The organism is Bacillus niameyensis (genome assembly GCF_001375535.1).
GTDB lineage: Bacteria > Bacillota > Bacilli > Bacillales > Bacillaceae_C > Lederbergia > Lederbergia niameyensis.
The window spans coordinates 4,296,002-4,353,672 of record NZ_LN831197.1 but is presented as its reverse complement, the minus strand read 5'-3'; the positions used below and the strand labels follow the sequence as shown (position 1 = coordinate 4,353,672).

Sequence of the window (57,671 nt, the reverse complement as noted above, 5' to 3'; positions counted from 1 at the left end):
CTAAAAAAATATCCCTACCTTTATTCTGAATTAATTCTACCTCTGTAAATTTGTCATAATGAAAATTAAATTTCTCGAGGTAATTTAAAAGGATAATAGCAAATACTGCAGGAATTAACATAAACACTGCAATCGCAGCTCCATTATTGAAATCTGGAATGGAGCCAAGCATTACTTGATAGAGCTTGGTGGCAACCACATCATACGTTCCCCCAACAGAAGCCGGTATCCCAAAGTCGGTAAAGCTTAAGATAAAAGAAAGAACAAAAGCTCCGCCTAAAGTTCCCAACAATGGACGAATAATCGTATTCATAATACTTCTAAATGTTCCATCACCCATTAGCTTAGAAACAATAATAAATTTCTTATCAATAAACTTAAAAGAATTATTAATAAGTAGAAAGGCTGGTGGCAATGTATAAATGACATATCCTATTAGTAATCCGTTAAATCCGTAAATTTCTAATAATTTTCGTCCGAAAAGTTTTGTAATCAATCCTTGGTTTCCAAAGGAATATATAATCGCAAATCCATATGTAATAGTTGGAAATAACATTGGAATAAGAATTTCTAAATTAATGGCTGTCTTTAAAGTCTGATAGATTCTCGTACAATTGATCGTATAAGCTAGTAAAAATGCTAAAATAGTAGTGATTATAGCCGTAATACTAGAAATAACTAGACTGTTCCAAATGGAATCCATTAGTTCTTTATTCGACATGATCGAAAAATAATTAGAGAAGTCAAAACCCTTATCTGTTTCAAATGAGCGAACGAATAGAGCGGCTAAAGGCAATACTAGAAAAGCTGCAAATAAACATAAGATGATAAAAAAAATAATTCGCATTTCCGGTTTTACTTTAGGCATATTTCTCTCCAAATAAGTTAAATATATTTTGTCTTTTAATAAGTAACTGTTTAAGAATAAATTCTTTCACAAATCTGTTACTTGGTTGATTGATAATTTCTTGTGGTGTTCCGAACTGCGAAATATTGCCCTGATGAATGATTAACAGTTTATCTGACAAGGTTAAGGCTTCCTCTGGGTCATGCGTGACAATAATGGTTGTAAGATTAAACTCCTTTGCAATCGACTTGATTCGTTCCTTTATCGATTCTTTTATGACCCCATCCAGTGCACTTAATGGCTCATCTAATAATAATATTTTCGGTTTTGTTACCAATGTTCTTGCAAGTGCAACCCTTTGCTTCTGACCGCCTGATAATTCTCCTATTTTCTTTGTTAGATGGGGAGTTAGCTCTAAAAATTCGATATACTCCCGAATTTCTTTTTCTGATACTAACCCCTTCTTGTTCCTTACTCCATATACAATATTTTCATAAGCGTTTAAATGGGGAAAAAGTGCGTAATCTTGGAAAACAATATTAAAACCACGGTTCTTCATCGATACTTTACTCAAATCCACATCATTGAAAATAATTTTCCCCTGATCCGCTGTCGTTAATCCTAAAATAATATTTAATAAAGTGGTTTTTCCACTGCCACTTGGACCTAGCAGTGACACGATTTCTCCTGTGTTAATTTCAAGATTTATATTATCCAAAATGACCTTATGATCGTAGTGTTTGCCTATATTTTGCAATTTCAGCAAACTGTTCACCTCCTTCAGTACGACTTAAGTATAATAATTGTTTGTAAATTTCAAAATGGGATTGTGTAAAAGGTATGTAAATTATTCGTGAAAGTTTGTATTCAACATAATGGATTCATAAAAAATCTCCATTGTCATAGTAGAGAGGTGGTTACCTGCCCATAACTATAACAATGAAGATGTTTTTAAAAACCCTTTACACCTTTTTCCAAATGTTTTTTTCCGATTCCTTATTAATTCTTTACCAAACAACGAATATTTTCCCGTTTTCTCTGATGAAACGTCGCCACTTCGTGGACACCATTATCGGCTAACATAGCAAGTATTTCATCAGAATAGATGCCCAAATCATTCGGGTAGTGGGAATCTGAGGAAACTGTGAATTTCACTCCTTCTTCTACCAAAATCCCCAAAAAGGCAGGACTTGGACAAAACTCTCGTACTGGATAGCGGTAATATAGCCCAGCATTAATCTCCGTAGCTACATCGTGTTTGACTAGAGTTCTAGCGACTTCACGATAACACTCCTCTAATTCAGCTTCTGAAGGACGATAATTAAATACTTTAATATTATCGAGATGAGCAATGAAGTCAAAGAGTCCGCTACTTGCAGCTTTTTTAACTGTTTCAAAATGGTTTTTGTAGAGTTCAGTCAAATCATATTCCTGAAACTTATGCTGTAACTGAGGGTTATCAAACCCCCAACCATTATAAAAATGAACTGAGCCAATCACATAATCGAAGGAATATTCGTTTAAAAGTGATTGTAATTCATCTTCTCCACCTACAAAATAATCGGCCTCTATACCTAAGCGCAATGTAACTCCTTTGGCTGCCCATTTTTCTTTCTGTGATGTGATGAATGTCGTGAATTCATGTAAATCTCTGACCATCACCTTGTTTAACCAATCTGCTTGTTGTTGGCCGATATCTTCAGATTCCACATCGATATATTTCGTGAAATAATCTCTTGTTTCCTTGAATCTGTATAGATGATCAACAATTCCAACTTCCTTTATTCCCTTATTTAAAGCCTCTTGTAAATACAAATCCAACCACCATGTTGAATATTCACTATGTTGTAATCTCGTGCTCATTTGATTGATTGCTTCGCTTAACCATTCTTTTGTATGCTTTTCCTCGTGAAATACATTGAAATGCTCCATCGCTTTCAAGCTTTTTTCAATAAAAGAAATCGAATAAGGCCCTTCTTCAAGATGAATATGATAATCTACTTTCATGTGCTCCACCTTTCTTTTTCCATACTGCAATCCGTTCATAGTATTCTACTAAACATTCTACGTTTTTTTCCTCCGTATTATTAGCAAAAAATATGCAAAATGTATGCAGCTTTTCTTCCTCTACATTAATCTTAGTATTCAAAGCGCTCGGTCTCAATGATAAACCTTCAAATGCCTGTCGTCATAAAGTTCAATACATATACTACAAAACGAATATTAAGCAATTGTCTTTGGTGTGTAAAAATATTATGAATGGAATAACTGTATTTCGGGCTTCATAAATCCTGCCCTTTCTTGTTCGGAAGTTTTAAATATCTCTTCAAAAAAATAATGTAGCCAAGTACTGGATACCTTGCAAAACTACCAAGTTATAGCCCATACTAGGTGTACCAAAAAGTAGCACAATCCTTATCTTTGGTCTGTGCTACTGAAATTATAATTGAATTAGGATAATCAGCTCTCACTTTAAGTTGTGGGGAGCAGTGTTTATGGACGTTAATCTCTCTTGTAACCCTTTTAAAACTTCATCGGGCATTTCCCTAACTCTGATATCCATACCGAGAAACAGCAACCAATTGGTTATTTCGCTCAATTCCTCAGGATTATGAACATTAATATAAGTGTTTAGAATGGCCGTTGTTTGGTAAGGATTCATATAAGAAAGCGAAATTTTAAAAGGATGATATTTTTTAAATTGCGCAATCGCCTTTGGACCAAGTTCGATAACAAGGTTCATCTCTTTTTCCTGCTTATTTAGTTTTTCTAAAATCTTTTTCTTACTTAATTTTGTTTTTGTGCGGTATGGTTGAACATTAGTGAGATTATCGATCGGAACAATCTTTCTCTTTTCATCATTTAAGTCAAAACCTTCAATTAGCCAAACGCTTTTTTCACGGTAAAGCTGTAAGAGATAAATAGGACAAGACTTTGTCTCCTTCTCTTCTCTGATGGTTATCCATAAATGGTTATCCAAAAGAAGAATTTGGATGAGATTTTCTAACATAGGATGGGGCAGGTCTGACAGATCAAGCAGATCAGGATTATGAGGATTCGTTCCTTCAAATAGCAAGATTTGATTTAAAAGTACAAGATCTTCTTGCTGGTTTTCTGAAAGGAGTCCCAGTAATTTTTCAGCTAAAGACTGCCGACTCTTTAAATAGGGTAGTTGTTGATTTCTTGTAGCCATAAAGGCAATGAAAAGGGCTTTAATCTCATCATCAGTAAAGCGAACTGTTGGCAGGACAGAGTTATTCATAACAAAATAACCACCATCCCTCCCAACTTCAGCGACAAGCGGCATTCCCATCGCTTCAATTTCTCTAATATCTCTAATAGCCGTAGAACGAGAAATATTAAATTCTCGCATAATTTCCGAAATAGTAAAGTGAGAGCGATTATTAATATAGCGCATAATAATATTGATCCGTTCAACTTTTTTCATACGAGCCTCCTAAACAGTATCACTTTTTGACACTATTTAAAGTTATTATAGACCCATCAGGTGAAAAGACAAATCATTTGGTAAATATAAAAAAGGATGGTTTTGAATATGACAGATTATACTTTAGAAGTAAAAGACAGCTTCACAGTTCTAGGTATTGGAACTGAGCTTAAGAGCCATTACACAGACTTTGCTGGCATAAACAAAGAAAAAGCGGATTTTTGGCAGGCCATCAAACAAGATGGAAAACTTGATACTTTAAAGGCTGTAGCTACAAATGACTACATTTTTGCCGTGAATGAAGCAGTGAATAATAAAATGATGTATTATGCAGGTGTCATGACAGAGGCATCAGTACCAGAAGCATCTAGAGTGATCCAATTTCCTCAAGGGGAATACGTAGTTGTGAAAGGTGAAGCGCAAACAGCTGCTGAATTGAGTAATCACCTTACAGGTATTGCCTTTGGTCAAGTTTTACCGGGCGCAAAAGATTTTGCCTATGTTGGTGGACCAAATACAACGGTTGAAATGGGTGAGCGCAACGGATTAGTATATGGCGAAATCTGGATTCCTGTAGTTAAGAAATAATGGGAAACTACATTTAATGGGATCTTACAGCCAATTAATGTAAGATAAAGGTGGGGTGGAAATGTCTTATATCGTTGATTTTAAAAATGTGTCTACAGTCGGTTTAGAGTCTTCACCAGCGGCGGAAGCGCTTGCTGGTTTGCGCGCTAACGAAGCCCGTTACTTTATGAACAAATACAAACATGAATTTACAGTTTTACCAGCTAGTGAAAGCAGAGAGACACTTGATTATGTGAATAGAATTTTGCAAGAAGAACGTGATATTGAGTTTGCGGCCAAACCTTTAGAAACATCGCATTTTCAGGTGGAAAATATTAAATGGGCATACGTCTTTTATGAAGATGGTCTGGGAATCAACGTCATGTATACGGTTGATGACCCTAAGAAGCGGGCGGTTGGTTTTAAGCTCTCGGACGGGATGGAAGTACCGAAGGAGTTAGAAGGGAAATTTAAGTTTGCTCGGCAAAAGTCTAAACTAGCTGGAACAATCAGGGGTTCGTTTTTTGTCATTAAAGGAGAATATTAAAGTTTATTTCTTCTATTGTTGAATAAACAAAAAGATAAGCACTTATATACAAAAACAGCACCCATAAAATTAGAGGGTGCTGTTATTTTTATTGAAAAAAAAGCTTATTTACTTATCGGATAGTTCACCGAAGTACCTTAAGTGAGGTTTAATCACTAAGTTACTTTAGATCTTTATTTAAAATGTTTTCTTCCAGAACATCAAATTTGTTCCCATAAACTTTGGTAATATGTTTTTCGCCCCAAGTACAAAGAGAATCTAATATCCCCTGTAAACTCCAACCATATTCACTTAATTCATACTCCACTTTTGGCGGGACTTCATTGTAAACAATTCGCTTAATGACTCCGTCTTCTTCTAACTCACGTAATTGTTGGGTCAGCATCTTTTGAGTAATGTTTGGCATAAGACGTTTCAATTCACTTGTGCGTTTTTTTCCATGCGTTAAATGACATAAAATCACGCATTTCCATTTTCCTCCTATTACCTCTAATGTAGCTTCTACAGATATATTGTACTTCTTCTGTTGCATAGTAATTTCCTCCAAAACTATGGGCACCAAAAGGTACCTACATAACCTTTTGGTGCCTATGGAACTTTAAAGTGCGTACTTTTCTTTATAATCCTTTTATCCCATAATAACATTTGCGAATCGTATTAAACAATATTCATTTCTTCTATCGTTTACTATAAGAGCTCTTATTAATCCCATATCCCTATTTTTTTCAGGAGGTAAAAATAATGTCACGAAATAAAAAGCGAACCACATTTGCTTTGCTTGCCCTTGCAGTGAGTGCATTTGCTATTGGCACAACAGAATTTATTAGTGTCGGGCTCTTGCCATTAATTGCTAAGGATTTAAATATATCCGTTACAACAGCTGGCTTAACCGTTTCTTTATATGCTCTAGGAGTAACATTTGGAGCGCCTATACTAACTTCTCTTACTTCTAAAATGTCACGAAAATCATTACTTCTTTGGATTATGGTGATTTTTATTTTAGGGAATAGTATCGCAGCGGCCGCTACAAGCATCGGAATTTTACTTGTTGCACGAGTGATTTCTGCTTTTTCTCATGGTGTTTTTATGTCTATTGGCTCTACGATTGCAGCTGATCTAGTCCCAGAAAATCGCAGAGCTAGTGCAATATCAATTATGTTTACAGGGCTGACAGTAGCAACTGTCACAGGAGTACCATTCGGAACATTTATCGGTCAGCAGTTCGGCTGGAGAATTGCTTTTATCGTTATTGTAGCTGTTGGAATCCTTGCATTTATTGCCAATAGCTTCCTTGTCCCTTCGGACTTACGAAAAGGACATCGTACAACATTCAAAGATCAGATCAAATTAGTCAAAAATGGTCGCTTATTGCTTATTTTTATCATAACAGCCTTAGGTTACGGTGGAACTTTTGTTGTATTTACTTATTTATCACCGTTGTTACAAAATATCACTGGATTTAAAGAAGAGATAGTAGCAGTGATATTACTTGTTTATGGTATAGCTATTGCAATTGGAAACATGATAGGTGGAAAGCTATCGAATCATAACCCAATTAAGGCACTATTTTATATGTTTATTGTTCAAGCTATCATCCTAATCGTCTTATATTTTACAGCACCATATAAAATAATAGGATTAGTGACCATTTTCATTATGGGAATTATGGCTTTTATGAATGTGCCGGGACTGCAAGTCTATGTTGTTATGTTAGCGGAACGTTTTGTTCCTACTGCAGCAGATGTCGCATCGGCAATTAATATTGCTGCATTCAACGCCGGAATAGCGATCGGTTCCTTCCTAGGAGGCCTTGTTACTGACTCGATTGGTCTTATTCACACCACCTGGATTGGGGCATTAATGGTACTTGCAGCCGTTTTACTGACAGGTTGGAGTCAATCGCTTGAAAGCAAAGAACAGCAACAAGAAACAAAAGATCTTGCCATTTAAAAGCCTTACCTTTAAGGAGGTGATGTTGAAGATTAAATGAATCATGCACTCTTTTAAAATTAATATTTGGAGGTTATATAGATGAATACAAGTTTACAAAATACAACTACATTGCATAATGGTGTCAAAATGCCTTGGTTAGGTCTCGGTGTTTTTAAAGTAGAAGAAGGTCCTGAACTAGTGAATGCTGTCAAATTTGCCATTAAACATGGGTATCGTAGTATAGATACAGCCGCCATTTATGAAAATGAAGCTGGGGTTGGCCAAGCAATTCGGGAAGGTATTAAAGAGGCTGGTATCTCAAGAGAGGATTTATTTATTACTTCTAAAGTGTGGAATTCTGATTTAGGATATGAATCAACGATTGCAGCTTATGAAACAAGCTTAAATAAACTTGGTCTTGATTATTTAGATCTATACCTTATTCATTGGCCTGTAGAAAACAAATATAAAGAAGCTTGGAGAGCACTAGAAACACTTTATAAAGAGGGCAAAGTGAAAGCTATTGGGGTAAGTAACTTCCAAGTTCATCATCTTCAGGATTTAATGAATGATGCAAAAGTAAAACCAATGGTAAATCAAGTGGAATACCACCCGCGTTTAACACAAAAGGAAGTTCAAGCATTTTGTAAAAATAACGATATTCAATTAGAAGCCTGGTCACCATTAATGCAAGGTCAACTCATAAATCACCCTATTTTAATGGAAATCGCAAAAAAATACAACAAAACAGTTCCTCAAATTATAATACGTTGGGATATACAAAATGGTGTTATCACTATTCCAAAATCAACTAAGGAACATCGAATTATTGAAAATTCCAGTGTTTTTGACTTCAATTTATTAGAAGAAGATATGGAACGCATTAATGGCCTAAATCAAGATCATCGTGTGGGTCCAGACCCTGACAACTTTGATTTTTAATCTATCTATTATATTTTAAGATGCCCTCGTTTTATTGAGAGCATCTTCTTTATTTTAAAGAAATATCTAGTTTTAGATTCAGACACTTAATCTCACATGATACACTAACCCTCGTTACATCTTCTCAAACAAATCACCCCCATTACCTACTTCCCACATTGTGGGAGTCAATTTGAGTCGGAGAGGATGAATGCTTCACTTATTCAACAAAAGCTTAGAATGATGAACTTGTTTCAATTAGATATGGTTTTAGCGATTCTGAATAATATAGCTCACCACTCATCGTAACGACAATTCCTGCTACGTCTTCTACTTGATCAAGTGTATCCATTATTTCACAAGGTGATTTTCCGAATAAACGCCCCGTCCATATTTCGCCGTCAACAGATTTTTTAGAAACAACGGTTAAGCCTGCAATTTCTGATTGAATTGGATATCCAGTTTGAGGGTCTAAAATATGATGGTATGTTTCGTTATTCATCGTAAACTTTCTTTCGTATACTCCGGAAGTAACAACGGATTGATTGAATGCACGCAAAACGGCTATGTAATTACCACGCGGAAGAAAAGGATGTTGAATACCGACACGCCACTGACCATCCTCTTGTTTTGGAGACCTTCCATAAGTCATGACATTTCCACCTAAATTAATTAAACCTGCCTGAGCATCCATAGATTCTAAATCGTGAACAAGTAAATCCGCAATATATCCTTTTGCTAAAGCTCCTAAATCAATAAACATACCCGGATGCTTTAGAAAAACAGTTTGCTCTTGGTCGTTTAGTATAATATCACTTGCGTTTGTTTTAGTAAGCAAGGATTGAATTTGTTCTTCTGATGGAACATGGGCATCTTCAAAACCAATACGCCACGCCATAACAAGGGGACCAATCGTGATATTTAATGAGCTATTGGCTGCAGTACTATGTATCTTTCCAATTTTAATTAATTCGTATAAAGTGGGATGTACTTTTACCGGCTTAATCCCCGCATTTTTGTTCACTTGCATCAATTCCGAAGTTGGATCATGAGCACTAAACCGCTTTTCATATTCGTTCAAGCGAATAATTAGTTCATTTAAAATAAAGCTTGCATATTCATGTTGAACTGATAATTGGATAATCGTTCCCATCATATGTATTTCACGACTTTGCATGGTGACGATCCCTCTTTCCCATTCATTTCTTTTTCAATTCGAAAAAAAGAGGCCATAACGACCTCTCTTTTATTAATTATCTTTAACAGTTGCACCCGATACGGTATCTACTTTAGAAGTTGCACCGGATACAGCGTCTACTTTTCCACCTGTTAACTGTTGTCCCGTTTGTTCTAAGTACCAATCAATGAGCGGTTTAATATCTTGAACATATTCGTTAATACCAAGATAGTTACCTTCTTCGTCACGAACGGCTTGATAGTTATGAACAACAAATTTATCTGGACCGTGTGTAGGCACATGGGTCCGTACGATATCTTGCTTTCCAGTACGTAATTGTTGAATGACCCAAGCAACGCTGCTAAAAGCTTGTTTAGGGTGACATTCAGCTAATGGATAACCTACTTGTTTAGGTCTACGAGAGGCCAACATATCCTCTGCTTCGTATTTGTAGTTATAATATAAAAATTGATTATTGCTATCAGCATACGTTAATTCTGCAGGCATCGACTTTAAAAAATAGTTTATTTGATCAACTGTCAATATACCGCGGTCCAGTTTAACATAAGTATTCCCTTCAACCGCACCAGTAACTTCAGCAGCTTGCTCAACCCAGTCATCCGCCATCATATCAACATCTTTAATCGTTGTATCAATCGATCCAGTCGCATATAAATCTTCAGTACTCGAAAGATCTTTCATCCCTTCAGGTGCGTCAAGGATATTGACAACATTGATAAAGCGAATAAATTTCTTAATACAACCTTCTAAGAATTGGGCTGTTTGTGCATCTTTTAAATTTCCTTCTTCATCAAATGCTTTATGAACCTCTCCTAAGAGAAACTCATTACCCGGCATAACGACAGCATTCACACCAGGAGCATCTAATATTTGACGCAAATGTAATTGGGACCGTGAAGATCCTTGCACATCATACGAAGCCCCGACAATCATAACAGGTTTCCCATCAAGTGGATGAATTTTAAACGATAGCCATTCAATGACACTTTGCAAGGCAGACGGGATAGAATGGTTATATTCTGGCGTAGCAATAATGACTCCATCTGCTTCATCGATTTTTTTATTTAAATATTGAATCGGTTCACTGTCTGTTTGATCTTTTGATTGGTTAAACATGGGGACATCTTTAATGTCCAAAACTTCAACATCAATCAAACTTTTAAAATTTTTAGCGATAAACTCTAATAATTGATGATTATATGAAAAATCAGCATTTGATCCAACGATTCCAACGATTTTCATCTCTAGACCTCCTAATTAATTGTCCTCCCATGAAAACTTTTGCACATTTTTAGGGGAATGATTATTGCTAACTAATTGATTTGTGATCGTAACAAAATGGGTAAAGTCATTAAAAATTCTCTCAAGTTCTTCAATTTTACTTTGATCCTTTAGATTTCCATTTTCATCAAAGGCTTGTAATGAATAACCTAATAAAAACTCGGAACTTGGCATAATTCGTGCTTTCAATTCAGGTGCATCTAATATTTGTCGCAAATGTGCTTGTGAACGGGAGGAACCTAATTTTCCATATGACGCCCCAGTGATCATAACTGGTTTATCAATAAGCGGCTGAGATGTATAAGACAACCATTCTAAAGTACTTTTTAAGATCGCTGGCACGGAATGGTTATATTCTGGTGTACTAATAATGACACCATCCGCTTCAATTATTTTATCCGCAAGCTCTTGAACTTCACTAGGTGCTTTCCTATCTTTCGGCTTATTAAAGGCAGGCAAATCTTTTATTTCAAATATTTCAATGTTCGCTTTATCTGCAAAATGTTTTTGAATGAATTGTAACAACATACGATTTGTAGAATGGTCTGAATTTGTTCCTACAATACCAAGTAAATTCATCATTTTATTGCTCCTTTCTAATAATTATGTACATAGCAAGTTTTAGGAAAAATATATGTTCCAATCGGTATAAGATAAACACTATTTTAGAAGACTCGAACAGTAGCTTTATTTTTTCAATCAGCTATCTACTTCATTACAGCTTGTCCATGGTAATAACGCTTGCCGAATGCCCCGGATCTTTGAACCGATACAGATGTGACCACCTTCCATATATTACTCCCCTCCCTTTTTTTACCCTCTCTGCAGCTAAATTAACCTGTCATTCACAAACATATCCCTTTTTGCTGCTACATTCAATTAGTATGTGCGAATGTATTAGAACGATTCAGGTTTCTTTCATGGGAACTTGCCGTCTCTCCATATAACATTGTGATGTTTGTCACATACTCATTATAATACGTTAGATAATAAAATACAACGGAATATTAAATATTCTTTCAAAATAGGGGTTTTCCCTTATCGCTGCTTACAATTTTACATGCTCCATGCTCTTGATAATGAGGCTACTATCAGATTATAATTATAAACAAAATCTAATTACGTTTACTTTTACGTAAATTTATAATAATATGTTTATAAAGGAGGGATATCCCTTTGAATACACAACATACTTCAGTCGAGGAATTAGTTAAAGGCTATCAGTTTAACAATTCAGAATATCAATGCTTATTTTGTGGAGAAACATATCACACGGATGAAATTTATCCTAACGGCGGGAAATTTTTAACCGCTGAAGGAATGATGAAAGGGCATATTTCCAGCGCACATCAATCACCTTTTCATGCCATCCTCCAATTGGGTAAAAAAATTACAGGTTTATCTGATGTTCAATTAGAAATGATGCAGTATTTCTATGAACAAGTATCAGACCAAGAGATTGTTAAGAAGAGCAGTGTTAATAGTCTTTCTACAGTACGTCAGCATCGCTTTAAGTTACGCGAAAAAGAGCGACAAGCAAAAATTTTTTTGGCGCTAATGCAATTAATAAATGAGCCGAATACATACTTTGTTCATAAAGGAGCGAAACAAGTGGATGAGCGATATGGAATTGATCAAAATGAACGAGAAAAGGTAGTAAAAACATATTTTAAAAATGGTTTAGAAGGTAGTATTGACACAATACCGAGTAAGGAAAAGAAAAAAATCATTATTTTACAACATATTTTGAAACGTTTCGAACCCGGAACAACATACAGCGAAAAAGAAGTGAACACTATTTTAAAAACTGTCCACCCGGATTTTGTCTCCTTACGACGCCATTTGATTGAGTATGGATTTATGGACCGTAATGATGATGGGTCTGCCTATTGGGTTAAATAATAACAGGTGAAAATAAGATGAAGTGGCGAGGAATAAAATATAGATCCTCAAAAACGTTTTCGAAGATTTTTTTATATTACTTATCTCACCCCTTCTTCTATTAGAGATAAAGCTCTTTTCGTAACTTCTTCCCATACACGTTTTACTCATAGAAAAAAGGGTAGTCTAATAATGAAGGAGTTGATGGAAATGAGTAAAAAAATTGCTATTTTAGTAACAGATTACTTTGAGGATTCGGAATACATGGAGCCAGTAAAGTCTTTCAAGGAAAAGGGCTGCGAAGTAACTACTATTGAGATGGAAAAAGGAAAAACTGTGAAGGGGAAGCAAGGAAAAAGTGAAGTCGTTATTGATCAAAGTATTAATGACATTTCCCCAGAAGACTTTGATGCACTATTTATACCAGGCGGATTTTCTCCAGATATCCTTCGTGCGGACAAGCGTTTTGTTCAATTTACAAAATCATTTATGGATGATAAAAAACCTGTATTCGCTATTTGTCACGGACCACAGCTACTTATCTCAGCAGAAACACTTGAAGGTCGTGATGTGACCGGTTATACATCCATTCATGTTGATTTAAAGAATGCTGGCGGAAATCTCCATGACAAAGAGGTGGTCGTATGCCAAAATCAGCTCGTCACCAGTAGAAAGCCAGATGACATACCTGCATTTGTTAGGGAATCACTAAAATTATTGGAATAACTATTTAGGCAGAGGGGCTCCCTTCTGCCTTGTTTATTATGATGAGAAAAGCTCCGATTCGTCTTCCTACCTTCTTGAATGGAGAATCAAGTAAATAGACTAGCCCCCTAAAAAAAGTTACCATTATCATATAATGAGGCTAAAATTATTAATAGTCTCTTTTTTCCTTACGTCATTCGTTTTATCGTCAGTATGAACAATCGAGGATTCACAAAAAAATTAGTTAAATGGATCAAAGGAATTAAGGAGCAATAAATTTTAAAAAGCACCTAAGGCGCTTTTTATAAGGAGTAGATAGCTATGAATACATTTAAAGCAATCATTGTAAAAGAAGAGCAAGATCAAGTTATTTATGGCATAGAAGAAGTGAATCTCGATACTCTTTCAACTGGTGAGGTTTTAATTAAAGTTGCATATTCCTCCGTAAACTATAAGGATATGTTGGCTGTTCAAAAAAACGGCGGAGTTATTCGAAATTATCCAATGATTCCTGGAATTGATTTAAGCGGAACTATCGTCCATACAACGGATACGCGCTACAAAGAGGGACAGAAAGTGATTGTCACAGGATTTGCTATGGGTATGAGCCATACAGGAGGATTTGCAGAATATGCTAGAGTTCCTGCGGATTGGATTGTTCCTTTACCAATGAACCTATCCCTAAAAGATGCAATGGTTTTTGGAACAGCAGGGTTTACAGCGGCACTTTCTATTCAAGCTTTAGAGGCGAATGGCATGAAAGTGAATAACAATCCTAGAATATTAGTTACTGGTTCAACTGGTGGAGTAGGTAGTATTGCTGTCCAAATTCTATCCAAAATTGGCTACAAAAATATTTTTGCATTGGTTCGAAAAAAACATCAAGCAGAAGTAGCAAAATCTTTAGGAGCAACCAATGTCATTTATGCAAGTGAGCTAGGAGAACAAAATAAGCCACTCAATAAACAAAATTATGACTTTGTCCTAGATACAGTTGGTGGGGAAATTGCTTCTGTATTAATTCCGCAAATATCTTATGGTGGAAGTATGAGTATGTGTGGAAATGCTGGTGGGATAAAACTAGTATCAACCGTCTTACCATTTATACTCAGAGGGATTAATCTTTTAGGAATTGATTCTGTGAATGTACCAATTAATAACCGTGGTTCTATATGGGAGAAATTAGCAGATGAATGGAATATTTCTCAAACGACTTTAATAAACGAGATTTCACTTGACGAATTACCTCATACAATCGAATCCATTAAAAATGGTCAGCATTTAGGAAGAACAATTATTAAATATTAGAGTTCTGTTCTTTATAACTTTCTATATTGTTATTTACATACAAAACTAAATGAAAAGAGAGCCCTCCTTTATACTTTAGATAAGGGAGTCTCTCTACATCTGTTTTTCAGTAAGGCAGAATCTCATCTTCCAACTACAGTTTTTGAAGTGTTATTAGAAAAGAGCTGGCTTATCCCTAAACCTGATCATCCATCTGAATTAAAAAGAATAGTCGACAATTTGATTGTTTTTTACCCATAAAACTGCCGATGCAGCTGACGAACTTGCTCCGCTAGTTCAGGAACAGGCCCATCTATTGTCGTATCCCGAATAACATCTTGAATGGGCAGATTTCGAACCCGTGATGACGGTACTCCTATTTCACTCAACCATTGTACGAGTTGTTCGGACGAACTTGCATAGACGATCCGACCTAATCCAACCCAACCGTGGGCCGCGGCACACATCGGGCAATGTTCACCAGAAGTATACACCGTTGCCTTGCTTCTCTCTTCAAGTGTCATGTTATTCGCTGCCCAGCGTGCTATCGCAAATTCAGGGTGTTGCGTATGGTCACCGCCTGCCACATGGTTATGGTCTTCAAAGAGCACATCCCCATTGACTGAAACAAGGACTGAACCAAATGGCTCGTCCCCTTTTTCCAACGCCATTTTTGCTAAATCCACACAACGTCGCAGATGCTTCAAATCTGAATTACTAATCATCATGATCCTCCCCCATCCTACTTTTTATGAGTGACCCGTTTGTGAATAGTCAACCAATTTATATAACAAATATATGGAAGCGTCAATTCAGTGTGGACTATTACCAAATAAATCGTATGGCAGACATTCGACTTCCCTATTTTTTCTTCCTGTTGTCGTTTCCGCCATAGTAAGCGAATTCAAAATTGCCTCATTCGTCGTTTCTGCTGCTGCCTGAAACAATTCAGTCATAACAGGGTGATCCTCGCGCAACTGTTTTACTTCTTCAATAGATGATTGACTATGATGCGGAAATGTCTGAGCTGTTGAAAAGGCAATGACAATATCACCACTGCCATGTGCCATATGACTTCCAGTCCGGCCTAAACCGATACCGCATCGTTTCGCAATCCGGTTTAATTGCCGCTCATTAACAGGCGCATCTGTTGCTAGCACGATCATAATCGAACCGTCTGATTGTTCTTCTTCTTCTAATCCTACTGTTTCGATCGTATCTTCCCAGTTAATAGAATGATAATGGAACAGGTCCTCCTTCTTTCCGAAATTACTTAAGACTAGACAACCAACAGTATAGGCCGTACCTTCGACCGTAATGATTCTCGAAGATGTACCAATGCCTCCTTTGAACCCACAACAAACCATGCCTGCACCAGCGCCAACTGACCCTTCTTCGACTTTTTCAGTTGAGGCCTGTTCAATTGCACTTAAAGCATGACGGGCAGTGACCGGAAACGTCCGGATGGAATTGAGATAACTATCATTACATTCCCCAACAACAACATTAACCGTACCAGTTGTGTCACCGATTTCAGGATTATGTTCCAACAAATACTCTAACGCCCCCTGGGTTACTTGAGGAACAGCGAAAGTATTCGTAAGCATAATCGGTGATTCAAGCCTCCCTAGTTCATTCAACTGTACAAGTCCAGTCGTTTTACCAAAACCATTGAACACATAGCTTGTCCCAATTACCTTTTCTTGAAAAACATTTCCACCATGCGGCAAAATTGCGGTAACACCCGTACAAACATAATCATCTCCAGCCATTCCATTTTTCAAAGTTTCATGACCAACACGAACATCAGGCACATCGGTAATGCAATTCTTCTTACCTGTCGGAAGCATCCCAATGGTAAGTCCTAGTTCACGATATCTTTTTCTCATTTACCCCTCTCCCTCAACAACAAGTTGGTTACCCCATTTATACATTAATGATTGTTTGCCCTTCATCAAAAGCAACTGTCTTTTTATCTTTCAGAAAGTCTTTCATAACATCAACAGCAAAAATACCTTTGTAATTCTTCATGGAATGATTCTTTTTAAAAAGCTGTCCACCAGCACCGGCAATTTTGTAAATCTTATGACTGTTTAACCGCTCGCCATTTATAAATAATTCTTGAATCCGATTCCCTTTCGGATTATACGGTTTGAATGTCATGAACAATCCCGATGAGCGCAAAATATATCCTCCCTTTTGTCCAAACGGGTCCGGGGAAAAGACACTCTCTAAATTGTTTTCAAGTATTTTTTGCAACTGTTCCCCTTCCATCTCCAAAGTAAATAACTCAGGATTCGTCGGAATAATCGAATGTAAATCATACAGGGAAATGAGACCTTTGGGAATCGGTGTTCCATAACGCCAACCATGGGAAAAGGCAAGATCCACATCTAACGTATGCCTATAGGAATCTGTAATCAATTGATCCATTGGCGCTTTATTCAATGTCATTCTATGTAAGATTGTACGCGTCTCACCAACCTTTTCCTCTATATGAGAACGAAAAGGATCGATGATTTCGCTAACTAATTCTTTTACATATTCATCCTCTTCAAAAGATTCCTTCCATAAGGGAAACAATTCGTACGTATAATCAATGACTTTTCCAAGATGAACTTCTATTTCCAATTGCCCTAAAAAAGAACTGCTTGAACCTGATTGGACAATGAGTGTTTCACCTTGTTTGATCGGTTCCGCCACCCTGTCATGACTATGACCGCTTAAAATAACATGGATACCATCTACTAAGCTAGCCACTTTAACATCCAATGGCAATCCCATATGACTTAACAAAACAATAAGATCGACCTTTTCCTTCTGGAGCTTTTCAACCGATTCCCTCACTTCATCCACTCCAAGTGAAAAAGTAAGACCAGTGGAAAATTCCTCATTCATTGTCTGGTCGACATATGGATATGTGAGACCAATAATCCCCACTTTTAAACCGGTTAATTCCTTCATCATATATCGCGCAAAAACAGTTTCATGAGAATTTTCATCATAGAGATTGCATGCAATCGTTTCAAAAGGCAACTGTTTAGTCAAAGATATTAGCTTGTCCTTCCCATAGGCATAATCCCAATTGCCAGGAACAAAACCATCCAGTGGCATATTTTGTAATACTTTCAGAATCGCCTCACCTTTCGATTGAACTAAGGGACTTGTTCCATGAAATAAATCTCCGCCATCAAAAAAGAGAACATTTTCTTTTTGCCTTTTTATCTTTTTTACATAACTAGCAATCCGCGCAAAACCGCCTACTTGATGAATGACAGGCCCATCACTGCTCCAAAACATTTCATGATGAAGATCCATACTCCCATGTGTATCATTTTGTTGAATGAATGTAACTTTTTTACTCATGACCTCACCCTTTCTGCCCTTATTACTGTATATATCCAGATGTACCATTTTTATAACATTTGTTCAATAAAAGAACAACACCAAGGGAATATTGCCAGAGCACGGTATATTACTTGGCGAATCCAACGTTTTCTAATAAACTTAAATAAGGAACAGAAGTAATTTCTTAAAGAAGGCTTAAGAAGTACAGCATACCTAATCGACCGATTGAGAGGAGAGAAAAAATGAAATACATAAACACGTGGGATTTGGAAAGTATTTTTCCAGGCGGAACGAATTCTGCTGAATTGCAGACAAAAATTAAAGCCGTTGAAGAGGATATCCATGCCTATCAAGCATTGTTAAACGAATGGGAGATTCACACCGCTTCTACTGTGGATCATTTAAAAAAGCTTTTATCTAAAAGAGAAGGTATTGGGAAAGGCTTAGGCCAATCAGCTACTTTTGTTCAAATGTGGCATGATGCCTATATGAATGACGAGCATGCGAATGTTGTCATGGGTCAAATCATGAAACTGTACAGTGAAATGCAAAAATTGTCCAATTCTTTCACTAAGAAACTAGTTGAGATTACAGATGAAGAATGGAATCAGCTTCTAAACGATTCTGAATTACAAGTAACGGCTTTTAAATTAAACGAAATTCGTGATCAAGGAAAGCGACTTTTATCAGAAGAAGAAGAAAAACTGATTGCCGATTTAAATAATGACGGACTGGCCGCTTGGAGCCGTTTATATGATACGACGGTTTCGATCATGACGATTCCTTTTACAGACAAGGAAGGAAAAACAACGGAATTGTCTGTTGGCCAAGCGATGAATCGAATGTATGCTGATCCGGATCCCGACGTGCGGAAACAGATTTTTGAAAATTGGGAAGCAGCTTGGACGAAATATGCACCAATCTTTGCTGATACGATCAATCATTTGGATGGATACAGAATTACATTACAAAAAGCTCATCAACGTGAAAATCATTTAGAAGAGCCATTAGAATACAACCGGATGTCAAAAGAAACACTTGACGCGATGTGGGGTGCCGTCGCGAATAACAAGCAACCTTTTATTGACTTTTTAAATCAAAAGGCAAAAATGTTAGGGATGGAAAAGCTTGGTTGGCAAGATGTTGATGCGCCTGTAGCAGTCGGTGACGCGAAACCAACTCGTTTCACCTATGATGAAGCATGCGATTTTATTATTAAAAATTTCGCTACTTTCGGTTCAACATTAGCAGACTTTTCAGAGCATGCTTTAAAAAATCGCTGGGTAGAAGCGGAAGATCGCCCAAACAAGCGTCCTGGCGGCTATTGTACAAGCCTTCCTGAATTTGAAGAATCACGGATTTTCATGACCTTTACTGGTTCAACAAGTGATGCTAGCACATTAGCTCATGAATTAGGCCATGCCTTTCATAGCTATGTCATGAAAGATTTACCGAGTTTAAATCGCGGATATGCGATGAACGTTGCTGAAACAGCAAGTACTTTTGCTGAAACGATCATCGGGAATGCGACAATCAAAAATGCCAAAAATGATGCGGAAAAGATTTCTTTATTAAATGTGAAGCTGGAAAATGCGACAGCGATGTTCTTGAACATTCACTCAAGATTTTTGTTTGAAGACGCTTTTTATCAAGAACGCGAAAAGGGAATTGTTTCAGAAAAACGACTCAATGAATTAATGGAACAAGCACAGAAAGAAGCTTATTGTGACAGCCTGTCCAGCTATCATCCTCATTTCTGGTGCAGCAAGCTTCATTTCTTTATCGACAGTGTGCCATTTTACAACTTCCCATACACGTTTGGATATTTGTTCAGCTTGGGAATCTATGCAAAATATTTAGAGCAGCCAGAAGGATTTGAAGAGAAATATATTGCCCTCTTAAGAGATACAGGTTCTATGAAAGTGGAAGAATTAGCTGCAAAGCATTTAGGTGTTGACTTAACAAAATCAGATTTCTGGGAAGCAGGAATCAAATTAGCCGCAAAAGATGCAGAGGAATTTATTCAGTTGACGGAAAAAGCAGGTATAAATTAAAAAGCTTGAGGATTTTAGGGTCTGTCACTTCACAATACTGAAGGACAGACCCTAGCTTTTTTAACCATCTATTAGGATATTTTAAATACGATAAAGTCCTCTTTCATGTCTATCCTTTAATTAGCGGTATTAAATAACTTATAATAAACCACATGATTCCGAAAAAGATAATGAGATAAGTAGCATATTTGATGAAAGTGGAAGCTACTTTACTAGAATCAGACTTCCTCTCCGTCCTTTCGACTTGCTTATGCTCGTCCATTATGAACAACTCCTTAGTAGAGGGCTTGTTTATTCTTAAATACCCTTGGGGAGGAAAAACAAACTTTTTTAAAAGCACCCCATTTTGGCTTACGGTAAAACGAAGTTATCTGTTCCACGTGCAAATCATGATTCTATTTATTTAATTCGAATCTCAATTTCATTTTTATATTGCTCTGCTAAATCGTCCAATACCTCATTTGCATGATGATTATATTCTTCTATGCCGTATTCATCATCCTCTAATTCACCCAATATTTGTTGAATATAAGTATTAGCATATACAACCATTTCAGCGGATGCTTCCTTATACTTTTTATAATATTCTTTAGGATCCATTCCAAGTTTCCTCGCCTGAGGATCAGCAAATGCACGAATGGATTGCGCTTTCGCACTGTATAATTCATCCGGGGGATACTCACCATATGTCTCCTCTAACTCTTTTAATTGCTTGGAAATGTCTATATTCAACTTTTTTACTTCCTGTTCAGCCAATTTAGCTTTCACAATTCCATCAATCATCTTCGTTATTGCATCATCTGGATACAAAATACGCAAGTAACCAACTGTAATCTTCTCACCTCGAACAATCACTGCAACATCCTTATCCTTATTAGCTGTTGAATTCATACACCCACCCAGTATGAACAAACAAATAAGGAGCATACAACTAGCCCTTTTGTACATCGTACACCTCCATAATTCTCCTTCGCTTACTATATATAATGATTCAATTTTTGATAGCATGACTGACTTTTTAAAATTCCCTATAACAAAATGGAAATAGCATCGACTCAGGATTCGAGCGAAACTATCATTTAAAACAAGTGTTGCTTAAGATTGGATACCGCTGTAGGCCCATATTGAAGTTAGCTTTTTCCGTATCTGTAACCCATAATTTTCAGAAAATAAAAAATGGCTCCTTTCAGCAAGAATCGCTGGTAGGAACCATTTTTTTAGCACAGTCTTGTCTTATTCATTTGTCACTGCTATACATCCATTTCTGTTCAATCAACAGATGCTGTAACTTTTACACCCTGTTCGGCAAACACTTCTTGAGTAACTTTTAAGGCATTCAGAACACTCGGGAATCCTGTATACGGGATAAGATGGATAATGCATCCGACAATCTCTTCCGGTGTTAACCCAACACTAAGTCCCGTTTTGATATGCATCCCAATCTGCGGTTTCCCTTGGGCAACTAAAGCTGTAATCGTTGTAAGAACTTTTTGCTTGTTTGAAAGTCCAGGACGTGAATAAATGTCGCCAAAAGCAAATTCAACCACATACTTGCTCAAATCAGGAGCGATATCTTTAAATCCGTCCCCAATATCCATAAAACCAGTTGGATTATCATCACTTGATGATGTAAGTTCCTTTATTTTGTCGATACCTTGTTGATAACGATCCTTCGTCACTTTAAAATCCTCCTTGAATCATTACTCATCCATTCATTCAGTAGATAGTTATTTTAATAAAATTAAATTTTTCAACAATTTTAGTATATAACCTTTAATGATATAAGTAAAATGAATACTACACTATTTAAAAAGCCCTTCTCACAATAGTCAAAGTTAGTTCAGCTTAGGATGATGCTTTTGCATGAATGAAACAATAATAATTTGTTACCTTTATTCCCTTGTTAGTTCCTTTATCACGAGCATATTTTTCGAACTGTCTTTGGACTTTATCTAAGTACGTTTCTTTAACATAATCAATAAACTGTTTACTTTGACCAAAGAATATGTAGTGAATAACATCTTCTGGTGTAGGTATAAACGAGTTTATTAGGAAATTCCGTCAGCGCAATCGCAAAAGTTATTTGAGACTATTCAAAGTACCATCGTTATTCGTAAACTAGCATAATTTTCAAAAACACTTTACGTCCTTCTGGTTTTTCCGTATGATAGCGGTAACATCTAGAAAAGGCAAAATCGTTATTGGAGAAAGGGAGAGATATATGTCAAACTACGAGAATCGTTCAGAGGAAGTAACCTCAACTGAAGCACTCATTTGGAGTGAAGATTTTTCTGCTGGAAAACTTGAAGCAGGAACATACCACAATGCCGGGATTGTTCAGCAAGAGACAGGAAATCACATCGCAAGAGTTGGACGGGTACATACAGAGGGTTCTGATACTCCCATGAAAAATACAAGTATTGATCGTGGGTCTATTACCTTCACTGTTAAGAATCTTGAGCCAAGCACGAGTTATAAGTTTACAGCGAAGGCATGTGTTGATGGAGAAAAAGGAAAAATGTGGGTTGGTGTTGTTGATTTTGAAAATGAACTATACCATATACCAAAGGATGTTCATGAAGAGGTGACATCTACATCTTGGACGGATGTAACGGTTGAGTTGACAACAGGTCCACGAACTTCTGAGGTTGCCTTTTACTGTCTATTAGTCGGCCTTCCTAGCCTAGGTTATTTGAAGGACTTAAGCGTTTATAAAATAAACAGACAAAGTGAAAACCTAACGAACGAATCTACAACTTCCTTCGAACATGCAGAAGATGAATTTCCTGTTACGATCCCTGCTGTACAAAAATTTACTTTTGATGGTCGTAGCGGAAATTGGTATTTGCCAAAAGAAGGTCGCATTATAATTACTGAAAATGATAAAAAGCTCCTCTATGATGATGCAAAATTATTTCAATCCGAACTGATAAATGCAACTGCTGAAAAGGCTGATTACACGGTAACAGTCGGCAAGCAAACAGATGCCAAGCCTGGTGACATTGTGTTTACTTTAAAGCAGGGTATAGACAAAACGAACGGTTATACTGGAGAAGAAGCTTATCAGATAGATATTAACCAAAAAGTTATTACGATAACAAGTAGTTCTAGTACAGGTATTTTTTATGGTACACGTACAATTCTGCAAGCTTTGAAAACACAAAACTGGTTGCCTAGTGGAACCGTTATCGATTGGCCAAAAGATAAATTTAGAGGATTACAAGTTGATACGGGCCGTCGTTATTTTAGTATTGACTGGTTGAAGCAACAAATTCGTGATCTTGCTTGGACAAAGATGAATCTTTTACACATTCGGTTAAAAGATGGCGAGGGGCTTAGAGTAGAAAGTGATGTTGCCCCTGAACTAGTCTCGCCAGAACATTATAGTAAACAAGAGATTAGGGACCTCATTGCTTATGCCAAGCGTTATCATGTGACTATTGTCCCAGAGATTGATACGCCGGGACACTCAAATATGGATGTGAAAGTTTATCCTCATTACGGACTTAAGTTAAATGACGGTTCACTCCAAGGTGTATTGGATTACACAAAACCAGAAGTGAGGGAATATGTGAAACGGTTAGTCGAAGAATTCGCTGATTTGTTCCAGTCCCCATACTTCCACCTTGGTGGAGATGAGTACGAACAAAAGCCGGAAGATGCTCCACATTTGCTTGACTGGGCAAAAGAACAACTTGGCCCTGGCGCGACGTGGTACGACGGCTATGAATTATACTTGAATGAACTTGGTGAACTATTATTGGATAAGGGAATCAGACCTTGGGTATGGAATGATATGGTAGATCCAGGCGAAGGTGTGTTTGATCTTAACAAACAATTCATCATCGATTACTGGGCTAAATGGGACCGTTCACCACTGATTGAGGAGTTCCATAAAGCAGGTTACGAAACAGTAAATAAAAACGCAGATTGGTTGTACTATGATTTATGGCCAAATAAAATTGGCGGTGATGATCCAAGAAGATTCCCTCAAAATCTCTATGAAGTATGGCAGACAGATGCCTATATGAAAAAGGCTGCTTGGGGAAAACCTGTTACTCGACCACAAGATGATCACACTGTTTACCTTGAGAATCAAGGAGCAGGACATCTCGGTGCAATGTTTGCAATCTGGGATGACCCACACACTTGGCCAGCAGAAAGTTGGGTCTCCAAAGGAATGCTGCCACGCTTCAGAGCTTACGCACAAAAGGCATGGGGATTAACAAACCAGATTGAAACATATGCTGAATTTGAATCCTATATCTATCGAATTGGTTATGCCCTTTAGAAGGCATGGGAACGACAATCGAAAGTTTTACGCATGAAGAAGGCACAACTAGAGTAATGATCTAGTTGTGCCTTAACTGTATTTTGGTGTGCATGATCTATTTACGCAAACTTTTGGAATCCCCTGCTTAGAATCCCCTATTTGATTCTAGATAATCATCTTTTCTCCTATTAGACTTCCAATATAGCAATTCTTCTCACAATATGAGATAATAAGAACAAATGTACGAATCTATATTCAGAGGTGAAATCATGAAGCTGGTCATTCTAGCCGAAAAACCTTCCCAAGCAAAAGCCTATGCTGATGCTTTCTCCGTAAAATCCCGTCAAAAAACCCATATCGAACTCAACCCGTGTAGCACATTTCCGAACGGTGCCATCATTACATGGGGAATCGGCCATTTAGTGGAATTGAAGGAGCCAAAGGAATATCGAAAAGATTGGGGTTCATGGAAATTGGACACCTTGCCGATTCTTCCGAGTAAATATGAGCATAAGGTTTCCTCTGATAAAAAGGTGCAGTTCCATTATATTAAACAATTATTCAATGATCCTGCTGTGACGACGATTTTAAATGCTTGCGATTGTGATCGTGAAGGGTCGAATATTTTCTATTCCATTTACAATATGACCGGAGCCAAGAATAAGACGATTAAAAGGCTTTGGATCAACTCATTGGAAGTCGATGTGGTGCGTAAAGGGTTTCATAATCTTCAAGATAATAAAAAAGATCTGTTGCTCTATTATGAAGCAAAAACGAGACAAATTAGCGACTGGCTTGTTGGGATGAATGGAAGCCGGCTGTACACGTTGCTTTTACAACAAAAAGGATTTAGCGAGAGCCTTTCCATTGGTCGGGTGCAGTCCCCAACGGTCTATCTTATCTATCAACGTCAGAAGGAAATAGAAAATTTTATTTCCACTCCTTTTTACGAAATTGAAGGAAACTTCACTGCCCAGCACGGAACGTATAAAGGAAAAGCAAAAATGAAGAGTGATAAAAAAGAGGAAGTGGAGCAACTACTTTTTAAACACCATATAAAAGACCAAAATGACGGTTTAGTAAAATCAATGACAAAAAAAGAAAAACGTGCCAAATCACCGAAGTTGCACGCATTATCAACATTACAAGCCGTTGCTAATAAAAAATGGAAATACAGTCCTGCCAATGTATTGAAAGCAGCTCAAGCTCTTTATGAGAAAAAGCTAGTCACCTATCCGCGGACAGATACCCAATTTATCACTGGGAATGAATTTGCTTACCTTGCCAATAATATTGAACGTTACCAACAAATTGCCGGTGTCTCGTTTCCGATTTTCTCGAAAAGACCGAGTAAACGCTATGTCGACAGCTCCAAAGTACAAGAGCACCATGCGATCGTTCCGACCAAAAATATTCCAACCGAAAGTAAACTGCAAGGATTATCCATGCAAGAAAGAAATATATACTTTGAAATTTTGAAAACAACCCTTGCCATGTTTCATTCCGATTATATTTATGAAGAAACGAAAGTGATAACGGACGTGAGCGGACTAGAATTTCATACGACAGGAAATACAGAAATTAGTAAAGGTTGGAAAGAACTTTTCACAGATTTAAAGAATGAAAAGATAGATAGAAAAAAAGAAGTGATACAAGTCATTCCAAAACTGACAAACGGGGAAAAGGTATTAGCAGCCGTCAAAATGATAGAAGGTATGACGACTCCTCCAAAACCATACACAGAAGGACAATTGATTGGAATGATGAAAACATGCGGGAAAGCAGTTGAAAATGAAGAAGAAATGGAGATTTTGCAGGAAGTAGAAGGACTCGGGACAGAAGCGACACGGAGCGGGATCATCGAAACGATTAAAAAACACGGTTATATAGCCGTCAATAAAAATATCGTCACGGTCACGAAAAAAGGTGAAATTCTCTGCCAAGCAATTGAAGGTAATCTTCTATCAAGTCCATCCATGACAGCAAAATGGGAAGCCTATTTAAGAAAAATTGGGAATGGCGAAGGTTCACCAGAGCGCTTCATCGAAAATATCGGTAAATTCATCAAAAAACTGCTGGAAGATGTTCCGGGCCAAATAAACGGCGTGGCACTGGAACAAAACATTACCCATAGCGGCAAACCAATCGCCCACTGTCCATCCTGCGAAAACGGCAAAATCTCACCGTGGAAAACATACTACCGTTGCAGTGAGCATGCAAATGGCTGTAAGCAAACTTTTCCAGGACAAATGCTCGGGAAGAAATTGAGTGAAAAAAACATTAAAGATTTATGTACGAAAGGCCAAACTGGCATCATTATGGGAATGAAGTCAAAGGCTGGCAAGAAGTTTAATGCAACCTTGAAGTTAGAAGGTGGCAAAATTACGTTTGTATTTTAGTATGCCTGGGGGAAGGTTGGATGATCCATTCTGATTGTGGTTTAGACAAACCGTCCCTCAGGCTAAATACCGGTATGAATTATCTCCTCATACACGGTACTATATCATAATCCCGGGCTTTCATATCATCTACAATTACCCTATACTCTTCTCCCATTTCACGAATAAACGAAACAACGTCTTTATTTGAATGAAGAAATTCTATTGTTTTGTCACGCATAAACCATTCATATCCCTCATCATATACAGAACTACACGGTACCCTTTCGACTTTTTGAGATTCTGATGTTAAGAAAGCAATAACGGCCCATGCTGCTTCTTTATGTTTACTCTCTTTTGCAATGGCCAATGATAAAACACCATCTTCGGTGTCTCCACTGTTTAATTGTCCCTCCCATCCCGGAACGGATACGGTCCCAAAGTTAAAGTTTTCGTATATAGCTAGTGCCTCGACCAATGATCTATTTCGTACGACCATTGCAATATTTTGTGACCGTTTTTCAAATCCATCCTCTTCCCCATCATTAGCACTTAAAATAGCTGGGATACTCCGAAATTGATCAAGCCAATCAAAATATTTTTTTGTATCAGGATGATTGACAAATAGAACTTCTCCTGTTGCGGGATCAGTACCTGAAACTTGTAATTGTACGAATGGAATATGGGAAGGGTCAAAAATCCCTAGCCCTCGATATTCTGTTTGATTTCGTTCTAGTGTTAGTCCTCTTGCTAAATCTATAAGCTCTTCCCAGGTCATCCCATCTTCAGGATATGATTCGCCAAGCAGATCAAAAATATCTTTATTATAAAATAGTGCAAATTTGTTGTTCTCTAACGGTAAACTGTATAAATGCCCACTTCCCGTCGGATCCAAGGTACGTTGTCTTTCGATCACTTCCTCTTCAAAAATTGTATAATCAAAGTTTGTTACTTCTATATAACCATCCAGAGATTCAAAATCAGCTAAAGGTGCCTCTAGGAAAGCTGTTGATCTTCCCAGTTGAATATCAGGCAAATCCTCACTTTTCAGACCATTAGCACTACCACTCATTAATTCTAAAGTAATAGCGGGAAACTTTGATTCTACCTTTTCTTTATAACGTTCACGAAATATTTCTTCATCTATGTCCATGCTTATTTTTAAGGTAACTGGTTCTCCCTCATATCCCCAAGTTCCCACTTTTTTAACGCCCTGATTATAATCAATTGGCAGAACCGCTTTTTGAGGCATATATCCTCCTCCATCCGATTGATCCGTATCATTGAATGAACAGCTAATAATCAATATCAAAAGAAAGAGAAATATAACAGCCAATACATACCACCTTTTCAACAGGGCATTCAGCCTCCTTTTATATTTATTTGAAAGTATCTGGTCGAGCTTGAGAGCCGGGGAGATTCGGTGGGGCGGTTCTTGCGAGAATAACCATAATACTCCGATTATATTTTAGAAAAACCGTTCCTTTGACATCGGCCTGCAAATCGCACTTTTCATATATTACAATTCACTCATGATCAATTTGTATATTTACCGTAATTATACCAAATGGAAGCCGCTTTTAGAGGTACTACGGTCTTCTTTGTGAATTTTTAACTTCTTGTTTATCGCAGCTGTTTAAACTATATTTAAAAGATAATACTTGCCTAGAATGAAATTTCTGGTAAAATAAATTCAATATTCAAATGCGATGAAGAGACGAGTAAATAAAGTAATGCTTTCACAGAGAGCTCCGTTTGCTGGAAAGGAGCAAAGCGTTTTTTATTGAATAAAAACTCCGAGCAGTACATCGGAACCCGAATTGGGGGATGGTGTGTCAGGAACTCCTGTTACAGAGCTAGAGTATAACCATTGCATATCGTATGTCATGGCGTACTCGAAGAGGCCAGGTTTGGTGACAAATCGGCGAAGCTAGGGTGGTACCACGAGTAATCAAATCTCGTCCCTGAGACTAAAGTCTTGGGGGTGGGATTTTTTTGTTGCCTCAAAATAATGGGGACGGAACCCGCATTTAGTTGGGGCAGCAAAAGCCCTGATGGAATATGGTGGGAGCAGATTGGCATTCATCGTTTATTATAATAAGGAGCTGAAAGAATTATGGGAGAAAAATTGAGAGCTGGTATTATTGGTGGTACGGGAATGGTTGGTCAGCGATTCGTGCAATTGCTTGACAATCATCCTTGGTTTGAAGTGACGGCTATCGCAGCCAGTGCTGGATCAGCAGGCAAGACATATGAGGAAGCCGTGAGCAATCGCTGGAAGATGGACGGCCCTATCCCTGAGCAAGTGAAGCAGATTGTTGTACAGGATGCGTCAAAGGTGGAAGAAGTTGCTTCTAGCGTTGATTTCGTCTTCTGTGCCGTTGATATGAAGAAAGAGGAAATCACAGCGTTGGAGGAAGCCTATGCGAAGACAGGCACACCAGTCGTATCCAACAACTCGGCACATCGTTGGACATCAGATGTACCGATGGTGATCCCAGAGATTAACCCCGAGCATCTTAACGTTATTGAGGCTCAGCGCAAGCGACTAGGTACTTCAACTGGATTTATTGCAGTTAAGCCAAACTGCTCCATTCAGAGCTATGTACCAGCTTTACATGCACTTCAAGCGTTTCAGCCTTCAGAGGTTGTTGTCTCTACCTATCAAGCCATCTCTGGAGCTGGCAAAAACTTCACCGATTGGCCAGAAATGTTAGACAATGTCATCCCTTATATCGGCGGTGAGGAAGAAAAAAGTGAGCAGGAGCCATTGCGTATTTGGGGCCGTGTCGAGAATGGCGAAATCGTCAAAGCGAACGAACCAGTCATTACATCACAATGTATTCGCGTCCCTGTGACGGATGGCCACCTTGCAACGGTCTTCGTCAAGTTCCAAAATAAGCCGACGAAGGAGCAAATTCTAGATTCCTGGCGCCAGTATAGCGGTCGTCCGCAGGAGCTCGAATTGCCAAGTGCACCGAAGCAATTTATAAACTATTTCGAAGAAGAAAACCGTCCGCAGACGAAGCTCGACCGGAACATCGAGAATGGTATGGGCGTATCCGTCGGCCGACTACGTGAAGATACCGTGTACGACTATAAATTTGTCGGTTTGTCTCACAATACATTGCGGGGAGCTGCTGGAGGTGCAGTACTCATTGCCGAGCTGCTGAAAGCAGAAGGATACATTCAAGCTAAGTAATTCCCAGTACACCCCCTTTTGGGGGATAGCGAATTTTCTTCAGTAGTGAAATTTTAAAATGGTGTGCAAATTGACAACCAATTTTGCACACCATTTTTGTTGTAAAGGGTTATGGAATAGATAGGACTATAATGTTTGTTTTATAAGAAAAGATTGTAGGCTTAAGTGCAAAAGTTAAAGGTAACTTAACTGAATTCATCTTTCACTTTTTAATTGATAGTCATTTCTCGTAAACTTTAATCTATTCATTTATATAATTGGTACTATCGGTACTGGTATAATCCGCCAGATAGACTTAAAATGGGATGGCTATATGATCAATTAGGAGGAATAAGCTTGAATGAATTTGGTGAACTTTTGTATGCTGGCAAGACCGACAGCAACAAAAATGGTTTTGCATTTATTCTTTTAGGAATTATATGCATAATTGGCGCGAATTTTATCTATGCAAAAATGATGTTGATGGTAATTGGAGGCGTGTTTACGCTTGTCGGATTATACCTGCTTCTATTTAAACGAAGTGATCAATTTTCAATCTATGAAAACGCGATTGTTTTGACTATAAAAGGGCAAGAACTTTCAATTCCAAAAGAACAGATTAGCCATATTGAATATCAGGAAATAAAAGTTAGAAGAAGTCCGGTTGTGAGCTATTATCCAATACTTATATTAAACAATGAAAACAAAGTGTTAATTAATAAGGCATTTAATTCCGTAATTAATCAAGATTTCAAGAAAGTTATCGAGTCATACATTTAAATAGCACGATTTTAAAAAGGACAGTTATCTATTTCAGTAACTGCCCTTTCTTTATATAAATTTAATAGAATACGGAACAAAGACTAGAGATGATTAATTAAAACGATTAAATAAACCTTTTTAAATAATCTCCAAATATTTTGTTCATAACCTTGGGGGTGTTTTCTAAATAAACATTAATTTGTTCATTGTTCGATTGGAATTTATCAGAGTCTCTTTCATCTGTTGGAAAATCAGATATTCCTTTTATAATAATGCACTCGACATCGTTCTTCTTACATATATAAGCAATTGCACCCGCTTCTGTATCGGCTATTGTTATTTCGTTCTCTTTAAGTTCTAAATAGTCCTTCCACATAACTACTGCTTTATCAGCGGTGCCGATTGTTCCCGTATAAAAGTCACTTCCATATTTTGATAGATCAATATCGACTATGAAGGATTGTTTAATAAAAGGCTCAATTTCTTTTACTGTACAATCATATTGAACAGCTTTATTAGGTACAAAAATATCTAAATTAGTAAACGTATCATCTATTCCTGCACATGTTCCCGCAACAATGACTTTAGTTAAATGAAACTTAGAAATCATATACTGAGTACCACCAACACCATTTACCTTTCTTACACCGGTACTATAAAAAACAAGTTCAGTATCATTAATTGTTCGTATGAAATACTCGCCATAAGGGTAATTGAAACGTTCATTGTCTTGTATGCCATAGTATTCCAAAGTCGCTTCATATTCCCACTTCGTAGCTATACTTATTCCTATCACGGCTTATCACCCTACAAATATTAATTTGTCATTATTGTTCACTTTAGCGACTCCAGTAGTTGAACTGGATAGACGAATATTTCACTTTACGCTGAGTTTAACTATACGCTATCCCCCGCCTTAAAATTTTTTCTTCATACATAGTTTGGTCTGCCTTATCTAGGATTTCCTCCACAGTGGTAAGTGTACCAGGCTTGTAATAGGAGAATCCGTGGCTAGCTGAAAGTTCATAAGGCTTTTGCCCTGAAAGATTGAAACTATGAAAATCTAGTTTAATATTTTCCCATATCGCTTCAACTTTTTCTATATTTTTCCCGAGGAAAATGATAATAAATTCGTCACCACCCCAGCGGAATAGCACATCACCGAAGTCAATATTACGATTGATAATGTCGCAGCTTGTCTTGATGAGATCATCTCCAACAGAGTGCCCGAAGTTGTCGTTGACGGTTTTTAACCCATTTATATCTATGTAACAAACAATAAATTCTTGTTGATGTGGCCCGTGAATTTTCTCTTCCAACAGGATCATTCCGCTTCTCCTGTTCATCACACCTGTTAGCGTATCAAAAGAGGCATGCTTCAGCAGTTCTTCTTCCTTTATCTTTAGGTTGGTAATATCCGTAACCCCAATCAGAATGCAGGACTGGTCCAAATACTCGACTAATTCCAGACTGAGCATGGCCCATTTTTTTAGATTAGCGCTTACTTGATACTCCAATTCATAATTCTTAATACTTTGATGCTCGTCCAGCATTTTTAAAATAGTCTGTTTTTCGGAGGGATCTGAGAATAAAAAATTCCCATTGATTTTATTCATGTCTTGATCCTGCAAATGGTAATATTCCATCGCCTCATGATTGATAAGCAAAATCTCGTCATTTTGGCGGTTTGTCAGAATCAAGGGGTATGGATTCATATGAAATAATCTTCGAAAACTCTTGGCATTTCTTCTTAACTTCCATTGATTATCAAAGTCGCCTTTTCGAAGCTTATAGAGCATAAAGGCAATCGTGTAGGAAATAACGGCCGTCCCGGTTGAATTGATCATTTTTGTAATTAGCGAGAAGTGATCAGCGTCTATAATGGACAGCCCAATCAAAAAATAAATGTGATTCATACAAAAATAGAACAAAAGCTTACCAGGCTGTATAGGGAAAATAACAGAAACCCCAAGTAAAATAATGATATACGCAGAAATATTACCATTTAATAACTGGCTGTTAATAGAAGCCGTCGCGCCAAAAAATAGAAATAAGACTAGGTAGATATGGACAATGCAGCCTTTTGATGCACCTTTGTAAAAGTAATAAATGAGTAGAAATAGAATAGATAGCAAAAAACCTGAAAGGTGAATAGAGGCAAGAACCCATCTATATACCAGGACTGTCACTTTATTTAATAGGAATAAGTCCGCATAAAAGAAACCGGGATATGTGAAAATAAGCATAAAAGAAACCAATTTAAGCCGTTCAAAAAACAATCCATTTGAGTACGCAATAAAATCTTCCTGGTCATCAATACTTTTAGTTGAAAATAATCCCATTATTTAAATACCCCTATTAAATTTAAATTAGTTTAATATAACTAAACATATTATACACTGTGAGTAAATAAATAGGGCTAATTTATTACTGAATTTAGGTCTAATACACTATAAAAATATCTATTCCTTGACATTATTCACGTATTTTCTTAATCACTTTTTCCGAAATGTTTATGAAGAATGGATCATGTATAGCGATATCAAAAAAAACGACTCTATTTTAGTTTTCAGAGTCGTTTTTTCGATTCATATTTTAACTGTTATTCCAATTCACCAATTCAAAAACGGCTTGTTCAGCTGACTGAAGCGCCCCTTCAAGATGTCCACCAAATTGTGAGCTCGTCTCTGTTCCAGCAAAGATGATTTTCTTTTCCCATATCCCTGCTTTTGGTGGTGTTCCATACTTTGGAAAATCCCTAAGCGGTTCCAAATCCTCCTCAACAGCCGTTTCAGAATCTTCGGCCCAATCCTTGTACAGAATAGCCTTTGTGTTTTCAGCCGCGGGCCCAAAAAGCCTAACGAATTGATCTTTAACCAGTTTTAATAGATTATCTTTTCCCAGTTCATGGCGCATTTTTGCTGGTATTCCGAAGAAACCAAATAAGGCACCGGTGCCTGTGTCTGGAGAAGCATCATGAATTTCTTGCAGAGGTCCGATCCGGCTCGATACAAATCCAGAGAGTCCTGCATCTCGCCAAAAGGGACGATCATAGACTGCGACTGCCTTAGCTTGTCCCGCCATCCACGTTGGTTTGTTTATAAGATCAAACAGAAGATCTGGAGGAAGAGAAGGAGAAAAATGAATATGACGCGCAACAATTCTGGGAGGCAATGCCAAGATAACCGCATCCGCTAAGTAAATTTTTCTTTTTCCATCAGCTTCTTCTGCCTCAACTGTGACAGCCCCAGCTTGCTCCTGTTGAATGGACATAACTTTAGTATTTAACTCAACTATCCCTGGGGGAAGCGTATCTGCTAGAGCATCAATTAGAGACTTCACACCTTCTTTGAAGCGCATTGAAGTTGCGTTAGAATTTTCCGGAAGCACGTGGCGCTCTGGCGCTTCATTTGGGAAACGTTCAAAAAGCATCGCTCCTTGCGTATATTGCACGAAAGTCCCTACATTCAGTTCTTTCACAAGTTCACTAATCGAACTCTCATACTGTGGCCAAAACCATGACGGCCCGAGGTCAAATTTGCCTAGATCGGGCTTGATTGGAACTGAAGTGCTTAAGACCCTGCCGCCTACCCTATCTCTCGCTTCTAACACCTTACATGTAATACCCTGTGCAGTCAGTAATGTTGCAGCCCGTAGACCAGTTAAACCAGATCCAACAATGACTATATTTTTATTCATATACCTTCCTCTTTCTAGCCATAGGCTAAATGTACACGTAAACCCGCCATACTCCTTTTAGGATGACTCGTCCAAATATAGCATCGTTTACAAAATACGTTCTACCTGAATTTTATCATTTATTTCAGAAGTCCTATAATTAGAAGATCATTCTTGAATTCAGTTACTAGTCGAAACATTATCAAGCCATGTTGTTAAATGATAAACAGATGTTTATTAACTTCCAAAAACCAACTGAACATATAACAATTGTAATGGTTTTATTAAATTTCAATTCCTACACAAAAAGTATTCTCTTATTTCCAAAGCACTCTTTGTATGGGGAAATCAGGGAAGTTATCATTATCCATATGATTTTATGGTATTTTATCTCTCGTATTGAGCTGAAATATCTCCCAAATACCAGGTCGGGATAGGATTATTCATACCGTCAAACCAAGTTAAAACATCGTTTGCCTGATTTTTCATAACGGTAACATCTTCTTCACCGAAAGGAATTGCCCAATAGATGGAAGACAACGTATTACTACTTATATAAAGAGCTAAAAGCGTAAAAAAATGCAAAGGCGGTCTTCCATGAAAATAACCATTAAGTTGTCCTGTTGCGAAGTGTGGGCTGACAGTTGCACTCCAGACAATGCGGTTAAATTCTTCCCACGGATCCCCGTAGTCATTACGGTTGAAATCGATTATACTTAGTTCTCCTTCTGACGAAATTATCATATTCCCCACATGGTAATCACCGTGTTGAAAAGATTGTGGCCTCCCTTCAAGTAGATGCCTATTTTCCTTAATATAGTCGATGATTTTATCGTCACCATCTATTTTAATTCCACAGTTTTTATAACTTTTGATTTTGTTATCTATTTTGCGATTAAAACGTGCTTCCCATTGTTCTTGTCCATCAGGTGCAGGAATTTCGTGGATCTTTCTTAATATTTGCCCTGATGTCACACCAAGTGCATATTGTTCCGATTCGGTCATCTTCGGCAACATCATTTCTGCATCATCTCCATCACACCATGTGAAAAGAGAATATACACTTTTGCCATTGTCACAAACCCCAAAATCAATTGGTTGCGACATGGGTACACCAGATTCAGCTATTCTCTTCATCATTTCAAATTCACTGATTTTACTATCATACTCTGAAATATCGGCTATACGAAGCAACTTTTTTTCGTTCATCACCGTTTTAATATAGTACTTTTTGTCACTAGACCAACCTTTGATGATTGGTTTGATTTTTTTAAACGTTTCGTAGTCTTTAATATCGAGCATTAGTTTACCTCCCCTACATGTTTTTATCGATTTTCAATTTCCATTATACATGAATAGTTATCAGTATTTTCGGAGTCTTGGGGTTAATTGAAATGCCTTGTTTACAGGTAGGGGAAAACTTTGGAGCGGGGTATTATTATTTGTTTTCACGCTGAATAAAGAAAAAACTCAACGACTGCGAATAAATACAGAAATTCTAAATTTTCCACACGAAATATACTAAGGTAAAAAGCGTCTTATACGATTGCTGAAAAATACAGAAAATAACGTAATGTATAAAAAATAGTGACCTTTTATAGGTCACTATTTTTTCAAGACTCTTTCTCCTGACGGGGGCGTTGATTTTCCTTACGGATCATCCTCTCACGAAATATCATCTTCTAGTGAATGTCCCTTAGGTGCAGATTGATCTAAATAAATCGTATAGACTTCTCTCGTTACGTGATCTTCTGATTCTGTAATCACGCGAACCACATTCTCGTATGGTTTCAATACTGTTACTGCAACGTTTTTATCACTTTCCGTTTCAATAACTGCTTTTTTATATTCCGTGTAGATCACTTTACGCTTTAGCTCTGATGTTGAGACACTGTTGCCATTTAGTAAAATATTATTTAGAGTCGCTTCAGTATTTACCTTCAGTGAATTATGTTCAACCCGTAATTCTACTTCTGTAAGCCCAACGGCACATTTCTTACCAGCATCATTCGTTCCAGGATCACTTGTTAGGACGATTTTAAATCCAACAGCTGGAACACCACGGAAACGATAATTAACCTTCGTCGTATTTGGAATACCTTTTGATGCTTCACCACTTGTTATTTGTACGTTTTCTATTTTTGTCCAAGTTGCGTCTTCTGTTCCTTCATTAGACCAATATAGTTCCACATTTTTAGGTAAACGTGCAGCCCCATCATCTTGATAGAAATATAAGTCAACAGATCCAAAGAATTGTGCTGTTGCATACGTGAAAGTAATTTCTGCTTGGTTATGGCCTGTTTGAGCCATATTATAGTTCGTCCATACAGAAGGGTTCGGTCCTTCTTGAACTGTCGTGAATCCTGTATGACCATCGACTATTGCCATTAAACGATCAGATTGAAGTTCTTCAGGTATATCTTGTGTTAATGTTAAGTAATTACTTGCTATATTATCCCCTAAAGTAAACTCTGCATCAGTAACGCGTACAGACGCCGTTACAGAAATTATTTCACCAAACACCTCAGATGTTCCGTGAATGGTAACAAGTCCAGGTTTTTCATAGTTTTTAGCGTTTTGAATTTCCCATTCAACTAGGAATTCCGTTGCTAAAACTTCACCTGTCTCGATCACAAGCGGTCTACTTGAAGGCAAACTTACACTGTCAACTCCAGTCGGTGTTGCAAGTGAATAATGTAGCAGTGCCCCTACCGATTCAATCACTGTAACATTCGTCGAGACGCGAAGATTATACTCATTCACTTGACCTATAACGTTTACAGTTCCAGATTCAGCAAACTTGTTTTCTGCAATTTCCCAAGTAATTGGAAGAGTTTCTTCCGTTCCATCACTAAAATGCAACTTCGTTTCAGATACAAGCGTTGGTTGAGATCCTAATTTCACATAGTAATTTTTAGGCATTGTATACCCAATAATACGTCTTTCTGTTGAGAATCCTGGGTCAGGTGTCGTTGTAATTGTTATGCTCTGACCTATGATTCCTTCAGATTCTACATGAACCGTCATTGTTCCTATGTTAGTTGTTGATTTTACAATCGCAACTAGTTTTCCATTAAATGCTTTACGTTTGCCACTATCATATGGTTCATGGTCGACTTGGTTACCATTGTCAAGTGCCATAAGCGCTCCATCACCACTTACACTTACATGAATGAAGTTTGCAGCATCCTCAACGATGTCACCATTTGCATCGATCACATCAATTGTAATATAGGACAAGTCACGTCCATTCGCTACAATCAATTCGCGGTCTGCTGTAACTTTTAGTTCAGAGGCTTCTTTAAACGTTGTCACACTGTCACGACCTTGTGTATCAGTGATAACAATATCATTTTCATCATAGGCTACAGCATAAACTGTTCCAGCTTCATAAGGCACATCCCAAGTTAGGTAGAGATTTCGGAAGTCTTGGGCTTTTTTATCACTACCCTCATAGATCTGATAGGTGTACCCTACATCTGTTGTGTATGTTGTAAATGTTTTCTTGCCCAGTGATGTTTCTACACCATTCTCATTTCTAAAGAATAATTCAACGCTTCGTGCATTACTGTATACATCAACACGGACATTTCCATTATCATCCAATTCAATCATATCTTTCTTCCAAGTTGGAAGTATATGAAGCGTATTGACTTCCTCATTCCATTGGGATTGATAGAAATAGAATCGATCCTTTGGAAGACCTGCTGTATCAATAATCCCGAAATAACTTGATTTTGGTGATGGCCAACCACCTGTGGCACCTGAACCAACGTTATTCCAAGGGGTAGGTTCTCCAAGGTAGTCAAACCCAGTCCAAACAAATTCGCCTGCTATAAAGTCACGGGTAATAACCGTATACCATGAATCCGCTGCAAGTTTACCCCACCCCACAGTGGACTCATCATAGGATGTTAAGTGTTTATTATAATTAGATGGTTTATATACCCCTCGACTGTTGATAGATGATGCTGTTTCTGCGGCATATAGTTTCCAATTCGGGTATTGTTTATGATAATAATCAAATTGCTCGCCATCTGCATAATTTAATCCAAAAATACCATCGTGCTCTGTCAATTTGTTCCCAAAGCCTATGGATTCGCCCCAATTTGCTTTCAGTTTGTTGTCACCAATCGTAGCTGGACGCGTTTGATCAACTTCAGATACCCAGATTACTAATTGTTCTAAAATACTAGGATATTCATTATATGGTCCACTGTTACCTTCCATCACCTCATTGCCGACTGACCAGCTAATGATTGAAGGTGCATTTATTCCACGACGAACCATCGTCTTTACGTCAAACTCCGCCCAAGTCATGTCTGGAGTTGCACCCAACAATGGATTGTCACCAACCGATTTTTCAAACCATGTAGCATAATCATTTAAATTACCATTTTTGCTGCCTACCCATGTATCAAATGCTTCATCAATGAGGATAATACCTTTTCGATTGGCAATTTCAATAAGTTCATCAGCTGCAGGATTGTGTGTAACCCGAATGGCATTGGCACCCATCCTTAACAAGATTTCGACTTGGCGTTCCATCGCTCGATAATGGGCTGCTGTACCCAAAGATCCTTGATCAGAGTGCATGCTTACACCTTTTAATTTAACGGGTTCGCCATTTAAATAAAATCCTGTCTCTGCATTAAATTCAATTGTTCTAAAACCGTAGTCTGCTACATATTCATCGATCACTTTCTCCTCTACTAAAACTTCTGTAACAATTTCATATAAATGAGGATTGGCTAATGACCAGAGCGTCGGGTTATTTATTCGCAAAGAAACATGAGATGACACTGATGCATTCGCATTGATTTTCAATGGATTACTTTGTCCGCTAACTATATTTCCTTTTGAATCCTTTTCACGAATGCTTTGTTTTACAACGACATTCACGTCTTCAGATGACTGATTTTGAATGACAGCATGAATCTCTACATCAACATCTCGACCTACTTGATTTTCAAGGTTTGGAGTAAATACTTGAACACCATAATGATCAACATGAACATCATCTGTTAATGTAAGATGCACATTCCGGTAAATACCACTTCCTGAATACCAACGACTTGACGGAAACTTATGATCGACACGAACCGCCAGAACATTTTCGCCATCGTAATTGAGATAGTCAGTTAAATCATAGGCAAATGGTGTGTACCCATATGGATGATCCCCCAACTTATGTCCATTAATATACACACTTGCATTCATATAAACGCCGCCAAACTCAACAACAACACGCTTGTTTTGAAGGGATTCGTCCAGTGAAAATAACTTGCGGTACCATCCGATACCACCAAGCTTATAACCACTTTCTGCTTCACCTGCTTGAGTATATGGCAGGCTCAAACTGTAATCATGGGGTAGTTGTACAACATCCCATCTCGAATCATCATATGTATTTAATTGTGCATTACTTTGGTCACCATAAATAAATTTCCAATGATTATTAAATAATTGACGCCGCGCAGTATCACTTACACTTGTTGCGGGAGTAAACGTTTCATGTGAGCTAATTGAATATTCTCCTTCCTTTGTGTTAACAGTACTTTTTATAATAACTAGGGATCAAAAAAGAGCATTTAAAAACTTTTTAGCTATCTATTGTCTTCAGATAAACCGCTTTCTTTCTTTTGAGCCATTATTCGTTTTAAAGCCATGGAAATAATATCATCACCTAGTCAAAAAGCTGAAACAAGTAGAGTTATAGTAAAATGGGAATGATGCATGACAAAGACTATACTACCAGGCAAATCTCTCATTTCACATGCAATGATTACAACCTTTTAACATGAATTCCCTCCAATCATATACTAACATATTCATTTTATAATAGAGGCGTTTTCAGTTCAAATGAATGTGAAAATACTTTCATAATACTATGAAGTCACTGCGAGGATCATTTGTCTTTTCCTTTAGGAGTATTCACGAGGAAGGATTAATCTTGAACGTGTTTTTGTTTTAATAAAAAATACGCGGTCCTGCCTAAAACAGATAGACAGGACCGTGTGTTTATTTCATAATTGTCGTCTTTAAAAACTCCTGAGTTCTCTCCTCTTTCGGATGGTTGAAAATTTGCTCTGGGTTGCCGCGCTCAATAATTTTCCCATCGTGCATATACACAATCCAATCAGCTACTTCTCTAGCAAATTCCATTTCATGAGTAACAACAACCATTGTCATCCCATCTTCAGCCAATTCTTTCATAGTTGTTAAAACCTCACCAACAAGCTCGGGATCAAGTGCCGATGTCGGCTCATCAAAAAGCATGATTTTCGGTTCCATCGCAAGGGCTCTAGCAATGGCTACCCGTTGCTTTTGCCCCCCTGACAGTTTACTTGGATAGACGTCAGACTTATCTTCCAGGCCAACCTTTTCCAGTAATTGTTTTGCTGTGGAAATTGCCTCTTCTTTGTCAACGCCTTTTACCATAATCGGTGCTTCAATAATATTTTCCAAAACGGTTTTGTGAGGGAACAAGTTGAAATGTTGGAACACCATTCCTACCTTTTCCCTAATCTTATTCAGATTATCCGTTTTTGGGTCGATTTCATTGCCCTCAATAATGATATCGCCGCTATCCTTTCTTTCTAAAAAGTTCAAACAGCGAAGGAGCGTACTTTTCCCTGAACCACTTGCTCCTATTAAACAAACGACATCGCTCTCAAAAACGGTCATATCGATATTTTTTAATACATGTAAGTCTCCAAAGGATTTATTCAATTGCTGTATTTTAATCATTTCTTTTGCGTCCAATATTCTCCCCTCCTACCTGTCACTAATTGCTAATCTCTGTTCAAATCGATTCACTAGAAATGTCAACAATGCCACTAACAATAAATAGTAGACTGCTACTATAAGCAAATAGGTCATTTCATCAAAATTATTGGACCCTAGTGTTGTCGCTACATTAAACAGTTCATTCATCGAGATAAATGCTGCTAATGAGGAATCTTTTAAACCGATGATAAACTGATTGCCCAATGGCGGCAGTGCTTGGCGAAATGCCTGAGGAAGAATAATCCTTCTTAATGTCGCTGCTTTAGTCATCCCTAAAGAACGTCCTGCTTCCATCTGTCCTTTATCAATTGCCTTGATGGAACCTCGAAAGATTTCAGAAATGTAAGCTCCATTATGTAACGCTAATGCAAGGGAAGCCGCCCAGAAATCAGGAAGGAGGAAAATTCCGCTAATACCGAAATAGAGGATAAATATTTGCACGATCAGCGGAGTTCCACGAACCAGATAGACATATGCATCTGAAATGAGTTCTAACACTTTTATTTTAGATATTTTTAATAAGGCAAAGAATAGTCCGATTACAATTCCGATTAAGATCGAAACAACCGTCAACTCTAAAGTCAAAAGCATGGCTTTGATGAATACATTTTTTGTTTCTATTAATACCGTGAAAAAATGCGAAAAACTTGGCAAGGCACCCACTCCCTTTCTTTCCATAGTATTGGGTTATTCTGGTTTTTTCGTAATATCCTCATCGAAATATTTCATACTAATCCGAGAAAGTGTCCCATTTTCCTGGAGTTGTTCCAGCGCCTCGTTTACACGCTTTAATAGTTGGGGGTTATCCTGTGGAAGCACAATTGCTTGTTCACTGTGTTCAATTAACTGTTGCCCTTTAATCTCAAACCCTTCCTTCGCAGCATTTTTCCCGGTGACAAAATCGGTGATTACAGCATCATGACGTCCGCTGCTTAACGCTTTTAAAGCTGTAATATCGCTGTCATAGGTTTTGATATTGTCTGTATACTTGGAAGCTGTATCGGCATAAGTTGAACCTTTTGACACAGCCACTTCTTTCCCCGCTAAGTCATCAACAGTCTTAATTTTACTGTCAGGTCTAGTAAAAATTTGCGGTCCAGAATAATAGTATGGAATCGTAAAGGAAACATGTTTGCTCCGCTGTGGATTAATCGTGTGGCTAGCAACAGCTGCATCCGCGCGACCAGTTTTTACCCCTTCTACAATCCCCTTGAATTTAATACGCTTCTGAACGGGCTTAAGTCCCATTTCTTTTGCAACTGCTTCGCCGACCTCAACATCAAAGCCCGACATGGTGAGATCATCATTCATATAACTAAATGGCTTAAACTCACCAGAAGCAGCAAAAATAAATTGATCTTTATGTATCAGTTTAGATCCGTCAGCAAGCTGCTCCTTCTCCGCACAAGCAGATAAAAAGCAGACAACGATAAAACCGAAAACTAATAATATTTTTTTATTCAACCACATGTTGACTATCAATTCCTTTCTCTCTCATTTATCTCTATAACACCCCTAGCTATGAATCTTACTTATGAAAAATGAATACCCCATTCATTCCGCGATGAAACAAATAACATACTAAGTGGATAAGATTATCGATGGATGATATTACCAACTTAGTATGTTTTTTAAAGTTATAGTAAGAGGTGAAAGAGAGCTCGACCAGCCTCTAAGAACTATAAACCGAGAATCATATTTAAGTATGTTCGGCCATTGAGCTCGTGTATAGGATATTGGAATCGAAATGAATAAATGAAGATCTTTCATATTGATAATGAAAAGAGAGGGAAAATATTGGGAATATTATTGCTTTAGATATTTCTATGGGGAAAAGCTAGTAATATAGTACATGATGGTCAAACTTGTCTTTCTAAAGGTGACATTCTTCATAATATAGTTAGTTTTGAAGCATTGCTTAATGAAATCAAAAAACTTCCTGAAGAACTTGTTCTTGTTTTTGAATCAATAGGTATATTTTACTCATAACTTTGGGGGTGTTTTCTAAATAAACATTAATTTGTTCATTGTTCGATTGGAATTTGTCAGAGTTTCTTTCATCTGTTGGAAAGTCAGATATTCCTTTTATAATAATGCACTCAACATCATTCTTCTTACAGATATAAGCAATTGCACCCGCTTCTGTATCGGCTATTGTTATTTCGTGCTCTTTAAGTTCCAAATAGTCCTTCCACATAACTACTGCTTTATCAGCTGTGGCAATTGTTCCGGTATAAAAATCATTTCCATACTTTGATAGGTCAATATCAACTATGAAGGATTGTTTAATAAGAGGCTCAATTTCCTTTACTGTGCAATCATATTGAACAGCTTTATTGGGTACAAAAATATCTAAATTACTGAACTTATCATCTATTCCTGCACATGTTCCCGCAACAATGACTTTAGTTAAATGAAACTTAGAAATCATATACTGAGTACCACCAACACCATTTACTTTTCTTACACCGGTACTATAAAAAACAAGTTCAGTACCATTAATTGTTCTTATGAAATACTCACCATAAGGGTAACTGAAACGTTCATTATTTTTTATGCCAAAGTATTCCAATGTCGCTTCATATTCCCACTTCGTTGCTATACTTATTCCTATCATCGACTTATCACCCTACAAATATTAATTTGAATTTGTCATTATTATTCACTTTAACAAATCCAGTCCAAGTGCGTAGAACCACCTAAAAAAGCTATCAGCAGTTAGTGAAGAATTATATTGGAACTGATAGAGGATTTCATTTAAAGCTGAGTTTAACTGTACAATATCCCCGCCTTAAAATTTTTCTTCATACAGAGTTTGATCTGCCGTATCTAGGATTTCCTCCACAGTGGTAAGTGTCCCAGGCTACAAGCACAACCGAGGTATCATCTAATTTTTCAACCTTAAACTAATAGCTTAGCAATATTCGGATTTTAAGGATGATGCGTCTGTACGAATCGGCCATATAAAATACAGGCATGTAAAGTTGTTATCAACTGAACATTAAATAACTTTTTACATGCCACCCTAAAACTAATAACTAAAAGACTTCAAAACCATATTATAATCCCCATGTGTCGTCATATCGGAAGGTCTTTCCGTATAGGAATGATCTTCAGGAAGTTCAAACGTCTTACCAATTAAATAAAAATCGAGACTCTCCCCTTCTTTTATCGTAAAGGACATCGTAAAGCCTTCACTTAAGCCAAAAAGTTCAATAAAATAGGGATTTTCCTTTGAGTAATGCTCTTCATCTAATTGTAACCCTTCACCATTTATGGATAATTCATTCATTGAAATATCGCTATTCGTACCAAGTTCTATGGACATTGCATTTGGTGCTGCAATATCTAATGTAATCGTTCTCCACCCATCTTCCGTCACATCCGAAATTAATTCAGATTGTGGGAGATTGGCATCATAGTACGGTGCATCTGCTGTATACATTTCCCCGTATGTGAAAGAGGAAAGCGGGTTATCATCAAACTCTGATTCATCCGCAACAAATTGTTTCGTAAAGGAATCTGGCTTTGTCTGTATTCCCCAAATTGCCTTCTCCAAGTCCCCATCAGCCATGTAATAAACTTGATTTCCAATCGGATGTTCACTGGTTGCCTCCACCGCTATTGTTTCATAGGTTACAATACTAATACCAAGTAAGAGCAATCCAATCGCATATTTCCAGCTTCCTTTTAACCTTGCAAAAACAGGTACAAATAACATCAGACCTAAAGCAGCAACGGTCACCACTATATGGATGACGGTTATTGTTAACGCAATATATACGCTAAAAACTAAAAATGTAAATAGTACGATACCTGGAACAAGAAAAACACTATATAAGAGAACATTATTTTCAGTAGAAAACTTCTTGTCTTTCCAAAATACTAGATTCGTTCCAATCAAACTAAAAATTAGTGGCCAAACAAATATATAACTTGCTCCAGTCATTAGAAAGCTGGAAACACTAGCTAATAGAAACCATCCAATCAAAGCCCCCATCACAACTTGAAATGCCCCTATTTTCTTCTGTACGATGTAGGTGAAAAGGATTAACACTGCCGTAGTAATAAGTAAAAAACCAATTAAATAGATACTTGCAATATGTTGGTCAAATTCCAATAGCCAGCTCACATCCCCGGCAAACAATGTGACAAGCTTTAAAGCGAATAAAGAAATACCATAGGCAATGGCAAGCGATACTAAGAATAAAAGAAATCCGATTAGTGCACCTAATACAGATACAAGCTTTCTTCTGATTCCATGGATTACTGTTGCCATAAGACCAATTAATGTAACAATTAATAAAGGAATAACAAGACTATCAGAATAAGAAACGAATGTCTGAGCAACCGGATTAAAATAAACAGCATTTTTCTCTGATTGATTATCAATCTTGCTTAAGTCTATATTTCCAAAGTGTGTCGCAAGTTCATATGCGTATGTAGTATGGTGCATGAGTGTGTTTTTATCAACAAAATCTAAACTATCAATAGTAGTATGATAAGAATTAAAACTCTGTGCACTAGCGAAATTTAACCCTTGCATACCTGCACTAACAAATTCCGTTAGATCTGTTCCATTTGGCATGACATCGTATACTTCTTTTAAGAATGAATTGGAAGCTGGGCTACTTGTTGCTTTTTGGAACTCCTTAATAAGCGTGCCATTTCCACCACTCGTCTCAAACATAACGGTGGCCCCTTTAATTCCTCTTGCCTCAAAATTTAACACCACGTCCACATCTTTTGCCCATGGATGTTCATTTACAAAAGCACGTGCACCAAGAAGCCCTAATTCCTCCCCATCTGTTATTAAAAAAATAACATCATTTTTAAGGGATTTGTCCTTAAGTATTCGAGCCGTTTCCATCAATGCAGCAACACCATAGCCATCATCACTCGCACCAGGACTTACGAAAGTACTATCGTAGTGAGCAGCGAGCATGATGGTACCAGTGGAATCGGAACCATCCATCTTCGTTACGATATTTTGAACACGGGTTGCCCTTTCCAGTTCTGGTTTATGAACAATCGTGTCTTGTATTTCCACATCTAAACCCATTTCCTCTATTGTTTGGATAAGATAATTTTTTACCCTCTCATGTTCTTCTGATCCAACCGGATGAGGTTTCTGTGCAATATTTTCAAGAAATCCCCAAGTACTTTCAAAAGAAACCTCCGACGGATTTGCCTTATCCCTATCCGGTGCTTGTAAAGGCGTCAATCCAATTACGATACCAAATAAAAATATTAATATTGCCAGTAACCCATAAAAAGGTACTAATTTCCCTGACTTATTTTTACTCATACACATCCCCTTACCCCTATTTTGTCTATTTATATATATATATGAAACTTCTCCAGATTATCTTTACGTATTGAAAACAGTTTATAAGATCACTTTTAATCATTTGGGTTGTACTTTCATCGTCACCTTCCTCACCTATATACTGACATTCCAATAGAAAAACCACAATCCCCATGAACACATTTATAAGATGAAAGGGAATGTTTTTGATGCCGGAGGCTTGTTCTACTTTATCCACTTTATAGCCTTTATTCCGGTATGCCGAATGAGCTTTCATTCGATACCCTAATTTTGTTTCCAATTCTATTTTTTATATTTTTATCAATTATTATCTGCACATATTTTTAAATTCCTTGTCATGAAATAACTGAAACAGCCGTGAATTCGATTGAAGAAGTCTAAATTTACGGCTATTTGTAATGCGTACCTGGGGTTATGCTTATTTTTTATAATTCGCGCTTACATTTATTCTAAAGATAACCCACTGATTCAAAAGGGCAAGTTTAATAAAGATTTGATGCAAAAAGCAAATAATACTTCATCCTAAACTGACAACAAATAACTATATATAGTATTTATATTATTTTCAATCCACTATATATTCAAAGTTTGATAACAACAAGATATCCTGTAATGAGAAGGGAGAGTTAGCTAATTTAGTGTTATGATAGAGAGAGGTGAGACTATGCGTCGATTAAGTAAAGTAAGATGTTTAGTTAACTTACCCAAGTTGATGTGGCAAAAAAATATGCGACGTGCATTATTGCTATTCAAAAAGGGCAAATACTTTTTGATGGCGAACCAGAAGAGTTAACAGATGAGTTAATCGTACGTTTATATGAAGGAAAAGAAGACGAGCTACTAGCAAGCTAAGGAGGAAAACAATGACACAACTTTTGGAGACGTTTGAACAAATTTATAATTTTCGTGATATGGGTGGTCAAGTAACGAAAGATGGTCGTCGTGTGAAAAAAGGCTTGCTATATCGGTGTGGTGAACTAGGTCATGCAACAAATGCTGATCTTGCCCGTTTGAAAGACATGGGCATTCAAGTGATTTTTGATTATCGAGATGACCACGAAGCAAGCACAGTCAAAAGTCCAACAATTGAAGGTGTTACCAACATTCGAGTACCTGCAAATACAAATTTAGACCACAGCTCAACATCGCTGGAAGATATGCTGAAAAATCCAATGTGGACACGCGAAAATGCCCTTGGTCATTTCTATGCGGACATGTTATTTGAAAATGAACCATATAAAGCACTACTAGCGTGTATTCGTGATCAACAAGTTCCATTAGTACACCACTGTACAGCAGGAAAGGACCGTACAGGTGTCGGTGCAGCTTTAATTTACTTATTGCTTGGCGTATCAGAAGAAGCAATTATTGAAGAATATCTCTTAACAAATGATTCGACAGCTAAAAAGCCACCAATCTGGTTTACTAAAATGAAAGAACAAATGGCTGAATATAAAGACGTTTTTTGGAAAATGGCTGGTGTAGAAGCAATTTATATACAGACAGTTTTCGATCGCATTAAAGAAGTCTATCCCACGTATGAAGCATATTTCAAAGAGGAATTCGGCATCGATGAAACGGAAATTGCTCGACTAAGAGATTATTACCTTGAAGCTATTTAAGCTGCTATGAAATAGTTAAACGCCATCATATTGGTGATATTACCAATATGTTGGCGTTTTTAAATTATGATAAGAAATAAGAAATGTGCTCCTCCCATAAAAAAATATAACACTTCAAAGAAAGCAAGAGGTAGATTTTCTTGCTTCTCATCAAAATCTACAAACTATCACCATTGTTTACACAAACAAATTCTAAAATATTATGTGGATAAGTATATACTACTTTATTGCTCCTTTAATTAAAGCTAGTAATTTTACCTTTTTCTTCACTTTCTTCATATTTAACTAACTTATTAGTATCATTTATACCGTTCCTATCTGCTACATCTAAAACATGAGCATAGTATACTTCATCATCAATGAACATAATAAACTTTTCTTTAGCTCGTGTGATACATACATAGTGGTTTTGTAAATTTTCATCATTATAAATTTTGTAATAACGTGCAAAACTTATTACTTGGTCAAACTCTAATCCCTTTGAAGCAAAAACTGTCATTACTTTATGCTTTGATTCTATTAATTTGAAAGCCATATCATATTTATTATTACATATACTCTCACAGAACTTTTCAACTTCATCTTCTCCTATTGTAACTGCTAAACTAGACTCAACAGTTTTCCACAAATAAGGGTAAACAGATTTCTACAAATAAGATTAAACAGTTTACTAGTTTATTATTCCTTTCGGTATACTTATGCAGAGTATGTCGAAAGGGAGAGAACAGGAAGTGGAAAAGTGGATGGTTTACCAAGAAATACATCGTTTGAAGAATATGGGGTTCTCAAACAGTAAAATTGCAAGAAGGTTAAAAATATCTAGAAATAGAGTAATTGAATATTTAGGGATGACTCCGGAGGAATTTGCTGGGTTTATTGATTCGTTACAAACACGATCAAAGAAACTAGATCCCTACCAAGATGACATATTGGCATGGTTAAAGGAACATCCAGACTTAACAAGTGCTCAAATTTATGATTGGTTACAAGAGAAATATAATATAAAATCAGTTGCTGAAAATACGGTACGAAACTATGTAAATGACTTAAGAGACAAGTATCAAATTCCTAAAGAAACAATAGAACGAATGTATGGCACAGTTGAAGAACTTCCGATGGGAAAGCAAATGCAGGTTGATTTTGGAGAAACCTTTGTTTACACAGAGACAGGGCAGAAAAAGAAATTATATGTGGCCGGATTTATCTTATCCCACTCAAGATTCAAATATGTAGAGTGGATGGATCGGCCTCTTCGAACAACTGACTTGATTAGAATGCAGGAAAATGCATTTAGATACTTTGGAGGAATGACAGAGGAGATAGTGTATGACCAAGATCGTTTATTGGCGGTTAGCGAGAATGCAGGAGATTTAATCCTTACGGAATCCTTTACTAAATATCATCAAACTAGAAAATTTAAGATTTATCTGTGCAGAAAAAGCGATCCAGAGTCGAAAGGAAAAATTGAGCAAGTAATAAAATTTGTGAAGAATAATTTTACGAAACATCGCATTTTCAAGGACTTAGGCACATGGCAACATTCATCTTTGAAATGGTTAAAAAGAACAGGTAATTATAAAGTTCATCATAATACAAAGAAAAGACCTTTCGAAGTGCACGCCCTCGAAAAGCAGCATCTTCAAAAGGTCAATGGTGAATATATTTTCGAAAATATCTCATCTATAAATATAACAAGAACAATCCATAAAGACAATATTATTCGTTTTGATGGGAATCGGTATAGTGTTCCGTTAGGAACCTTTCAAAATGGTAAGGAGAACATCGCTTATGTCTCTGTTAAGGGAGAAATATTAAGCATTGCCCTCGAGCGAAACGGTAGTCCAATTGCATTACACACATTATCGAAAGAAAAAGGAGAAGTTATAACAGATCCCAAACATCGACAACGGTCACAATCAAAGAGAGATAAGCTGGCGGAACAAGTCACTAAACAACTAGCTGATACAGAAATATCCACTTGGCTTATCAAAACTTTACAAGAGCACTATCCAAGGCATTCTATTGAACAATTTAAAGTGGTCCTTAAAGCCGCAGAGCAATATCCGCGTCATATCAAAAATGCGGTAAAAGAAATGAAAAGGTTAGAATTAACCAGCGCAAATGATTTAAGAGATATTGCGATTTCAATGGAGATTCAGGAAAGTAGAGATTTACCAAAAAAAGAACTGATCAATGAGAAATATGAGGAGCTAATAGCTCCTGAACGAACTCAGGATATCTATCTCCACGTGCTCCAAGGAGGTAGATAAGATGACAAATTCCTATAATGAGATCCAACAGAAATGCAGAACACTTAGATTAGCAGAAACGGCAAAAGAACTACCGAATATGCTTAGGGAAGCAGAGTCAAAAGGTTGGACCTACTATGAATTTATAGATCAGGTACTCGGATATGAATTAAATTGTCGCGAAGAAAAGAATCGTGCCAAGTTAATGAAATGGGCAGAGTTTCCGCAAGAATTAACATTAGATCAATTTAACTTAGAAGAGCAATCTGCGATTGGTGAGAAGCAACTGAATGTACTCAAAGAACTGTCTTGGATTGAAGAACGTTTCACACTAATTATGATGGGACCACCTGGAGTGGGGAAAACGCATCTCTCAACTGGACTGGGCATTCATGCGGTTAACCAAGGATATCAAGTTTCCTTTATCTCAATGGATCGCCTTATTTATATACTTAAGACCAGAGAGTATATCAATAAATCTAGAACAAGGTACAAACGAATTACTTTATCGGATTTGATTATCATTGACGACATCATGTATATGGCTTATGAAACACAGGATGCGCAGCTCTTCTTTCAGTTTATTTATGATATGTATGACAAAACAGCATTCATATTAACGTCTAATAAGGGACCAGGTGAATGGGGGAAATTCTTGGGAGATACTACATTAACAACGGCGATCTTAGATCGCCTCCTCCATAGAAGCGAAGTCATTACATTTGATGAACACCAAGATAGCATCAGAATGAAATATAGACAGGCCTTATTTATAGAAACAGGTGTTGAATCTTAATTTCGGTTAACTGTTGAGTCTTAATTGGGGAAAACTGTTTAATTGTACTTGACGGTTACACCTATTGATAGTCCTAGATAATTAGCTAAGTCCGAAACTACTTCCTCAACTATGTCAGGAACTAAATTTTTATCTTTTTTTAGTTTCCCTATAATACTATTAACTTCAAATCTCGTGCGGATTCTTGCATCAATATGAGTATTTTCTAAAAAATCATAGATTGTGTAAGTTGAATTCTTCGAATATAATGCAAGTTCCTTTAATAAGTTCCCATTTGGAATACCCTCATCAATTGGCGTTTTGGGAATAAATACGAAATTAAACCCCTCAAGGTTTAATAATTCAGTTATCTTATTAGCATCATTGTTATAATTTGCAATAATTGTTACTTCTTTATCGAGGTCAAGAGTCTTTTCAAAGATAAGATCTTTGAATTTATCTACAAAACCTACAAAATCCCTTCGCTCATAAAAACTATTAAAGTTGTTAAAGTTTTTAATAACTACATTCTCTACGTTTTTATCAAAATGCATATAGTATTTTGGATTATGAAATAAATTTGCATAGTTTTCAATTTCTTTATCACAACGGAAATTGGTTACAAGTTCATAAAAACTAAAATTTTCATCATCTAATAATTTAAATATGTTACTCATAGCTCCACGCCACAAATATATTGCCTGTTTTGAATCACCAACAATAAATAGTTTAATTTTCAATTCGTTTTTTAACTTCATAAAGAAACGGTGCATGTCTCTATCAGAATCTTGGTATTCATCTATAAAAATCCAAGAATATTTTGCTTTAATATATTCCTGTGCAGCTTTTGATTTATCTAAAATATCATGAGCAACCTTAAAATTAAAATTAAGTTTGTTATCGTCAAAACTACCTAAAATATTTTTGTTTTTTAACTGCTTTAATCCAGATGAATATTTATCAAACTGATATTTATTACCATATTCAACAGAATAATCATTTCCGTAATCTTTACCAAATGCATCTTTAATAAAAGGTCTTATTATCTCACTCTCAATAAAAGAATCATTGGTCATTACAACAAAGGGTTTCTTAATATTTTTTCCTGCCTTTTTTTTAATTTCCTCGGTTGCTTTTACAGTAAATGTTATTGCTCCTATCGTTCGGTGATCCTTTATTTTTTCGAGCTCTATTCCCATTTTCTTTACCATAATTGTGGTTTTACCAGAGCCTGCACTAGCTGAAACCACTATATCACCACTGTTTTCTAGTATTTCACTTCTCTCATCTTGATCAATCAATTTCATATGGCACCAACTTTCTTAACGATTCAAATAGAGGATGCTTTATTATTTTTATACAATCCCCTTTCGTTAACTCATTAGTTAATTCAATCATATTAAGTAATTTATGATCTTGAAGATAGTCTATAGGGTTTGATCCCAAAATTTCTTCCATTCTGTCACCAATAACTTCATATAAATCATGTTCTAAATCAATTTTTGATAAATATATATTATTATCTTTAAAATGCTTTATGCTTTCTTTAAAATCTTCATATAGTTCTAGCTTTTTATCCTTAATCATTTGGTTTTTCCCTCTATTTGTCCAAACCCTTTTACCTTGCTCATTTTCATAAAAGTAATCTATTTCAACAGGGTCTATTGTTTCGTCTTCCTCAGTTTCTATGAGTTTTAAACATCTCGTGATTCCTATTAAATCAAAAGTTGTTGCATTACCCCTTTTTGCTTTTAAATCATTATCTGTTTTTACTATTGGGGTTATATTTAAACCTTTTAATACTTCTACATAAGGTTTAAACTTTATTCCATTTACATCTAATAGGTAACCTCCATCTAACTCATATGTTGGGTATACCTCTTCTAAAATTTTTTCAAACAATACTTTTTCTGAAGGACCTTCTATTAATAGTACTTTCTCAGAGAATAAAGCCGTCGACAATGCTCTATTAAGTTCCTTTTTTACATTCTTATACTCTTCATTAACATTATAAATATATGATTCACATCCTATCCAATCTTCTGAATAAATTCGAATTAGTGAAGCATTATCCATTTCATACAATAGTTCAGAAGAGTGGGTTGATAAAAAGAAATAATTATATACCTTAGAATTAAAAAGTTGTTTGGATAAAGCAATTTGCATAGACCTATGTAAACTATTTTCTGGTTCCTCAACTAAATAAATAATTATTTTATTACCTTCCTGTGCTTGAATAAGATGATTTATTAAGGAATAAGCTAATATTTTCTTTCTTCCATCTCCTGATGTAGGATAGATATTATCATCATCTTCTCTTTTGATATAAGGAATTAAATTGCCAAAATAACCATTAATGGTAATTTCTGATTTCATTTCAATAGTTATTTTTTCTTTCTTTAACTTTCTATATTCCTCTGTAATAGTATCTTGAAAAGATTGAATAACCCCCATACTACTTATTTTTTTATTCATTTCCATTCCTAAGTCTTTAATCTCATTGGATATGGTAATGTCATACTCATCCAGCTTATTTTGATCAAATAGCTTATTTCTATTTTTTGAAAAGGTTTTTTCTAAGTCTATTGTCGGATCAACGTAAACAATCTTAAATAAATTATCAAGATTGCTATAGATACCATTTTGCGGGATTTCTTCTAAATTATTTATATTACTCCCCCAATAAATTATAGGAATGCCTACTCCTTCACTATTATCATAGGTACCTTTTACTTGAAAATAGAAATTATCCAATTCATTACTCGATCTTGCCCTACCAACCTTAGCTATAATGTGCTGCGAATCTTCACTAGTTAAGCGATCTGATAGGTTTATACCTAATGTTATTTTTATAACTCTTTCTTTTTCATTTTTAAAGTAATCAGACTCCTTGAAACCATTTTTACGAATATCTCTATCTAGTAGGAATCTAATAGCAAATAGTAAATTTGTTTTACCTACATCGTTCATTCCAAATACAACATTTTGATTTGTTAAATCAATATTTATTTTGCCAAAGTTACGAAAATTTTCTACGGTTAGGCTTTTAAGCTCCATTAGTATTCCCCTTCATTTAATAGTTTTAAATTTGGAAATTTTCCCTTTTTACTATTATAACACCAATAAAATTAAAAGAAGTAATAGCCCCACTTGAATAATTGAGCTATTACTTCAATATTTTTTAAATTTTATTCAATTATCATTATATTAATGGGTTGCAGTTACTTATGATATGGTTCACCGTGGTTATTTAAGAGGCAAAAAAACAGCATTGGGATTTAACTTTCAATGCTGTTTCCTATTTAATTTATTGTCGAAACATACTACCGTTTTCGCATAGCGAGGAGTTAGATACCGGTGGTCGGGGTCGAAGATGCAGTCAAAGTATTGATTTAATAAGGTTTTATAAATTTATGCGTAAAATTTGCGTAAAATGATAATTTTTCTAGCAATAAACAGGTATGGTTTTTTTCCTGTATCTTTTGTCCTACTCACATCTTTTGCAATTAAAAAGAACCTTAGAAAGCTGGTCTAAGGTTCTTCAAGTAGCTCAAAAAGTGACAATTCATGGGATTTACATAGCCTATGTGGTTAACCAAATGGAAGGGGTAACTATGCGGATTTTTTGTTGAAGGAAAATGAATTAGTGATAAATCCCTCTACTTTTTCGAGTTCATTTTCAGTAAGGGTCTGATCTTTTGCTATTTCACGATGTATGTAGGAATGGGTTTTCTTGCAGCTTTCACAATAAGGCCATTCAGAATAGGAATAAAACTTTTGTAAAGTCCCATTTTCAGTTAAGTAAATTTCTTTACTGAAAGTCAATTCTCTTTCTGCTCCCTTTTCAATGAGATGCGTTGTAGAATGGACTGGATAACCCCTTAAATATGTTCCATCAGCTTTTTTAAAGTATTCACATTCATTCACATGCTCAAGTTCTTCATGACCCTCTTTAATGATTGAAGGAAGTTGATATAACCTCATCGCCAAATCAATAGTTTCTTCTAGTTGTCTACCATACTGTTTTTTCATTTTCTTTTCTCCTTTAAATGTGGAATTTAGAAAGTAACTTATTCTTTTCCTTACTATACCAGCTTCATTTTATGCAATTCCCTCTGATTATAAGGAACTTTGTGGATTAACATTGTTTAGGTGGGTTCTCATAATCCTATTTAATTGAGGTTGAACCTTGAAATGAAAAACATGAACGAAGGATAGATGGATGAAAAAAGAAATGTTGTTTCTCTCTGTATAGTAATATTACAACTTATCACTATCCAAATCAAAATTCTTATGTTCTACCCCCAAAAAATTTTTCGAGGTTCAAGATCTAAAATAAATTACCTATATCATCATTGAAGCTAAGAATACAAAAGGCGTTTTATAACAACTGCCTCTTAGTGTTCTATTCTGTTTTGTTCATCATTAAATAGCCCACCTTATATAAAATCCTTGTCAGACCTTTTTTAGAACATTACTATTTATGATATTATGATTCACCGTGGTGATTTAAGAGGCAAAAAATAGGCATTGGTGAAGTACCGATGCCTATTTTAATAGATAATATTTATTTGATTATGTACGTGAAAGCATTGGTCTTCACTAATACAATCAAACCAGTGCAGATAGAAATATTAATTCTCTGTGCCTTGGGATGGATATAAAAGATCAAGTTTTTCCTTCACAGAATCGACTAGACCTAATGTAAACTCCCTTTTACTATTCTTAGTCCAATTACCATTATCAACTTCTTCGTTGTAAGCATTCATTATGCTTGGAATTATATCAATAAATGTATTCAATAAAACTCTTGGGTCCTTTTCTTCATTCTGTAACATCATATATTCGCCTACATAGTTTTCAACTAATATATCTAGTTGGGAATTTATTGAGTAAAGTCTTATCTCAAAGGTTTCTGAACCACATAATATTCGAACCTCAATCTCAGTCATAACATCCATTTCAATTAAAAAAGATAGTGAGCTTAGTAGATTCATCACTTCATTACCAGAGCCAGAAAGCACTGCCTGTTTTTGACTTCCCTCTCCTCTAAAGCCTATTATTCTACTAATACTTAATGAGTTTTCCTCATCTATTATTCTATTCCCGTTCATAAATCTTGATATCAGCCAAATAAAAAAGTCCTCTGTAATATTGAACGATTGTGCTTCAATGATTTTATTTTTATCGGAATTGTTAATTACACGTAAAATTCTTAAAGCAGCCGGTCCCCTTGCCCTATCAACAAGATATTGAGTGCGTATTCCATCTGTATAAATTACAATTGCACCGGAAGTAGATTTTAATCGTTCTGCAGAAATGGGGTTAGTTTCCTGACCAGAAATAACGGTATCATAAGAATATTTAATGTAATTAAAGGTAAACTCTGTGTTCTTAATCTCTATTTTCTGATTTTCATCATATACTTTAGTAATTTCATAATTCAAGGGTTGCTGGGTAAATGGGTCAGTTTCAACAGTTTTCCATTCTTCAAACTTTAGAATGTTGGTTAAAATATCATCCATTGTCAAAAAAGATTTGTCTTCATTTATTGAATTATCAATATACTTACTAAACAATATATCACACTCCTATTCTATACTATAATGAACCGTTAACTTTTTTACATTTTTAGCATATCTAAATTTATTACCATTGACCTTTGCAAGAACCTCTCCTTTCCTTCCTGATTCTTCATAAATAGGTTTTATAGTAATATCGAAGTAATATATGCCAACCTCAATTTCACTATTGTGAACAATATCAGATAAATCAATTAAATACTTTTGGGAGTCATTTTCACTTTGCTTCAAATCTGGAGATCCTTTTGCCATAACGTCTATCCATTGAGGAAAAATAATTTCTACATTATTTTTTATTTTATTTAAATTTCCATTTAGATTTATTCTTACCTCAGTCGCTCTTGGTTTATCATCCAAACGTATTTTATCTGATTTATCTTTTCTTTCAATAATAACCACCTGTACACTTGTCCTCTTTGAAAGGGCATACAATAGAAAACTATTTAAAACCGCTGTATAAATTGCAACACTTGCAGTGACGTGCCACTTGGTATCAGAAAATTTAAATATCAGGGTACTAATTTGGAAAAGTTCCGCAAAAAAATACGATATTGCAGCGAAGAAGGCTGTAGATAACGTTTTAAAAATATCAGACTGAAGTTTATCCCGCATTTAGATAATCCTCTATTATTTCTTGAATATATTCAGAAAAGACCAATTGTTTGGCATCACCAAAAAGAACTCCATTAGAATACAATTCGCAAGTTTTATATCTTTCTTTAATTTTTTTTGCCATTGTAACTTTATCTATAAAAATAGATCCATCTTCTAAAGCCCATTCTAAATACTCACTCAACTTAATAAAGTTTAGTGGATTCTTTTTTATACCTTCAACAAGAGAGCTTACCTCTCTTTTAGTTTCCTCGTCAACGCTAGGATCATCGATAAATATGGAAAGTAACGTCCAACCATCTCTAAGCATTTGTTCTGCAATTTTTAACATGAGATAAGAATTAATAATCACCTGAGTATAACCATTCTTATATTTTTCCTGCATGATTTGACTATAGGAACTTGTTCGTCCTAAGTCATCAAGA

Annotated in this window: 48 protein-coding genes and 1 other annotated feature (2 of these 49 running past the window's edge); of the genes, 16 read left to right on the top strand and 32 right to left on the bottom strand. The window is 36.3% G+C overall.

Annotated elements, in window-relative coordinates:
• The 4 genes from BN1243_RS20085 to BN1243_RS20065 all read right to left on the bottom strand — a co-directional run.
• On the bottom strand, positions 1-868 hold the 5' portion of the coding sequence (locus BN1243_RS20085) for an ABC transporter permease subunit (RefSeq protein WP_062109835.1). It extends 752 nt beyond the left edge of the window; only the first 868 of its 1,620 coding nucleotides appear in the window; the start codon lies at positions 866-868; its stop codon lies off the left edge, out of view.
• Positions 861-1,613 (bottom strand): ABC transporter ATP-binding protein, encoded by a 753-nt coding sequence (locus tag BN1243_RS20080; RefSeq protein WP_062109833.1) that lies wholly within the window; start codon positions 1,611-1,613, stop codon positions 861-863. Before BN1243_RS20080 ends, BN1243_RS20085 begins: the two co-directional genes overlap by 8 nt.
• Before the next feature lie 233 nt (positions 1,614-1,846).
• Positions 1,847-2,854, bottom strand: coding sequence for a histidinol phosphate phosphatase domain-containing protein (locus BN1243_RS20075; protein ID WP_062109831.1), 1,008 nt, complete (start codon positions 2,852-2,854; stop codon positions 1,847-1,849).
• A 460-nt stretch (positions 2,855-3,314) separates the two neighbouring features.
• Positions 3,315-4,295: a helix-turn-helix transcriptional regulator gene (locus BN1243_RS20065; protein ID WP_062109827.1), complete on the bottom strand. Its 981-nt coding sequence runs from the start codon at positions 4,293-4,295 to the stop codon at positions 3,315-3,317.
• 108 nt (positions 4,296-4,403) lie between these two features.
• Between BN1243_RS20065 and BN1243_RS20060 the strand changes: the two genes are divergently transcribed.
• Both BN1243_RS20060 and BN1243_RS20055 read left to right on the top strand, forming a co-directional pair.
• Positions 4,404-4,883 carry a GyrI-like domain-containing protein gene (locus BN1243_RS20060; RefSeq protein ID WP_062109825.1) on the top strand — a complete coding sequence of 160 codons (480 nt, stop codon included), beginning with the start codon at positions 4,404-4,406 and terminating at the stop codon, positions 4,881-4,883.
• 61 nt (positions 4,884-4,944) lie between these two features.
• A complete protein-coding gene (locus tag BN1243_RS20055) occupies positions 4,945-5,409 on the top strand; it encodes a hypothetical protein (RefSeq protein WP_062109823.1) in 465 nt (154 codons plus the stop codon).
• Between the two features lie 160 nt (positions 5,410-5,569).
• Here the strand turns inward: BN1243_RS20055 and BN1243_RS20050 are convergent, their stop codons facing one another.
• A complete protein-coding gene (locus BN1243_RS20050) occupies positions 5,570-5,941 on the bottom strand; it encodes a winged helix-turn-helix transcriptional regulator (RefSeq protein WP_062109821.1) in 372 nt (123 codons plus the stop codon).
• Positions 5,942-6,150: 209 nt separating this feature from the next.
• Between BN1243_RS20050 and BN1243_RS20045 the strand changes: the two genes are divergently transcribed.
• Together BN1243_RS20045 and BN1243_RS20040 are read left to right on the top strand one after the other, a co-directional pair.
• Entirely contained in the window at positions 6,151-7,359 is a 1,209-nt protein-coding gene (locus BN1243_RS20045) for an MFS transporter (RefSeq protein ID WP_062109819.1), read from the top strand.
• 81 nt (positions 7,360-7,440) lie between these two features.
• On the top strand, positions 7,441-8,283 hold the full coding sequence (locus BN1243_RS20040) for an aldo/keto reductase (RefSeq protein ID WP_062109818.1): 843 nt from the start codon (positions 7,441-7,443) through the stop codon (positions 8,281-8,283).
• Between the two features lie 214 nt (positions 8,284-8,497).
• On the opposite strand, the gene BN1243_RS20035 is transcribed toward BN1243_RS20040, so the two are convergent.
• The 3 genes from BN1243_RS20035 to BN1243_RS20025 all read right to left on the bottom strand — a co-directional run bounded on the left by BN1243_RS20035 (position 8,498) and on the right by BN1243_RS20025 (position 11,323).
• Positions 8,498-9,439, bottom strand: a complete 942-nt coding sequence (locus tag BN1243_RS20035; protein ID WP_062109816.1) for an FAD:protein FMN transferase — start codon at positions 9,437-9,439, stop codon at positions 8,498-8,500.
• A gap of 72 nt (positions 9,440-9,511) precedes the next feature.
• Positions 9,512-10,702: an NAD(P)H-dependent oxidoreductase gene (locus BN1243_RS20030; RefSeq protein ID WP_062109814.1), complete on the bottom strand. Its 1,191-nt coding sequence runs from the start codon at positions 10,700-10,702 to the stop codon at positions 9,512-9,514.
• Positions 10,703-10,717: 15 nt separating this feature from the next.
• Positions 10,718-11,323, bottom strand: coding sequence for an NADPH-dependent FMN reductase (locus BN1243_RS20025; RefSeq protein ID WP_230200267.1), 606 nt, complete (start codon positions 11,321-11,323; stop codon positions 10,718-10,720).
• 594 nt (positions 11,324-11,917) lie between these two features.
• On the opposite strand from BN1243_RS20025, the gene BN1243_RS20020 reads away from it, so the two are divergent.
• The 3 genes from BN1243_RS20020 to BN1243_RS20010 all read left to right on the top strand — a co-directional run bounded on the left by BN1243_RS20020 (position 11,918) and on the right by BN1243_RS20010 (position 14,635).
• Positions 11,918-12,643, top strand: a complete 726-nt coding sequence (locus BN1243_RS20020; RefSeq protein ID WP_062109812.1) for a DUF2087 domain-containing protein — start codon at positions 11,918-11,920, stop codon at positions 12,641-12,643.
• Between the two features lie 189 nt (positions 12,644-12,832).
• Complete coding sequence (locus BN1243_RS20015; protein ID WP_062109810.1) at positions 12,833-13,348, top strand: type 1 glutamine amidotransferase domain-containing protein; 516 nt, start codon at positions 12,833-12,835, stop codon at positions 13,346-13,348.
• 300 nt (positions 13,349-13,648) lie between these two features.
• Positions 13,649-14,635 carry a YhdH/YhfP family quinone oxidoreductase gene (locus tag BN1243_RS20010; protein WP_062109808.1) on the top strand — a complete coding sequence of 329 codons (987 nt, stop codon included), beginning with the start codon at positions 13,649-13,651 and terminating at the stop codon, positions 14,633-14,635.
• 230 nt (positions 14,636-14,865) lie between these two features.
• Here BN1243_RS20010 and BN1243_RS20005 read toward each other — a convergent pair whose 3' ends face one another.
• From BN1243_RS20005 to BN1243_RS19995, 3 genes are all read right to left on the bottom strand, one after another.
• A complete protein-coding gene (locus tag BN1243_RS20005; RefSeq protein WP_062109807.1) occupies positions 14,866-15,339 on the bottom strand; it encodes a nucleoside deaminase in 474 nt (157 codons plus the stop codon).
• An 87-nt stretch (positions 15,340-15,426) separates the two neighbouring features.
• The gene (locus BN1243_RS20000) at positions 15,427-16,503 is read right to left on the bottom strand and encodes a DmpA family aminopeptidase (protein ID WP_062109805.1); all 1,077 of its coding nucleotides are present in this window, start codon (positions 16,501-16,503) and stop codon (positions 15,427-15,429) included.
• Positions 16,504-16,540: 37 nt separating this feature from the next.
• Positions 16,541-17,980: a bifunctional metallophosphatase/5'-nucleotidase gene (locus BN1243_RS19995; RefSeq protein WP_062109803.1), complete on the bottom strand. Its 1,440-nt coding sequence runs from the start codon at positions 17,978-17,980 to the stop codon at positions 16,541-16,543.
• Positions 17,981-18,204: 224 nt separating this feature from the next.
• Between BN1243_RS19995 and BN1243_RS19990 the strand changes: the two genes are divergently transcribed.
• A complete protein-coding gene (locus tag BN1243_RS19990; RefSeq protein ID WP_062109801.1) occupies positions 18,205-20,016 on the top strand; it encodes a M3 family oligoendopeptidase in 1,812 nt (603 codons plus the stop codon).
• Between the two features lie 109 nt (positions 20,017-20,125).
• On the opposite strand, the gene BN1243_RS22400 is transcribed toward BN1243_RS19990, so the two are convergent.
• The 3 genes from BN1243_RS22400 to BN1243_RS19980 all read right to left on the bottom strand — a co-directional run bounded on the left by BN1243_RS22400 (position 20,126) and on the right by BN1243_RS19980 (position 21,695).
• Positions 20,126-20,278, bottom strand: a complete 153-nt coding sequence (locus BN1243_RS22400) for a hypothetical protein (RefSeq protein WP_195892138.1) — start codon at positions 20,276-20,278, stop codon at positions 20,126-20,128.
• Positions 20,279-20,415: 137 nt separating this feature from the next.
• Positions 20,416-20,907 (bottom strand): hypothetical protein, encoded by a 492-nt coding sequence (locus BN1243_RS19985; protein ID WP_230200266.1) that lies wholly within the window; start codon positions 20,905-20,907, stop codon positions 20,416-20,418.
• A 377-nt stretch (positions 20,908-21,284) separates the two neighbouring features.
• Positions 21,285-21,695 carry a carboxymuconolactone decarboxylase family protein gene (locus BN1243_RS19980; protein ID WP_062109798.1) on the bottom strand — a complete coding sequence of 137 codons (411 nt, stop codon included), beginning with the start codon at positions 21,693-21,695 and terminating at the stop codon, positions 21,285-21,287.
• Between the two features lie 542 nt (positions 21,696-22,237).
• Here BN1243_RS19980 and BN1243_RS19975 point away from each other — a divergent pair.
• Positions 22,238-24,307 carry a family 20 glycosylhydrolase gene (locus BN1243_RS19975; RefSeq protein WP_062109796.1) on the top strand — a complete coding sequence of 690 codons (2,070 nt, stop codon included), beginning with the start codon at positions 22,238-22,240 and terminating at the stop codon, positions 24,305-24,307.
• Between the two features lie 251 nt (positions 24,308-24,558).
• Positions 24,559-26,688, top strand: coding sequence for a type IA DNA topoisomerase (topB, locus tag BN1243_RS19970; protein WP_062109794.1), 2,130 nt, complete (start codon positions 24,559-24,561; stop codon positions 26,686-26,688).
• Between the two features lie 79 nt (positions 26,689-26,767).
• Here the strand turns inward: topB and BN1243_RS19965 are convergent, their stop codons facing one another.
• Entirely contained in the window at positions 26,768-28,021 is a 1,254-nt protein-coding gene (locus tag BN1243_RS19965) for an extracellular solute-binding protein (RefSeq protein ID WP_154669910.1), read from the bottom strand.
• A 346-nt stretch (positions 28,022-28,367) separates the two neighbouring features.
• Positions 28,368-28,636 (top strand) — a binding site (T-box leader).
• Between the two features lie 147 nt (positions 28,637-28,783).
• On the opposite strand from BN1243_RS19965, the gene asd reads away from it, so the two are divergent.
• Together asd and BN1243_RS19955 are read left to right on the top strand one after the other, a co-directional pair.
• A complete protein-coding gene (gene asd, locus BN1243_RS19960) occupies positions 28,784-29,869 on the top strand; it encodes an aspartate-semialdehyde dehydrogenase (RefSeq protein WP_062109790.1) in 1,086 nt (361 codons plus the stop codon).
• A 336-nt stretch (positions 29,870-30,205) separates the two neighbouring features.
• Positions 30,206-30,628 (top strand): hypothetical protein, encoded by a 423-nt coding sequence (locus BN1243_RS19955; RefSeq protein ID WP_062109788.1) that lies wholly within the window; start codon positions 30,206-30,208, stop codon positions 30,626-30,628.
• A gap of 106 nt (positions 30,629-30,734) precedes the next feature.
• Here the strand turns inward: BN1243_RS19955 and BN1243_RS19950 are convergent, their stop codons facing one another.
• The 10 genes from BN1243_RS19950 to BN1243_RS19905 all read right to left on the bottom strand — a co-directional run bounded on the left by BN1243_RS19950 (position 30,735) and on the right by BN1243_RS19905 (position 46,385).
• On the bottom strand, positions 30,735-31,406 hold the full coding sequence (locus BN1243_RS19950; RefSeq protein ID WP_062109786.1) for a 5'-methylthioadenosine/S-adenosylhomocysteine nucleosidase family protein: 672 nt from the start codon (positions 31,404-31,406) through the stop codon (positions 30,735-30,737).
• A 97-nt stretch (positions 31,407-31,503) separates the two neighbouring features.
• The gene (locus BN1243_RS19945; RefSeq protein WP_062109784.1) at positions 31,504-32,952 is read right to left on the bottom strand and encodes a GGDEF domain-containing protein; all 1,449 of its coding nucleotides are present in this window, start codon (positions 32,950-32,952) and stop codon (positions 31,504-31,506) included.
• Between the two features lie 253 nt (positions 32,953-33,205).
• Positions 33,206-34,309, bottom strand: a complete 1,104-nt coding sequence (locus BN1243_RS19940; RefSeq protein ID WP_062109782.1) for a flavin monoamine oxidase family protein — start codon at positions 34,307-34,309, stop codon at positions 33,206-33,208.
• Between the two features lie 366 nt (positions 34,310-34,675).
• A complete protein-coding gene (locus tag BN1243_RS19935; protein WP_062109780.1) occupies positions 34,676-35,590 on the bottom strand; it encodes an aminoglycoside phosphotransferase family protein in 915 nt (304 codons plus the stop codon).
• 363 nt (positions 35,591-35,953) lie between these two features.
• Positions 35,954-39,814: a glycoside hydrolase family 2 TIM barrel-domain containing protein gene (locus tag BN1243_RS19930; RefSeq protein ID WP_268258090.1), complete on the bottom strand. Its 3,861-nt coding sequence runs from the start codon at positions 39,812-39,814 to the stop codon at positions 35,954-35,956.
• 495 nt (positions 39,815-40,309) lie between these two features.
• The gene (locus tag BN1243_RS19925; RefSeq protein ID WP_195892166.1) at positions 40,310-41,038 is read right to left on the bottom strand and encodes an amino acid ABC transporter ATP-binding protein; all 729 of its coding nucleotides are present in this window, start codon (positions 41,036-41,038) and stop codon (positions 40,310-40,312) included.
• A 27-nt stretch (positions 41,039-41,065) separates the two neighbouring features.
• Positions 41,066-41,731, bottom strand: a complete 666-nt coding sequence (locus tag BN1243_RS19920) for an amino acid ABC transporter permease (protein ID WP_062110811.1) — start codon at positions 41,729-41,731, stop codon at positions 41,066-41,068.
• A 33-nt stretch (positions 41,732-41,764) separates the two neighbouring features.
• On the bottom strand, positions 41,765-42,547 hold the full coding sequence (locus BN1243_RS19915; protein WP_062109775.1) for a transporter substrate-binding domain-containing protein: 783 nt from the start codon (positions 42,545-42,547) through the stop codon (positions 41,765-41,767).
• 457 nt (positions 42,548-43,004) lie between these two features.
• Positions 43,005-43,694: a 5'-methylthioadenosine/S-adenosylhomocysteine nucleosidase family protein gene (locus BN1243_RS19910; RefSeq protein ID WP_062109774.1), complete on the bottom strand. Its 690-nt coding sequence runs from the start codon at positions 43,692-43,694 to the stop codon at positions 43,005-43,007.
• A 414-nt stretch (positions 43,695-44,108) separates the two neighbouring features.
• Complete coding sequence (locus BN1243_RS19905) at positions 44,109-46,385, bottom strand: M20/M25/M40 family metallo-hydrolase (protein WP_062109772.1); 2,277 nt, start codon at positions 46,383-46,385, stop codon at positions 44,109-44,111.
• A gap of 735 nt (positions 46,386-47,120) precedes the next feature.
• On the opposite strand from BN1243_RS19905, the gene BN1243_RS22240 reads away from it, so the two are divergent.
• Both BN1243_RS22240 and BN1243_RS19895 read left to right on the top strand, forming a co-directional pair.
• Positions 47,121-47,258, top strand: coding sequence for a hypothetical protein (locus BN1243_RS22240; RefSeq protein WP_154669909.1), 138 nt, complete (start codon positions 47,121-47,123; stop codon positions 47,256-47,258).
• A gap of 11 nt (positions 47,259-47,269) precedes the next feature.
• Positions 47,270-48,028 carry a tyrosine-protein phosphatase gene (locus tag BN1243_RS19895; RefSeq protein WP_062109768.1) on the top strand — a complete coding sequence of 253 codons (759 nt, stop codon included), beginning with the start codon at positions 47,270-47,272 and terminating at the stop codon, positions 48,026-48,028.
• Positions 48,029-48,263: 235 nt separating this feature from the next.
• Here the strand turns inward: BN1243_RS19895 and BN1243_RS19890 are convergent, their stop codons facing one another.
• The gene (locus tag BN1243_RS19890) at positions 48,264-48,656 is read right to left on the bottom strand and encodes an ATP-binding domain-containing protein (protein ID WP_062109766.1); all 393 of its coding nucleotides are present in this window, start codon (positions 48,654-48,656) and stop codon (positions 48,264-48,266) included.
• Between the two features lie 79 nt (positions 48,657-48,735).
• Between BN1243_RS19890 and istA the strand changes: the two genes are divergently transcribed.
• Positions 48,736-50,298: an IS21 family transposase gene (gene istA / locus BN1243_RS19885; RefSeq protein ID WP_230200060.1), complete on the top strand. Its 1,563-nt coding sequence runs from the start codon at positions 48,736-48,738 to the stop codon at positions 50,296-50,298.
• Position 50,299: 1 nt separating this feature from the next.
• A complete protein-coding gene (gene istB / locus BN1243_RS19880; RefSeq protein ID WP_062104222.1) occupies positions 50,300-51,073 on the top strand; it encodes an IS21-like element helper ATPase IstB in 774 nt (257 codons plus the stop codon).
• A gap of 38 nt (positions 51,074-51,111) precedes the next feature.
• On the opposite strand, the gene BN1243_RS19875 is transcribed toward istB, so the two are convergent.
• The 6 genes from BN1243_RS19875 to BN1243_RS19850 all read right to left on the bottom strand — a co-directional run.
• Entirely contained in the window at positions 51,112-52,353 is a 1,242-nt protein-coding gene (locus BN1243_RS19875; protein WP_230200265.1) for a UvrD-helicase domain-containing protein, read from the bottom strand.
• The gene (locus BN1243_RS19870; RefSeq protein ID WP_062109765.1) at positions 52,346-54,109 is read right to left on the bottom strand and encodes an ATP-dependent nuclease; all 1,764 of its coding nucleotides are present in this window, start codon (positions 54,107-54,109) and stop codon (positions 52,346-52,348) included. Before BN1243_RS19870 ends, BN1243_RS19875 begins: the two co-directional genes overlap by 8 nt.
• A 555-nt stretch (positions 54,110-54,664) precedes the next feature.
• Complete coding sequence (locus tag BN1243_RS19865; RefSeq protein ID WP_062109763.1) at positions 54,665-55,084, bottom strand: hypothetical protein; 420 nt, start codon at positions 55,082-55,084, stop codon at positions 54,665-54,667.
• Between the two features lie 602 nt (positions 55,085-55,686).
• A complete protein-coding gene (locus BN1243_RS19860; protein WP_069201809.1) occupies positions 55,687-56,631 on the bottom strand; it encodes a hypothetical protein in 945 nt (314 codons plus the stop codon).
• A 12-nt stretch (positions 56,632-56,643) separates the two neighbouring features.
• Positions 56,644-57,246 carry a hypothetical protein gene (locus tag BN1243_RS19855; protein WP_062109761.1) on the bottom strand — a complete coding sequence of 201 codons (603 nt, stop codon included), beginning with the start codon at positions 57,244-57,246 and terminating at the stop codon, positions 56,644-56,646.
• Positions 57,236-57,671, bottom strand: the 3' portion of a protein-coding gene (locus BN1243_RS19850; protein ID WP_062109760.1) for a hypothetical protein. It continues 65 nt past the right edge of the window; only the last 436 of its 501 coding nucleotides appear in the window; the start codon falls outside the window, past its right edge; the stop codon is at positions 57,236-57,238. Before BN1243_RS19850 ends, BN1243_RS19855 begins: the two co-directional genes overlap by 11 nt.

Excerpts from the sequence above, each read along its gene's own strand:
- BN1243_RS20075 (WP_062109831.1), bottom strand. The coding sequence starts at position 2,854 with ATGAAAGTAGATTATCATATTCATCTTGAAGAAGGGCCTTATTCGATT.
- BN1243_RS20065 (WP_062109827.1), bottom strand. The coding sequence starts at position 4,295 with ATGAAAAAAGTTGAACGGATCAATATTATTATGCGCTATATTAATAAT.
- BN1243_RS20060 (WP_062109825.1), top strand. The coding sequence starts at position 4,404 with ATGACAGATTATACTTTAGAAGTAAAAGACAGCTTCACAGTTCTAGGT.
- BN1243_RS20055 (WP_062109823.1), top strand. The coding sequence starts at position 4,945 with ATGTCTTATATCGTTGATTTTAAAAATGTGTCTACAGTCGGTTTAGAG.
- BN1243_RS20050 (WP_062109821.1), bottom strand. The coding sequence starts at position 5,941 with ATGCAACAGAAGAAGTACAATATATCTGTAGAAGCTACATTAGAGGTA.
- BN1243_RS20045 (WP_062109819.1), top strand. The coding sequence starts at position 6,151 with ATGTCACGAAATAAAAAGCGAACCACATTTGCTTTGCTTGCCCTTGCA.
- BN1243_RS20040 (WP_062109818.1), top strand. The coding sequence starts at position 7,441 with ATGAATACAAGTTTACAAAATACAACTACATTGCATAATGGTGTCAAA.
- BN1243_RS20035 (WP_062109816.1), bottom strand. The coding sequence starts at position 9,439 with ATGCAAAGTCGTGAAATACATATGATGGGAACGATTATCCAATTATCA.
- BN1243_RS20030 (WP_062109814.1), bottom strand. The coding sequence starts at position 10,702 with ATGAAAATCGTTGGAATCGTTGGATCAAATGCTGATTTTTCATATAAT.
- BN1243_RS20025 (WP_230200267.1), bottom strand. The coding sequence starts at position 11,323 with ATGATGAATTTACTTGGTATTGTAGGAACAAATTCAGACCATTCTACA.
- BN1243_RS20015 (WP_062109810.1), top strand. The coding sequence starts at position 12,833 with ATGAGTAAAAAAATTGCTATTTTAGTAACAGATTACTTTGAGGATTCG.
- BN1243_RS20010 (WP_062109808.1), top strand. The coding sequence starts at position 13,649 with ATGAATACATTTAAAGCAATCATTGTAAAAGAAGAGCAAGATCAAGTT.
- BN1243_RS20005 (WP_062109807.1), bottom strand. The coding sequence starts at position 15,339 with ATGATTAGTAATTCAGATTTGAAGCATCTGCGACGTTGTGTGGATTTA.
- BN1243_RS20000 (WP_062109805.1), bottom strand. The coding sequence starts at position 16,503 with ATGAGAAAAAGATATCGTGAACTAGGACTTACCATTGGGATGCTTCCG.
- BN1243_RS19995 (WP_062109803.1), bottom strand. The coding sequence starts at position 17,980 with ATGAGTAAAAAAGTTACATTCATTCAACAAAATGATACACATGGGAGT.
- BN1243_RS19990 (WP_062109801.1), top strand. The coding sequence starts at position 18,205 with ATGAAATACATAAACACGTGGGATTTGGAAAGTATTTTTCCAGGCGGA.
- BN1243_RS22400 (WP_195892138.1), bottom strand. The coding sequence starts at position 20,278 with ATGGACGAGCATAAGCAAGTCGAAAGGACGGAGAGGAAGTCTGATTCT.
- BN1243_RS19985 (WP_230200266.1), bottom strand. The coding sequence starts at position 20,907 with ATGAATTCAACAGCTAATAAGGATAAGGATGTTGCAGTGATTGTTCGA.
- BN1243_RS19975 (WP_062109796.1), top strand. The coding sequence starts at position 22,238 with ATGTCAAACTACGAGAATCGTTCAGAGGAAGTAACCTCAACTGAAGCA.
- topB (WP_062109794.1), top strand. The coding sequence starts at position 24,559 with ATGAAGCTGGTCATTCTAGCCGAAAAACCTTCCCAAGCAAAAGCCTAT.
- asd (WP_062109790.1), top strand. The coding sequence starts at position 28,784 with ATGGGAGAAAAATTGAGAGCTGGTATTATTGGTGGTACGGGAATGGTT.
- BN1243_RS19945 (WP_062109784.1), bottom strand. The coding sequence starts at position 32,952 with ATGGGATTATTTTCAACTAAAAGTATTGATGACCAGGAAGATTTTATT.
- BN1243_RS19940 (WP_062109782.1), bottom strand. The coding sequence starts at position 34,309 with ATGAATAAAAATATAGTCATTGTTGGATCTGGTTTAACTGGTCTACGG.
- BN1243_RS19935 (WP_062109780.1), bottom strand. The coding sequence starts at position 35,590 with ATGCTCGATATTAAAGACTACGAAACGTTTAAAAAAATCAAACCAATC.
- BN1243_RS19925 (WP_195892166.1), bottom strand. The coding sequence starts at position 41,038 with ATGATTAAAATACAGCAATTGAATAAATCCTTTGGAGACTTACATGTA.
- BN1243_RS19915 (WP_062109775.1), bottom strand. The coding sequence starts at position 42,547 with ATGTGGTTGAATAAAAAAATATTATTAGTTTTCGGTTTTATCGTTGTC.
- BN1243_RS19910 (WP_062109774.1), bottom strand. The coding sequence starts at position 43,694 with ATGATAGGAATAAGTATAGCAACGAAGTGGGAATATGAAGCGACATTG.
- BN1243_RS19905 (WP_062109772.1), bottom strand. The coding sequence starts at position 46,385 with ATGAGTAAAAATAAGTCAGGGAAATTAGTACCTTTTTATGGGTTACTG.
- BN1243_RS19895 (WP_062109768.1), top strand. The coding sequence starts at position 47,270 with ATGACACAACTTTTGGAGACGTTTGAACAAATTTATAATTTTCGTGAT.
- istA (WP_230200060.1), top strand. The coding sequence starts at position 48,736 with ATGTCGAAAGGGAGAGAACAGGAAGTGGAAAAGTGGATGGTTTACCAA.
- istB (WP_062104222.1), top strand. The coding sequence starts at position 50,300 with ATGACAAATTCCTATAATGAGATCCAACAGAAATGCAGAACACTTAGA.
- BN1243_RS19870 (WP_062109765.1), bottom strand. The coding sequence starts at position 54,109 with ATGGAGCTTAAAAGCCTAACCGTAGAAAATTTTCGTAACTTTGGCAAA.
- BN1243_RS19865 (WP_062109763.1), bottom strand. The coding sequence starts at position 55,084 with ATGAAAAAACAGTATGGTAGACAACTAGAAGAAACTATTGATTTGGCG.
- BN1243_RS19855 (WP_062109761.1), bottom strand. The coding sequence starts at position 57,246 with ATGCGGGATAAACTTCAGTCTGATATTTTTAAAACGTTATCTACAGCC.